Source organism: Micromonospora sp. NPDC047740, assembly GCF_043204735.1.
In the GTDB taxonomy this organism is placed as follows: domain Bacteria; phylum Actinomycetota; class Actinomycetes; order Mycobacteriales; family Micromonosporaceae; genus Micromonospora.
Map to the genome: position 1 here is coordinate 227,881 of NZ_JBIDCT010000004.1, position 56,277 is coordinate 284,157.

Below are 56,277 nucleotides of genomic sequence, written 5' to 3' on the forward strand. Positions count from 1 at the left end.
GGCCTGGGAGTCGACATCCGTGCCCAGGTGCCCGCGCTCCCGCTGCCGGCCGCCGACTCGCTGACGGTACCCCCGATCGAGCTGCGCATCGGCAACACCGGGGCCGGGGTGGCGCTCGCCGCGCACGCCCTGGGCCTGCGGGTGGCGCTGGTGGACGTGCTGGGCGCCGACCCGGCCGGCGACGTGGTCCGGGCCGCGCTGGCCCGCACCTCGGTACGGGCCGTGCTGGCCGAGGCGCCCGCCGGCACCCGCCGATCGGTCAACCTGGTCGACCCGGCCGGCCGCCGGATGTCCCTCTACGACCCGCGCCCGTGGTCCGGCCCGGCGCCGTTCGCCCCGGCGGAGCTCGCCGCGCTGGCCGGCGACGCGCGGCACGTGCATGTGTCGATCATGGACTGGGCGCGGGACGCGTTGCCGGGGTTGCGCGCGAGCCTGGGGGCCGGCGTGACGCTCTCCACCGACCTGCACGACTGGGACGGCGAGAACGACTACCACCGCCCCTTCGCCGAGGTCGCCGACCTGGTCTTCCTGAGCGACGTGCGGCTGGGCGAGCGGGCCGGAAAGGTGGCGGCGGGGCTGGCGCCCCGGACCGTGCTGGTGACCGGCGGGGCAGCCGGCGCCACCCTGCACGGCCCGGACACGCCACCGGTGCGGGTGCCCGCGGCGACCCCGCCCGCCCCGGTGGTGGACACCAACGGCGCGGGAGACGCCTTCGCGGCCGGCCTGATCACCGCCCGGCTGGGCGGCGCGTCCCCGCTCGACGCGGCCCGGTACGCCGCCCGGGTGGCCGCCGCCGCCTGCACCCACGACGGGATGGAATATCCGCCCGGCCTGCTGCCCCGGGACTGAACCGTCCCTAGATCGCCCCGGTCTCGCCGTCGGTCAGCTCGCGCAGGATGTCCGCGTGCCCGGCGTGCCGGGCGGTCTCCTCGATCAGGTGAACCAGCACCCAGCGCAGCGACACCTCTCCGAGCTGCGGGTGCGGCACCACGTGGTCCAGGTCGAACCGGGCGGCTATCGCCCGGGACCGGGCGCAGGCCGCCTCGTACCCCGCCGCGAGGGTCTCGACGGTCTCGCCGGGCTCGAGGGTGAAGCTCGCCGCCGCTTCCTCCTCGGTGGTGAGGTAGACGTCCCCCGGCTCAGGCGCGAACAGGCAGGGGAGCCAGTTCCGCTCCACCAGGGCCAGGTGTTTGAGCAGGCCGGCGAGGGTGGTGAGGGACGGCACCAGGCGTCGGCTCGCGTCGGCGTCGGCGAGGCCCCGCGCCTTGCGCAGCACGATGGCCCGGTGGAAGTCGAGGAACGATTCGAGCACGGCTCGCTCGTCGCCCGTACGGGCGAGGACCGGACCGAGCGTGGGGTCGATCGTCGTGTCCGCCATCCTCGGACCCTAGTCCCGGAGTGGCCCCGCCCGCTGCCCCGCTATCGCTGCGGCGCGGCGGCCTCCGGGGCAGGATGGGCGCATGGCAGGAACGGTGCAGATCCCCCTGGTGGGTGGCGTGGCCGACGGCGAGACCGTCACCGTCGAGCTGGACGACAACGGCCGGCCGCCGCTGACGCACCATCGCCTCGGCCCAGAGGGGCTGGCCGAGGCGGAGATCTACGAGCTGGAGTCGGACGACCACCGCGGCCGACCGTGGGTCTACACCTGGCGCGGCCCGGCGCTCTGACCCCGCTCGGGTCGATCCCTCGACGGCCGGCACCGGGGTGGACGAGGCCCGCCGGCCCGACGAGCCGGCTCAGCTGGCGCCGGTCCGGGTCAGGGTGCGCGACCGGATGCTCTCCAGCACCCCCCGGGTGACCTGGGAGGTGCCGCGGGCCTGCTCGCACACCTCGGCCACCCGGCGGGCGGTCTCGTCGGCCCGCGCCTCCCGCTCGTCCCACAACTGGTCCACCTCCGCCAGCAGCGGGCCCTCCACCTCGCGTTCCACGCCGCGCAGCGCCGGCACCCCGAGCCGCTGGGCCAGGTCGAAGACCTTTCCGGCGTACGGCAGGGGCAGGAACGGCGTGCCGATCATGGCGGCGAAGATCAGGAAGTGCAGCCGCATGCCGACCGCGAGGTCGAGGTGGCGCATCATGCCCAGGATCTGTCTCGGCGAGTAGTCACCGTGCAGGATCCGGCCCCGCTCCGACGCGGTCATGTGCGACATCACCCCGTGCGAGTGCCGGATGTCGTCGCGTTCCATCGGCACGAAGAGCACGTACGCGTCGATCCGGTGCACCAGGAAGTCGGCGATCTGGGCGAGCAGCCGGTGGTAGCCGTCGACGTCGAGGCGTTCGGCGGCCCGGCCCGGCTCGCGAACGCTCAACCCGACCAGCCGTTTGCCGCCCGGGACGCCCTCCTCGCGCAGCCAGCTCTCCGGGAAGTCCTCCGGCTCCAGCAGGAACGCCGGGTCGGCGGTGACGGTGATCGGGTTCAGCAGCCCGGCCTCTTCCAGCACCATCCGGGACTCCTGGTCCCGCACGGTCACCTCGGCGGCCCCGGCCAGGGTCTCGCGCACCATCCCGGTGTCGATGCCGTCGCTGAGCGGCCCGACCCCCACCGCGTAGGTGAGCAGCGGCAGGCCCCGCTCCTGGGCCACCCGGACCACCCGCAGGTAGCGGCGGGCCTCGCGGTTGTAGAGGATCCCGCCGCCGCCGAGGATGAGCAGGTCGAGTTCGGCCAGCAGCAGGGACGAGTCGGCCCGGCTGACCCCCTCCCAGGGCACCGCCTCCACATCGGGATGGGCCAGCGCGGTGTGCGCCGGGTTCCGGGAGAACACGATGATCCGGGCGTTCGGCTCAAGCTGCCGCAGATCGGACAGGAGGCCGGTCAGAATCGCCTCGTCGCCGAGGTTGCGACCGCCGTACGAGCCGAGCACGCCGATGGTCAGTGCCGGGGCATCCGTCATCCGTCGCTCCTCCCCAGGGGCGTCCTGCCCGGGTTTCCCCCTGGGCCGGTGGACACACCTGGGACGGCGGTCAGCCAGCGGCGCCGACCAGGCGGGAGACCAGGGCGGACACCACCTGGTCGACGTCGAATCCGGCGTCGATCGACGTGGTGAGCAGGTCGAGCAGGAGCCCGTCCACCGCGTAGTGCAGCAGGGCCACCTCGAAGGCCCCGCCGGGCAGCCCGGCCGCGACGTGGAAGGCCACGTCGTCGGCGTACCCCCGGCGGAGCACGTTGCCGAGCGCGCGCCGCAACTCGGGGCGGCGGGACGCCTCCAGCCGCAACTCGAACAGGGCCCGGGTGAGGTCCGGCTCGCGGGTGGTGCGCTCGACGATGTACCGCAGGTAGTCGGCCACCAGGGCGAGGGACGGCTCGCGCCGGCCGAGGTCGGCCAGCACGGCCGGGTCGGGCGCCATCCGTTCGAAGATCCGCTCGGCGAGCCCGGCGAGCAGCGCGCCCCGGGACGGGAAGTAGTTGGAGGCGGTGCCGGTCGGGACACCGGCCTCGGCGTCGACCGCGCGGTGGGTCAGCCCGCGCGCGCCGGCCGCGGCGAGCACGCGCAGCCCGGCGTCGGCGAGGAGGGTACGGCGTTCCGGATTTCTGGCCACGGCGACACCCTAGCAACAACCACGACAGGTGTAGTAGATTCTCCGTCAACCACGACAGCCGTCGTGGTTGAGCTGAACATCGGAGCAGGTTTGCGCAAGCTCGTGTACTACGTCGCCAGCACCCTCGACGGCTTCATCTCCGCACCCGACGGGTCGTTCGACTTTTTTCCCCTGATGCCGGAGCCGGACTTGCTGGCCCACCTGGCCGCCGAATGGCCCCAGACCTTCCCCACGTTCGCCCACGCCCAGCTCGGCATCGAGTCGCCGCCCACGGGCCGCTTCGACGCGCTGGTGATGGGGCGGGGCACCTACGACCCCGGGCTGAAGATGGGCGTCACCAGCCCGTACGCCCACCTGAAGCAGTACGTCTTCTCCCGCTCGCTGCCCCCGTCGGACGACCCGCAGGTGGAGATCGTCGCCGGTGATCCGGTGACCTTCGTCCGCGAGCTGAAGCGGCAGCCCGGCCGGGACATCTGGCTCTGCGGCGGCGGGCACCTCGCCGGCCAACTCCTCGGCGAGGTGGACGAGCTGGTGGTCAAGCTGAACCCGATCGTGGCCGGCAGCGGGATCCCGCTGGCCGACCGGGGCTTCGAGCCGCACCGGTTCACCCTGGTCGAGGCACGCCCGTTCGACAGTGGAGTGGTCATCCTCCGATACGCCGCCCCGGCGCGGTAATCGGATTGCCCCGGCCGGTGCCTGGCGGCACGGTGGACCGGTGACGCGCGCGACGAACCGCCGGATCCACTGGGCGGACCTGCCCGACCGGGTCCGGGCCGCGGTCGAGGAGATCCTCGGTGACCGGGTGGTGGAGGCCGTCTCCCAGTCGGGCGGCTTCTCCCCCGGCACCGCCGACCGGGTGCGTACCGCCGGCGGCCGGCGCGCCTTCGTCAAGGCGGTCAGCCCGGCCCAGAACGACCGCAGTCCCGGGCTGCACCGGGCGGAGGCGCTGATCGCCGCCGCACTGCCGCCGGCCGCGCCCGCGCCCCGGCTGCTCGGCAGCTACGACGACGGCGACTGGGTGGCGCTGGTCTTCACCGACGTGGCGGGGCGGCACCCGGTGACGCCCTGGGCGGCCGGCGAGCTGAGCGCGGTGCTGTCCACCCTGGAGGCCATGGCCGCGGCGCTCACGCCGGCGTCGGTCGCCGTGGCACCCACCGCCGCCGCCCAGCTCGCGCCGGACTTCGCCGGCTGGCGGCGGATCGCCGCGGACCCGCCGACCGACCTGGACCCGTGGGCCCGGGCCCGGCTGCCCGAACTGTGCGCCGCCGCCGACCGGGGGCTGGCGGCGCTGACCGGCGAGACGTTGTGCCACCTCGACATCCGCGCCGACAACCTGCTGATCGGCCCCGACGGCAGGGTCAGCGTGGTGGACTGGCCATGGGCCTGCCGGGGGCCGGTGTGGCTGGACAGCCTGATGATCCTGGTCAACGTACAGGTCTACGGCGGGCACGACCCCGAGGCGTTGCTGCGCGATCTGCCGCTCGCCGCCGGAGTGGATCCGGCCGACCTGACCGGCGTACTGGCCGGGTTCACCGGGTTCTTCCTCGACGGGGCCCGGCTGCCGCCGCCGGCCGGCATCCCCACGGTCAGGGCGTTCCAGCGTGCCCAGGGTGACGCCCTGCTGCGCTGGCTCACCCGCCGCCTCCCCTGACCCGTTGGGCGGTCAGGCGGGCGGGCGTACCTCGTGGGTGAGGAACGGCAGGGCGGCCTCCGGCAGCGCCGGTGACCCGACGATGTCGTAGTGGGTCAGGCCGGGCAGCACGGCCAGCCGGGACGCCGGGCGGTCGGTGCCGTCCCAGCCGGCGTCCCGGTGCCCGCCGCCGAGCAGCCCGAAGAACTCCGCCATGTGGCTGACCGGGACCGAGTCGGCGTCGGCGAAGACCAGGAGCACCGGCAGAGCGAGCGCGGCCACCTCGGCGGACCAGTCGTAGTCGCGGCGCAGCAGCTCACCGGTCTTGGCCCAGAGCGTCGGCCAGTCCTGCGGGCGCGGTGCCAGACGCAGGTAGAGCTCGTGCGGCGGGGTGCCGCGCATCTGCTCGGCGACCCGCTCGTCCTGGGCCGCCATCGCGGCCAGCACCTCCGGGTACCAGCCGCGCCGCCGGCACGGCGTGGAGACCAGCACCAGGCGGCGGACCAGGTCCGGGTGCTGGATCGCGGTACGCAGGGCCACCCCGCCGCCGAGCGAGTAGCCCATCAGGTCGGCCTGCGGCAGGTCGAGGTGCCGCAGCAGCGCGGCGATGTCGTCGGCCATCGACTCGTACCGCAGCGGCCGGTCCACGTCGGCGGTGCGGCCGTGCCCCTGCAGGTCGACGGCGATCACCCGGCGGCGAGCGGCGAGGGCGGGCAGGATCGGCTGGAACATCTCCACCGCGCCGTAGCCGCCGTGCAGCAGCACCAGCGGCTGGCCGGTCCCGTGCACCTCGTACCAGAGCCGAACCCCGTTGACGTCCGCGTAGCTCATGACCGTGCTCCCCCGTCCCTGTACCGGTACAACGAGCGTCGCGTCCCGGCGTCGGGACGGGCAGTCGTCCCCCGGCCGCGCGACGATGCACTCCTTTGGGTGCGTCTGTTGTCGCCGGAGCGACAACAGACGTACCCAAAGTCTCAAGCCGGGTCGGTCCCGCGCCACTCGGCGACGTACCGGTGCAACGGCCCCTCGTCGGTGGCCACGGTGCCGACAGGGCGCAGGCCGGCCTTCACCAGCACCCGGACCGAGGCCACGTTGGCCGCGTCCACGTTGGCGTACACCTGGGACACCCCGGGCAGGGCGAGGGCGAACGCGACGAGGGCTCGGGCCGCCTCCGTGGTGTAGCCGCGGCGGCGCCGGGACGGGGCGACGCCGTAGCCGAACTCGACGGCACCGTCGGTGGGCGGCCAGAACAGGCCGATGGCGCCGACGGTCAGGCCGGTTTCCCGTTCGATCATCAGATAGTGCCCGTGCGGCCGTTCCGGCTCGCGGGTGAGCCGGCCGGCGATCATGCGGTCGGCCTCGCTGGGAAAGTCCGCCGCCCAGTGCGGGCAGCGCTCACCGGCGGCGGCGACGGCGGCCTCCTCGGCGGGCCACGGGCGCAGCACGAGTCGGTCGGTGGTCAGGTCGGAAAAGGACAACGCGATTCTCCAAGGTCGTGGAGCGACCCGGGTCGCGGTCGGTCAGCGCACGCGACCCGGAAGAGGGTACGAGGAAGGAAGCTCATGGCGATCCATGGCCTCATCTCCCTGCGCCCACGACGGTCGCGTGTTCCGCGCGACGGCACTCTAACCCATGATCCGGATACGCCGCGCCCCCGCCGCCTCGGGCCGGGGGCGACGGGGGCGCGGCGTGGACCGGTCAGCTGACGCCGGTGACGGCCTTGACCAGGTTGATGCCGAAATAGACCACGAACGCGGCGGAGACCGCCCACATCAGCGGGTGGATCTGGCGCGCCTTGCCCTGGGCCACCCGGATCGCCACCCAGCTCACGAAGCCGGCGCCGATGCCGTTGGTGATCGAGTAGGTGAACGGCATCAGGGTCATGGTGAGGAAGGCCGGAACCGCGACGCCCACGTCCGTGAAGTCGATCTCCTTGACCTGGCGGATCATCAGCGCGCCGACGATCACCAGCGCCGGGCCGGCGGCCTCGCTCGGCACCAGCGACACCAGCGGGGTGAGCAGCAGCGCGCCGAGGAAGAGCACGCCGGTGACCACGCTGGTCAGGCCGGTACGCCCACCGTCCGCGATGCCCGAGGAGGACTCGACGTACGTGGTGGCCGAGGAGGCGCTGCCCGCGCCACCGGCGACCGCGGCGACGCCGTCGACGAAGAGCACCTTGCCCAGTCGAGGCATGTCGGTGCCGTCCTTGGTGGTCAGGCCGGCCTGCTTGGCCAGGCCCACGGTCGTGCCCATCACGTCGAAGAAGTCGGCGAGCACCAGGGTGAACACCAGCAGCAGCGCGGTCATCACGCCGACGTGGGCGAACGAGCTGAACGACACGTTGCCCACCAGGTGCAGGTCGGGCGCCTTGATCAGCGGATCGGGCAGGGTCGGCACGTTGAGCCGCCAGCCCGCCGGGTTGGGCTTGCCGTCGACGAACGCCGACCCAGGCTTGGCGAGGGCGTTGACGATCACCGCGACGACCGTGGTCGCCACGATGCCGATCAGGACGCCGGCCTTCACCTTGCGGGCCACCAGGATGCCGGTGACCAGCAGGCCGACCAGGAAGACGACCGTGGTCCAGCCGCGCAGCGTACCGTCGCCGCCGAGCTGCACCGGGACGGTGGTGCCGGCCGCGTCCGGCACCCGCCGGACCAGACCGCCGTCGACGAAGCCGATCATGGCGATGAACAGACCGATACCGGCGGCGATGGCCGCCTTCAGCGAGGCCGGGATGGCCCGGAAGACGGCCTTCCGGAAGCCGGTCAGCACCAGCACGGTGATGATCAGACCCTCGATCACCACCAGGCCCATCGCCTCGGCCCAGGTCATCTGGGAGGCGACGGCGTACGCGACGAACGCGTTCAAGCCCAGGCCGGTCGCCACGGCGAACGGCACCCGGCCGACGATGCCCATCATGATCGTCATGACCGCCGCGACGAGGCAGGTGACCCCGGCGACCGGCGCGATGCCGAGCAGGTTGCCGTCCTTGTCCGGGGCGGTACCGATGATCAGCGGGTTGAGCACGACGATGTAGGCCATCGTCGCGAAGGTGGTGATCCCGGCGAGCACCTCGCGCTTGACGGTCGAGCCACGGCGGGTGATCTCGAAGAAGCGGTCGAGGCGGCCGCGCTCGGCGGGTTCCGCCGACTCGACCGGGGCAGCAGGATCCTGCGTAGTCACGCTCATGGCGTGGCCGTACTCCGTTCCGGGTTGGCCCGCCGGACGCGCCGGTCGGGCGGTGGGGGTGCAGTCGTCCCGATTCGGTTGGCCCGGAGAACGTCGGGACGGCTGGGCTCCACGGATCCCGTGAAGCACTACGAAGCCGCACCCCGGTCGGGGAGCGACTTCGCACCCCCAGCTTAACCGCCGGGTAACGGCAGGTGACCTGCCCCTACGCGGCGCCGCGCAGCGGGGTGGGCAAGGTCACTCCCGACCGGTGGCCGGCTGCTCCGCTCGCCGGTCTGCGGCCCGCCTGATCGCCACTGGCATGATCACGCCGTGACCGACCGGGAGCCGACCGCCGCCGAGCGCCTCTTCGTCGATGAGCTGTGCCAGCGGGTCGACGGGTTCGACCTCTGGTTCGGGCAGGATGCTGACGGGGCTCCCCGGGTTACGGTCTCGTACCTTCCTGGCGACGGCGACCGGGCCGGGACCCACCCCGTGCTGACGTACGACGGACGGCGGCTCCGCGGCGGGTGGAGCGCCGTCTCGCTGGCCTGGGAGAGCGAGGCTGCGCCGGACGACCTGCTCGACTCGGCTTCCCGTCACGGGCTGCGGCTCGATCACGTCGAGCCGGTCCCCGCCGCCGCGTCGGCGGCAGACTGGTTGGTCCGCGAGACCGGCCGCCGGGCACCCGCTCCTCCCGGACCCGTCCGCGCCCACATGACGGTCCTGATCTCCGTGCTGGCCGGCATCGTGGCGCTGCTCGCCCTGCTCTTCCTGGTGTGCATGGGGCCGCTCGTGATCTACCGGTTACTGTTCCCGGACGGCCCGTTCGCCTGACCTGGTCCGCTCAGGCCCGGCCACTCGTCGCGTCACGTCCCGCGTCGGGTGCGGCCAGCGGCAATCGGCGCAGCACCGTTTAGGCACCGGCGGTGGCCTCGGTGAACAGCACCTCCCGGACCAGGAACTCCACCGGCAGGCGCCAATCGGCGAGCGCGGCGAGGCACTCCGCTCGGGACCGCCGTGTGGCAAAACGATCAATCGCGATGCCTACATCGCCGCTATCGTGGCGTGGTGCCAACCCTGGAACCGGTGGTGAGTCGAGTAGGTGCGGACGTTGTGCCGTTCGGCCTCTGGCCGGTCACCGCCGATGACGCCGGATGGCTACGGCTGCACGGGGCGATGCGGCCCGCCGAGGTCGGTATGGCGGTCTGGTCGCTCCTGTTCCACAGCGGCCCGATCGGCGACGCACTCGTAGTTCCGGACACGCCCGCCGAAGCGCTCCGCCTGCTGGCCGGGCTCGACACCGTCTACGCTCCGGGCGGACTGCTGCTCGCGGATTCGACGACCGGCGTACTGGTGGAACCCGGTTGCTGCTGCGATCTCTTCGAATGGCGCGACTGGCTGGGCACTCTGAACGGACTGCTGGTCGACCTCGGGCACAGCCCGGCTCCCGAGGTGGAGTATCACGGCGACGTGGTGCGCGTGTGGGCCGAGGGCGGGGACGAGGCGACACCCCCGGCGGACCGCGCCTGTGTCGATGTCGACCGGGCGGCCTTGTCCGACCTGCTGCGGTCGGCACAGCGCGACCTGGTCGGCTTCCTCGACGTGACGCGCATCTGGGCCAACGAGGTCGCGCCGCGGCAGGCTGATCAGTTCGTCGCGGCACTCGACGCGGGCCTGGCGATCAGCGAACCGCTGCCGCTGCCGGCGTGAGGCAGCGCCGGCGCTGGTCGTACCTGGTGGGCGCGGCAGGTTTCGAACCTGCGACCCCTCGCTTGTAAGGCGAGTGCTCTCCCACTGAGCTACGCGCCCGGAACGCCCGTACGGCGGGCCGGAGTTCGGCAAGCTTACCTGCCGGCCTCCGACCCGGTCGAACGGCGTACCTGGGGTGGGATCAGGCGGCGACGGCCTCGGCCAGGGCCTTGCGCCAGCCCTGCTGGTCACGGGCCTCCCCGGGCATGTTCATCTCGGCGAACCGAACCACGCCGGCCTTGTCGATCACGAACGTGCCGCGGTTGGCGATGCCCGCCACGTCGTTGAAGACGCCGTACGCCTGAGCCACCGCGCCGTGCGGCCAGAAGTCGGCCAGCATCGGGAACTGGTAGCCCTCCCGGTCGGCCCAGATCTTGTGGCTGTAGACGGAGTCGACGCTGACGGTCAGCACCTGGACGTCGTCGTTGACGTACTCGTCGAGGTTGTCCCGCACCTCGCAGAGCTCACCCTGGCAGATGCCGGTGAAGGCGAGCGGGTAGAAGACCAGCAGCACGGTGCGCCTGCCACGGAAGTCGGCGAGCCGGACCTCCTGGTTGTTCTGGTCCTTGAGCACGAAGTCCGGCGCCTCGGCGCCAACCTCGATGGGCATGCGAGCTCCTTGGGTCGAGTCTGGAGATGGTCAGCCTGCCACACCCGGCGGCGCCGGCCGCCGGGTGCGTACGGTCGGCTACTTCTTGCCCTTGGACCCGCGTCGGAGCACGAGGCGGGCCCCGCTCCAGTCCCGACCCGCGTTGATCGTGGAGGTCTGCTGGAGGCCGGCGGTCTGGGCGCTCTCGGCCACCTCGCTCGGCTCGACGTGACCGTCCCGGCCGGCCTTGGGCGTCAGGAGCCAGACCACGCCGTTGTCGGCCAGCGGTCCGAGGGCGTCGACGAGGAGCTCGAAGAGGTCACCGTCGCCGTCGCGGTACCAGACGAGAACCGAGTCGACCACCTCGTCGGTGTCCTCGTCGACCAGATCCCCACAGCGGTCGGTCAGGGCGTCTCGGAGATCCTGGTCGACGTCGTCGTCGTAGCCGATCTCCATGACGACCATCCCCGGCTCGATCCCGAACCGGTCCGCCAGGCTGCGTACCCCGTCGGCGGCCTGACCAGCGGTCGCGCTCACTGTCGCGTGCCTCCTCATCTCATCCCTGCTCGCGGCGTCGTCCGACGCCGTTCCGCCCAGTCCACACAGTTGTGGCTCGCCGCGCAAGTGGCGCACCGGGTGGAACGGAATTTACCGTGCCAGCAGCGTACGGGCACCCTGGGTAATGGCTTCCGCTGAGACCAGAACCTGACGCGCTGCCGGACCCGATGGTACAAACGAGTCAAGTCCGGCAACTCGTCGCGCCGCACCCACATATCCGCCGTCCACCAGGGCGGCGAGCACGCCCTCGCCCACCCCGCCCGACCGGCGCGTCTCGTCGACCACCAGCACCCGGCCGGTGGCCGACGCTTCCCGGACGATGTCCGCCACCGGCAGCGGGGCGAGCCACCGCAGGTCTACCACCCGGATCCCGACCCCCTCGTCGGCCAGAGCGGCCGCTGCCCGCAGCGACATCCGTACGCCGTTGCCGAAGGTGATGATCGTGATGTCCTCGGCGGAGCCGACCCCGTACACCCGGGCCCGGCCGATCGGCACGTGCCCGGCGGCCCAGGCGCCCGGCGGGGCGTACTCGGCCAGCCATTCGCCGTCGCCGTCGGCGTAGAGGTCGCGGGTGTGGTAGAGCGCGATCGGTTCCAGGAAGGCGCAGACGCTGCCGTCCACCGCCGCGGCGGCCAGGCAGGTCCGGAGCATGGGCGCGGCGTCGTCCGGCCGCGCCGGCACCGCGACCACCAGCCCCGGCACGTCCCGGAGTACGGCCACCGAGTTGTCGTTGTGGAAGTGCCCGCCGAAGCCCTCCTGGTAGGCCAGCCCGGCCACCCGGACCACCATCGGGTTGCGGAACGCCCCCCGGGAGAAGAACCGCATGGTGGCCGCCTCGCCCCGCAGCTGGTCCTCGGCGTTGTGCAGGTACGCCAGGTACTGGATCTCCGGCACCGGCAGCATCCCGGCGACGCCGGCGCCCAGCCCGAGCCCGAGGATCGAGGTCTCGTCGAGCAGCGTGTCGAAGACCCGGGCCCCACCGAACCGGTCCCGCAGTCCCTTGGTCACCCCGTACACCCCGCCCTTGGCGGCGACGTCCTCGCCGAAGACGGCCATCCCCGGGTGGTCCAGCATCCCGTCGGCGAGCGCCGCGTTGATGCTCTGCGCGAGGGTGAGCGGACCAGCCAGCTCCGGCGGCTTGCCGCCGAACGCCTCGGCCCGGGCGCCCGCGTTCGGCCCGGCCGCCCGGTCCGCCGCGTCAGCCACCGCGCGGAAGATCCGTACCGGCCGACGCGGGGCCAGCTCCGCCACCACCTCGGCCGGGGACGCCAGCTTCGGCTCGTCGAGCACCTCCTCGGCGATCCGGCGGATCTGCCAGCCGCGCTCGTCGTACCGGGCCAGCAGTTCCTCGCTGGTGGCGTAGCCCGCCGCCACCAGCAGCCGGGCGGTGGCCAGCAGCGGGTCCCGCGCGACGTCCGCGGCGATCTCGGCCGGGCTCCGGTACGCGGTCTCCGCGTCGGCCCCGGCGTGCCCCATCAGCCGTACGGTGGTCAGGTGCAGCACCGCCGGCCGCCGGTGCCGGCGCACCCAGGCCGCCGCCTCCCCCGCCACCCGGTACGCCTCGGCCGGATCGCTGCCGTCGGCGGCGAAGTAGCGGATCCCCGGCTTGGCGCGCAGCGTGGCGGCCACCCAGCCCGTCGGGGAGCGGACGCTGATGCCCAGCCCGTTGTCCTCGCAGACGAAGAGCACCGGGATGCGCAGTCCGGTGTGGTCGTACCAACCGGCGGTGTTGAACGCGGCCGTCGCGGTGGCGTGGTTGACCGAGGCGTCGCCGAACGAGCAGACCACGATCGCGTCCGGCGGCCACGGCGAGCCGGTGGCGGGGTCCCCGCCGGCCTCGGCCGTCGTCCCCGGCACCCGCCGGCTGCCGACCCGGCGCAGCCGCTCGAGGGCGAGCCCCATGCCGACCGCCCGCGGGAGGTGGGACGCGATCGTCGAGGTGGTCGGGATGACCGCGAGGTCCGCCCGGCCGAACACCTTGTGCCGGCCCCCGGCGATCGGTTCCTGCGCCGAGGCGACCATCCCGCGCAGCACGTCCCGAGCCGCCTCCGCGTACGCGTCCGCGGGGTCCGGCGCGGGCAGCGCCGGCCGGGCGGCGGCCACGGCCACCCCGGCCTCGACCAGCGCAGGGTGATGGTCCGGGTGGTCGCCCGATCGGGTGGGTGGGCTGGTGGCCGGCTCCGGCCGGACGGCGACGGGCGGGGTCTCCGGCCGCTCGGCCGGCACGCCATCCGCGGTCGTCTCGGCGCCGCCGGCCGTGGGCTCGGCGGAGTCGCCGCCCGACACCGCCGAGTCGGCCGCGGCGTCAACGCCGGGCGCCTCGTCCGGCGAGCGGTCCAGGCCGCGCGGCCCGGGGTCGGGTCGGGGGTCGGCCGCCGCCCGGCCGCCTTCGCGGTCGCCCTGCGGCCGGTCGATGGGCGCGCCGAGGGCGGACCCGGCATCCGACGGCCCGGCCGGGAAGCTCTCGACGGCGCGTCGGGGATCGGGTATCCGCGCCGTGGCGGTGGCCCGCGCACCGGGTTCGGCGTCCGCGGGGTCGTCGTCGCCGGCCGGCTCGGCGTCGGTGGGGGCGACCGGGAAGCCGCCCGCCGCCTGGGCGGCGCGCAGGCAGTAGAAGGCCCCGGACCGGTAGTGCAGCAGAGCGGGATCGGTCGGCCGCAGGGCGGCGGCCACCGCGGCGTTGCCCTCGTGGCCCGCCGAGCCGATGGTGTAGTAGCCCTCGCCGAAGCTGCGCAGCCACCGCCCGGCGAGGTCCAGCAGGCGGCTGGTCAGCTGGGCGTCGAAGAGGGCCAGCGCCTGCGCTCCGGTCAACGACGCGCCGTCGGGCAGCGGTTCACCCAGGTCACGCCGCTGGGCGGGCGCCTCGAACGCGGCCAGGGCCGCCCGGAAGCGGTCGTCGAGATCTTGCGGGGTGGTCACGTCGGACAGCATTACCGACGAAGGGTCAGCTCGCCCACCCGGACACGTTCCGCCTAGCGGGGATCAGGCCTCGCCGCACTGCTCCGGGCAGCCGCCGTCGGAGACCTTCCAGACCAGCTCACGCAGGGTGGCCAACTCCTCGGTGCTGAGCCCGCCGAGGAGTCGGGAGTCCGACATCACCTGGCGCACCCGGTCTCGGACGCGCCGGCCGGCCTCGGTCACCACCAGCGTCTTCTGCCGCCGGTCGGCCGGGTCGACCCGGCGCTCCACCAGCCCGGCCTGCTCCAGCTTGTCGACCAGGGCGGTGACGTTGGACCGGTCGCAGCGCAACTGCTCGGCCAGGTCCCGGCCGGGCAGCGGCCGGTCGGGGTCGAGCTCGTGCAGGGCCCGGGCGGCGGCCGGGGTGAGCCCCAGCGCGGCGATCTCCTCGTCCTGGTAGTGCCGGATCGCCGAGGCGATGTGCAAGATCCGGCGCACGGTGTCCCCGGCCAGGCCGGAGCGGTCGGCCGCGACCGGGCCGGCGGTGGAGACGAAGGGTTGCGCCATACCTCACATCGTACTTGCCAACCAATGGTTGACCTGCTCAACTGTTGATGAGCTCACGCAAGTGCGTCGAGCATCGTCACTGGAGGCGCACCATGTCCGAATTCTCCGTCCTGGCCCTCTCCGGCAGCCTGCGCGAGGCGTCGTTCAACTCCGCCCTCATCCGGGCGGCGCAGCGGCTCGCGCCGGCAGGCATGACCATCGAGCGGTACCGCGACCTCGGCGCCGTCCCGCCCTTCAACGAGGACGTCGAGCCGGCGCCGCCGGCCGCTGTGATGGACCTGCGGGAGCGGATCGCCGCTGCGGACGCCCTGCTCATCGCCACTCCGGAGTACAACTACGGCGTTCCCGGCGTACTCAAGAACGCCCTCGACTGGGCCTCCCGGCCGAGCTTCCCGATCACCTCGTGGGTCTCCCCGCTCGCCCACAAGCCGATCGCCATCGTCGGCGCCGCCCCGACCGGGATGGGCACCGTCCGGGCCCAGCTCCAGCTCCGCCAGCTCTTCCTCTGGACCGACTCCGCCGTGGTCACCAAGCCGGAGATCATCGTGACCAACGCCCACGAGAAGCTCGGCCAGGACGGCACGGTCAAGGACGAGACGACGGAGACCCTCCTCCGCACCCTCCTCGACGCCCTGGCCACCAAGATCCGCGTCACCCACCTGGCCACCACCGCCGCCTGACCGCGAGCCGCCGCCGGGCGTGCAGATCCCCGGAAAGAGTGGTCATCCGACGCGTGACGCGGGATGGCCACTCTTTCCGCGAATGCGCGCCCAACCGGGGCGCGGCGGGCGGGGCGCGGTCAGGCGGGGAGGAAGGAGAAGCGGACCTTGCGGGTGGGGTTGTCTCCGTTGGTGTCGACCAGGCAGAGGGACTGCCAGGTGCCCAGCGCCAGCCGCCCACCCAGCACCGGCAGCGTCGCGTACGGGGGGACGAAGGCGGGCAGCACGTGGTCCCGGCCGTGCCCGCGCGAGCCGTGCCGGTGCCGCCAGCGGTCGTCGGTGGGCAGCAGGTCGTCGAGCGCGCGCAGCAGGTCGTCGTCGGAGCCGGAGCCCGTCTCGATGAGGGCCAGCCCGGCGGTGGCGTGCGGCACGAACACGTGCAGCAGGCCGTCGCCCTGCCCAGAGACGAACCGCTCGGCCTCGGCGGTGATGTCCCGGACGGCCGGCCGGGACCCGGTCTGGACGCTGATCTCCTCACTACGCATAGGGCGCATTCTGCCGCAGCCGGCCGGAGCGCGCCGCGAACCGGGCGCGGCGGCGGGCACGCTGCTAGCGCATCCCTGGAACGCCCTAAGTTACCGGCGAGTACCTGTGTTCAGCGTCGCGTCTGGGGCAGGGAGACGTGACGGCATGCGCCACGAGGGGGCAGGATGGCGCTAGAGACCTATCCCACACAGAACCGAGGGAACGCCTGTGGCTACGGAACGCAAGCGCCCGGTGATCACCGCTGGTCTGCCGAGCCAGCTTCCGGACATCGACCCTGAAGAGACCAGCGAATGGGTCGAGTCGCTCGACGGTGTCATCGACGAGCGCGGGACAAAGCGCGCCCGCTACGTCATGCTGCGCCTGCTGGAGCGGGCCCGCGAGCGCCAGGTCGGGGTGCCGTCCCTGACCACCACCGACTACATCAACACCATCCCGCCGGAGCGCGAGCCGTGGTTCCCGGGTGACGAGCACATCGAGCGGCGGATCCGGGCGTACATCCGGTGGAACGCCGCCATGCTGGTGCACCGGGCGCAGCGTCCCGAGATCGGCGTGGGCGGCCACATCTCCACCTTCGCCAGCTCGGCGTCGCTCTACGAGGTCGGCTTCAACCACTTCTTCCGGGGCAAGGACCATCCGGGCGGCGGCGACCACATCTTCTACCAGGGCCACGCCTCCCCCGGCATGTACGCGCGGGCCTTCATGGAGGGCCGGCTCAGCGAGGACCAGCTCGACGGCTTCCGCCAGGAGCTGTCGCACCCGGGCGGTGGGCTGCCGTCGTACCCGCACCCGCGGCTGATGCCGGACTTCTGGGAGTTCCCCACCGTCTCGATGGGCCTCGGGCCGATCAACGCGGTCTACCAGGCCCGGTTCAACCGGTACCTGCACCACCGGGGCATCAAGGACACCTCGCAGCAGCACGTCTGGGCCTTCCTCGGCGACGGCGAGATGGACGAGGTGGAGTCGCTCGGCGCGATCGGCGTGGCCGCCCGCGAGGAGCTGGACAACCTCACCTTCGTGATCAACTGCAACCTGCAGCGGCTGGACGGCCCGGTCCGGGGCAACGGCAAGGTCATGCAGGAGCTGGAGGCGTTCTTCCGGGGCGCCGGCTGGAACGTGATCAAGGTGGTCTGGGGCCGGGAGTGGGACCCGCTGCTCGCGGCGGACACCGACGGTGCCCTGGTCAACCTGATGAACACCACGCCCGACGGCGACTACCAGACCTACAAGGCGGAGTCCGGGGCGTACGTCCGGGAGCACTTCTTCGGCCGCGACCCGCGCACCCGCAAGATGGTCGAGCACCTCAGCGACGACGAGATCTGGAACCTCAAGCGGGGTGGCCACGACTACCGCAAGCTCTACGCGGCCTACAAGGCGGCGATGGAGCACACCGGCCAGCCGACGGTGATCCTGGCCAAGACCATCAAGGGCTGGACGCTCGGTTCGCACTTCGAGGCCCGCAACGCCACCCACCAGATGAAGAAGCTGACGCTGGAGGACTTGAAGCTCTTCCGCGACCGGCTCTACCTGGACATCCCGGACAAGCAGCTGGAGGAGAACCCGTACCTCCCGCCGTACTACCACCCGGGTGAGAAGTCCGAGGAGATCGAATACCTGCACGAGCGGCGGAAGCAGCTCGGCGGCTACCTGCCGACCCGGCGGACCACCGGCAAGGTCCTCCAGATCCCGGGCAGCGAGCGCTTCTCCGACGTCAAGCGAGGCTCGGGCAAGCAGAAGGTGGCCACCACCATGGCCTTCGTCCGCCTGCTCAAGGACGTGATGAAGGACAAGGAGTTCGGCAAGCGGTGGGTGCCGATCATCCCGGACGAGGCGCGCACCTTCGGCATGGACTCGCTCTTCCCGACCGCGAAGATCTACTCGCCGCACGGCCAGCGCTACACCTCGGTGGACCGGGACCTGTTCCTGTCCTACAAGGAGGCCACCGGCGGCCAGATCCTGCATGAGGGGATCAACGAGGCCGGCTCGGTCGCCTCGTTCACCGCGGCCGGCACCTCGTACGCCACCCACGGCGAGCCGATGATCCCGATGTACATCTTCTACTCGATGTTCGGGTTCCAGCGGACCGCCGACGGGCTGTGGGCCGCGGCCGACCAGATGGCGCGGGGCTTCCTGCTCGGCGCGACCGCCGGCCGGACCACGCTCAACGGTGAGGGCCTCCAGCACGAGGACGGTCACTCGCTGCTGATCGCCGCCACCAACCCGGCGGTGGTCGCCTACGACCCGGCGTTCGCGTACGAGATCGCGCACATCATGGAGAACGGCCTGCACCGGATGTACGGCGAGGCGCAGGAGAACATCTTCTACTACCTCACCGTCTACAACGAGCCGATCTTCCAGCCGGCCGAGCCGCAGGGCGTGGACGTCGAGGGCATCGTCAAGGGCATCTACCGCTACTCCCCCGCGCCGCAGGTCGGCGGGGACGCGCCGAAGGCGAACATCCTCGCCTCCGGCACCGGCATGCAGTGGGCGCTCAAGGCGCAGCAGTTGCTCGCAGAGGACTGGGGCGTGGCCGCCGACGTCTGGTCGGTGACCTCCTGGACCGAGCTGCGCCGGGACGCGGTGGAGTGCGAGGAGCACAACCTGCTCAACCCGGGCGCCGAGCAGCGGGTGCCGTACATCCAGCGGAAGCTGGCCGACGCCGAGGGGCCGAAGGTCGCGGTCAGCGACTGGATGCGCGCGGTACCGGACCTGATCGCCCGCTGGGTACCCGGCGACTACACCTCGCTCGGCACCGACGGCTTCGGCATGTCGGACACCCGGCACGCGCTCCGCCGGCACTTCCACGTGGACGCCGAGTCGGTGACCGTCGCGACGCTGCGCCAGCTCGCCCTCCGCGGCGCGGTGCCGGCCCACGTGCCGGCCGAGGCCGCCCGGAAGTACGCGCTGGAGGACGTCAACGCCGCCCCGGTCGGCGAGACCGGCGGCGACAGCTGACCCATCCGGTACGAAGGGCCCGGCGCACCCGCGCCGGGCCTTTCGTCGTCTCTGGCGGTGCTCCTCGGCCGTCGGTGATCGTGCACGATCCAGGATGTAGTGGCCTCGGCGTGGCTTGGATGCCACTGGGTCCAGGAAGCAGCACGACCTTGGGCGGCCCGGAGGCGGTCGCCCGCCTCGGCGCCGGAACCGAGCGCCGACCGACTGGCGGCACAGTGGACGATGGTCCGGCGTCCCTGGCGGGGACGCCGGACCATCACCATCGCGGGCGACGCCGGGACCGGCTGGGTCAACCGACGGCGGCCAGGTCGGTCAGCCGGGCCAGCGAGTCCTCCAGGTCGGCGCCGACCCGACGCAGGCCGAGCCGGAGCAGGGCGGCCTTGACCGGCCCGGCGGGCCACCGTACGACGATGAGCCGCACGACCGTCCCGCCCTCCTCCTCGTCCGGGGTCAGCTGCACGTAGATCTCGGTGCGCGCCTCGGCCCGGGCGCCGGCGCCCCTGGCCCGTTCGCGCCACCCGATCAGGGTCGGCTCCTGGTAGGCGATCACCTCGGCCTCGTGCGCCGCGCCGCGCCCGGCCTGGACCAGTTGTCGCCGGCCGAAGCCCTCCCCCGAGAGGACCTCGGCCGCGCGAACCCCCGCCAGCCATGCCGGCAACTGCTCGGCCCGCTGCACGACGCCCCAGACCGCTTCCACCGGCGCCATCACGTGCGCACTGCGTTCCACGAGGATCATGTCGTCTTCCCCCACTAAGGACATCCGCGATATTACGCACTGTATGCGCAAAAACGGACTTACCCGGACGGGTTCGGAAAAGACACGCCGAAAACCCTTGCACCAGCCGGCCTCCCCGGCCTATGGCGCATCACCGGTCCGCGTCCTAGAGTCCCGAACACGATTCGTGTTTCCGGGAGGGCGAATGACGACCGCGCCGATGCCCGAGTTCCCCAGCGGTTTCCGATGGGGAGTGTCCACCTCCGCCTACCAGATCGAGGGCGCGGCCGGCGCCGACGGCCGGGGACCGTCCATCTGGGACACCTTCGCCCACTCCCCGGGCCGGATCGTCGACGGCAGCACCGGCGACGAGGCGTGCGACCACTACCACCGGTACGCTGAGGACCTCACGCTGCTCGCCGGGCTCGGGGTGTCCGCCTACCGGTTCTCCATCGCCTGGCCCCGGGTGCGGCCCACTGGCACGGGCGCGGCCAACCCGGCCGGGCTGGACTTCTACGAGCGGCTGGTGGACGGGCTGCTCGACCGGGGCGTGGACCCGGTGGCCACCCTCTTCCACTGGGACCTGCCGCAGGCCCTAGAGGACGCCGGCGGCTGGCTCAACCGCGACACCGCCCACCGCTTCGCCGAGTACGCCGACCTGGTCGCCGCCCGCCTCGGCGACCGGGTGAAGCTCTGGATCACCCTCAACGAACCGTTCATCCACATGAGCCTCGGGCACGGCATGGGCTTGCACGCACCCGGCCGGATGCTGCTCTTCGACGCCTTTCCGGTGGCCCACCACCAGATCCTCGGGCACGGCCTCGCGGTCGCCGCGCTGCGCGCCCGCAGCACCAGCCCGGTCGCCATCGCGAACAACTACTCCCCGGTGCGGCTGGCCGGGCACACCGACGCCGACCGGGCCGCCGGGGTGGCGTACGACGCGCTGCACAACCGGCTCTTCACCGACCCGCTGCTCGGCCAGGGCTATCCGGAGGTGCCAGGCCTCGACCCCGCGCTGGTCCGCGCCGGGGACCTCGACGTGATCGCCGCCCCGGTCGACGTGCTCGGGGTGAACTACTACAACCCGACCGGCATCCGGGCCGCCGAGGAGGACTCGCCGCTGCCGTTCGAGATCGTGCCGCTGACCGGCTACCCCCGGACCGCGTTCGACTGGCCGGTGGCCCCGGACGGGCTCCGCGACCTGCTGCTCCAGCTCCGCGACCGGTACGGGGACCGGCTGCCGCCGATCCAGGTCACCGAGAGCGGCTGCGCGTACGACGATGGGCCGGACGCCGACGGCCAGGTGCACGACCCGGAGCGGATCGCGTACCTGGCCGGGCACGTGCGGGCGGTCCGCGAGGCGATCGACGCCGGGGTCGAGGTGACCGGGTACTTCGTCTGGTCCCTGCTCGACAACTGGGAGTGGGCGGAGGGCTTCACCAAGCGGTTCGGCCTGGTGCACGTCGACTACGCCACCCAACGGCGTACCCCGAAGTCCTCGTACGCCTGGTTCCGCGATCTGGTGCGACGATGACCACGGTCGACCCGACGCCGGCCGCACTGCCGGCGGCGCTCGCCGAGCCGACCGTGCCGGTGCGGCGGAGCTGGATCGCGCTGATCTTCGCGGCCAACCTCGGCGTCTGGATGGCGTTCTTCACCCCGATCCAGGTGCTGCTGCCGCAGCAGGTGGAGCGGATCGCGCCGGGCGACAAGGAGGCCATGCTCGCGGTCGTCACCGGACTCGGCGCGCTCGCCGCGGTGCTGGCCAATCCGCTCGCCGGCGCGCTGTCCGACCGGACCGTGCTCCGGCTGGCGGGCCGGCACCTCGGCCGGCGGCACGTGTGGACCGCGTCCGGCGCGGTGCTCGGCGCGCTCGCCCTGGTGCTGCTGGCCCGGCAGGACAGCATCACCGGGGTGGCGATCGGCTGGGTGGCCGCGCAGGTGTGCTTCAACGCGATGCTGGCCAGCCTCACCGCCGCCATCCCGGACCGGGTGCCGGTCGCCCAGCGCGGCGGCGTCTCCGGCTGGGTGGGCATCCCGCAGGCGCTCGGCCTGGTGCTCGGGGCGGTGCTGGTCACCGCCGTGGTCACCGGCAACGCCGCCGGGTACGCCGCCGTCGCCCTCGCCGTGCTGCTGCTGTCGCTGCCGTTCGCGCTGCTCACCGAGGACGACCCGCTGCCCCGGGAGCACCGCCCGGCGCTGCGGTTGCGCGGGCTGCTCGCCTCGATGTGGATCAGCCCGCGCCGGCACCCCGACTTCGCCTGGGCCTGGTTCACCCGGTTCCTGGTCCAGACCGGCAACGCGCTGGGCACGCTCTACCTGCTCTACTTCCTCGCCGACGGGGTGCGCGTGCCCGACCCCGAGGGCGCGCTGCTGGTGCTGATCCTGCTCTACACGCTCGGCATGATGCTGACCGCCGTGGTGGCCGGGCGCCTGTCGGACCGGTCCGGCCGGCGCAAGGTCTTCGTAATCGTCTCCGGGCTGATCATGGCAGTGGCGGCCCTGCTGCTGGCCGTGGCACCGGTCTGGCCGATGGCGGTCACCGCCGCGCTGCTGCTCGGCGCCGGCTACGGCGTCTACCTGGCGGTGGACGCGGCGCTGATCACCCAGGTGCTGCCGGCCGCCACCGACCGGGCCAAGGACCTCGGAGTGATCAACATCGCCAACTCCGCGCCGCAGGTGCTCGGCCCGGCCCTCTCCGCCCCGATCGTCGTCCACCTGGGCGGCTACCCCACCCTGTACGCGGTCACCGCGGCGGTCACCCTGCTCGGCAGCGCCCTGGTGCTGAAGATCAGATCGGTACCCTGACCGCCCCCTCGCTCAAATCGGCTCGCCGCCCGCCGTAGGCTGGGGACGTGACGGTACGTGTACGCTTCGCCCCTTCCCCGACCGGTATGTTCCACGTCGGCGGCGCCCGCTCGGCCCTGCAGAACTGGATCTACGCCAAGCAGCAGGGCGGGGTGTTCGTGCTCCGCATCGAGGACACCGACGCGGCCCGCAACAAGCCGGAGTGGACCGAGGGCATCCTGTCGGCGCTCGACTGGATCGGCATCGAGCGGGGCAGCTACGAGGGCCCGTACTTCCAGTCGTCGTACGCCGGTGAGCACCGCGCCGCGGCCCAGCGGCTGTACGAGAGCGGCCGGGCGTACTACTGCGACTGCACCCGCGAGGACGTGCAGGCGCGTACCGGCTCCCAGTACGCCGGGTACGACGGCTTCTGCCGGGACCGCGGGCTCGGGCCCGGCGCGGGGCGGGCCCTGCGCTTCCGTACCCCCGACGAGGGCGAGACCGTGGTGGTCGACCTGATCCGCGGCGAGCCGACCTTCGAGAACAAGCTGATCGAGGACTTCGTCATCGCCCGCGGTGACGGCTCGCCGGTGTTCCTGCTCGCCAACGTGGTCGACGACATGACCATGGGGATCACCCACGTGATCCGGGCCGAGGAGCACTTGCCCAACACCCCGAAGCAGCAGCTGCTCTGGGACGCCCTCGGGGTCAAGCCGCCGGTCTGGGCGCACGTGCCCGTGGTGGTGAACGAGAAGCGGCAGAAGCTGTCCAAGCGGCGGGACAAGGTCGCCCTGGAGGCGTACCGGGACGAGGGCTACCTCGCCGAGGCGATGCGCAACTACCTGATGCTGCTCGGCTGGGCTCCCTCCGGCGACCGGGAGATCGTGCCCTGGTCGGTGATCGAGGAGGAGTTCCGGCTGGATGAGGTGAACCCCTCCCCGGCGTTCTTCGACGAGAAGAAGCTGCGCGCGTTCAACGGCGAATACATCCGCGCGCTGCCGGTGGAGGACTTCATCGGCGCCTGCCAGCCGTGGCTGACCGGGACCGGGACCATCGCCCCGCCCCCGTGGCAGCCGGAGGAGTTCGACCCGGCCGCGTTCGCCGCGGTGGCGCCGCTGGCGCAGACCCGGATCGCGGTGCTCAGCGAGATCGTGCCGAACGTCGACTTCCTCTTCCTGGCCGACCCGCTGATCGACGAGGCGGCCTGGGCGAAGGCGATGAAGGAGGGCGCGGCCGAGCTGCTGGAGGCGGCGATCGCCGCGTTCGAGGCGCTGGAGTCCTGGGACGCCGAGTCGCTGAAGTCCACGCTGGAGGCGGTCGGCGCGGAGCGGGGCCTGAAGCTGGGCAAGGCGCAGGCACCGGTCCGGGTGGCGGTCACCGGCCGTACGGTCGGCCTGCCGCTCTTCGAGTCCCTCGAGGTGCTGGGCCGCGAGCGCGCCCTGACCCGGCTGCGCGCCGCCCGGGTGCGCCTGGTCTGACCTCGCATCGCGAAGGGGCCCGCCGGTCGTCCGGCGGGCCCCTTCGTCGTACGGCGGTGGAGAGCTGCCGGGCGGTTCAGCGGCGGGCGGAGCGCCGGCGCAGCAGCCCGCCGCCCAGCGCGACGAGCGCCACCACCGCCGCGAGCGCCCACCACAGGCCGGTGCCGCCGCCGTCGTCGGAGCGCGACGAAGCCGGGGCGGGGTTCGCCGAGGTCGCCTCGGCCACCGGGGTCGAGGGCGCCGGGGTGGTCGGCGACGCACTGGCCGAGGGGGTGGCCGGGGCCACACCGGTGGTCAGGGTGAAGCTGACCTGTCCCTTGATCGGGTGCCCGTCGGTCGAGCCGACCTGGTAGGCGACGGTGTAGACGCCGGCCGGCCCGGGGGTGAACGGCACGCTCACCCGCTTGCCGGAGAAGGTCGGATCGCCGCCGGAGGCGGGGGCGTCATCCGGCCCGGTCACTGTGATCTTCGTCGTACCGGGCGACAGGGTGGCCAGGAAGCGGAGCTCGATCCGCTTCGGCGCGGTCGCCACCCGGGCCCCGTTTTTCGGATCGCTGCCGGTCAACGAGTTGTGCGCGGCGGCGGGGCTGGCCGGCAGCAGCACGGCCCCCACCGCCACCCCGAGAACCACCAGCCAGGTACGCGCCGCACGGGCCATCGTGCCCCCCATGAGCCCCTCCGTCCGGGTACGATCCGGCCGCTGATCAACGGCCGCTCACATTAGTCGGCCACAGATCACAGATAGTTCCAAATACTCTTCCAGCAGCTGCAACCGAATGACGTTCTGCGGAGTCTTTGAGGTGGGCACCCGGTTCTCGCCGGGCAGCCACCACCGTCAGCCGATACAGCGTGACCTGCAGCGGAAGCCAGCCATCGAACGGGGCGAGGAGGCGGCGATGATCCGAAGGGTGTCGCGACTGCTGGTGGCCGTGACGGGCGTGGTGCTCGCGACCACGTGCACGCTGCTCCTGAGCGGCCCGCCGGCGGCCCGGGCGGCCGGGCCCGGGCCCAAGCTCGCACCGGCCGGGGTGGACATCACCGGCGACCAACTGGACCAGCCGCTGCAGCTGCGCGCCGACACCCAACCCGCCCAGGTGAACGCGGTCATCGACCAGGTGAGCTGGCTGGCCCGGACCGGGCAGCAGCGCGGCCCGGCCGCGCAGGACCTCGGTCCGAAGTACACCGTCGTGGTGCTGACCGCCGGAGTGCCGGTGAAGACCTACGACCTCTACCCGCTCGCCAAGGGTGGGCCCCGGATCTACCGGCCGGCCAAGCAGCCCGACCTGAGCAAGGCCCGGGCCGGCTGGTTCTTCGGCCGGCTGAACATGTCCGAGACGCTGCGCTCCGTCGGTGTGCCGCTGGAGCGGCAGTTCGACACGCTCAGCGGCGGTCTCGGCGGCGGCGAGCGGGTCCTCCCGGAGGACACGCTGAACCCGGTGCAGGACATCGACGCGGCGATGACCGAACTCCAGCGACTGCTGCTGCTCAACGTCGGGGTGGTGGTGGTCATCACCGCCGGGCTCGCCGGGATCGCGCTGCTGGTCCGCCGCCGCACCCGCTGAGCCGGTCGCCCCGGCGCCCGGCTCAGACCTCCAGCACCACCTTGCCCCGGACGTGCCCCGCCGCCACCAGGCGCTGCGCCTCGGCGGCCTCGGCCAGCGGGAAGGTCCGGGCCACGTGCACGGTGAGCCGGTCGGCGTCGACCAGCCCGGCCAGCACACTCAGGTCGGCGGTGGACGGCTTCACGAAGAGGTAGCTGCCGCCGAGCCGGGTGACATGCTCCGGGTCGGCGGTGGAGACCAGCCGGGCCGGCCGGGCGAGCAGCTCGGCCGAGACGTCCAGCGCCTCGCCGCCGAAGAGGTCCAGCGCCACGTCCACCCCGTCGGGCGCGACCGCGCGGATCCGGTCCAGCAGGCCGGCGCCGTAGCTGACCGGTTCGGCACCCAACGACCGGACGAAGTCGTGGTTGGCCTCGCTGGTCGTGCCGATCACCTTGCCGGCGCCGAGCGCCCGGGCCAACTGCACCGCCAGGTGCCCCACCCCGCCGGACGCGCCGTGCACCAGGACCGTGTCGTTGGCGCCCGTCCGGGCCAGCTGCAACGCCTGGTACGCCGTCAGCCCGGCCAGCGGCAGGCCACCCGCCTCCGGCCAGGACGCCTGGACCGGCTTGTCGGCGAGACAGCGCTCCGGGGCGGGCACCAGCTCCGCGTACGTGCCGTGCTGGACGTCGTCGCGGCGGACGTACCCGATCACCTCGTCGCCCACCGCGAAGCCGGTCACCGCCGGGCCGACCGCCTCGACCACCCCGGCCGCGTCCCAGCCGGGCACCAGCGGGAAGTGCGCCGGCATGCCGCCGGCCAGGTGGCCCTCGCGGACCTTCCAGTCGACCGGGTTCACCCCGGCGACGCGCACCCGGACCAGGACCGTGTCCGGCCCGACCGGCGGGGTGGGCAGCTCGCGCAGGGTGAGCTGGTCCGCCGAGCCGTACGCGTCGATCGCGATCGCCTTCACGCTGCCCACGCTAGCGCTGAGCAATGGCCGGGCTTGCCGGGCGGCGAAATTGTCGTAGCAAGGCGAGTCGGCGAGTGATCAGCACCAGCGGCGCGGTGGCCGCTCCCGACGGACCATACGGTTGCGGGGCCGCACCGCGCCGTGCTGGTGCGCCCCAGCCCAGCCGGGCAGGTCGCTGCAGCAGCCCTGGCTCGGCACCGGCTCGGGCAGGGCCGGCAACACCTGCTCGGCGGCCCGTTGCCGTGGCGCGGGCGGGTCGTCGTCCCCGCGCTCCGGCCCCCAGCCGGCGGGCGTCTCCGCCGGATGGGTCAGGCCGGCCCGGCGCGGGTGCTTGGCGGACACCGGCTGGTCGTGGGGCCCCGGCCGGCAGGGCTCACCCTGGGCGCAGCCGTTCTCGGCCTCCCCGTGCGCCATCCCGGTCTCCTCACGTTCGCCATCGCCCGCCCGGCGGTCACCCCGGGCGTGCCCTGACACCGTACTGGCCGGGCCCGACGGACTGAACAGCGCGTACCCGTGGAGATCCGCTGCGACCCGGGATCGGGCCGGCGGTCGGCGCGGCGGCCACCGGATGCCGCCCGGTTCCGGGCCGGCCAGCACCTCGGTGCCGGGCGGGACCGACCGGGCCAGCCCGGCCGCCGCCCACCCTCGATGTGCCGGCCCTGGTCAGGGCATGTCAGGCTGGACCGGTGAGCGAACCGGGCGGCACCGAACTGCCGGCCACGCTGCGCCGGATCGAACGGGCGGCGGGGGCCCTGGCCACCGCCAGCGTGGCCCGGATGGACGAGGCGCTGCCCTGGTTCCGGGAACTGCCGGCGGACCAGCGGTCCTGGGTCATGCTGGTCGCCCAGGCCGGCGTCCGGTCGCTGGTGCAGTGGCTGCGCCAGGGCGGCGGCGCAACCGACAGCACCCAGGAGGTGTCGGACGAGGTCTTCGCCGCCGCACCCCAGGCCCTGGCCCGCTCGATCAGCCTCCAACAGACCGTCGCACTGATCAAGGTGACCATCGAGGTGGTCGAGGAGCAGGTGGCGCACCTGGCCGCCGAGGGCGAGGAGCAGCCGCTGCGGGAGGCGGTGCTGCGCTTCTCCCGCGAGATCGCCTTCGCCGCCGCCCGGGTGTACGCCCGCGCCGCCGAGTCGCGCGGCTCGTGGGACGCCCGGCTGCAGGCGTTGCTGGTGGACGCGCTGCTGCGCGGCGACTCGCCGGACGTGCTGGCCAGCCGGGCGGCGGCGCTGGGCTGGACGGACGCGCCCCCGGTGGCGGTGGCGGTCGGGCGCTCCCCCGGCGGCGAGGTGGCCGCCGTGCTGCACACCGTCTACCGGCAGGCCCGCCGGATCGGGGTCGAGGTGATCGGCGGCGTGCACGGCGACCGGCTGGTCATCGTGCTCGGCGGGGCGGCGGACCCGGTGACGGCGACGGAGAAGCTGCTGACCGCGTTCGGGGAGGGGCCGGTGGTGGTGGGTCCGGCCGTACCCAGCCTGGACGAGGCGACGGACTCGGCGCGGGCCGCGCTGGCCGGGTTCCGCGCGGCGCCGGCCTGGCCGACCGCCCCCTGCCCGGTGGCCGCCGCCGACCTGCTGCCCGAGCGGGCCCTGGCGGGTGACGCCGAGGCCCGCCGCCGGCTGCGCCACGACGTGTACGCGGCGCTGGTCCGCGCCGGGGGTGAACTGCTGGAGACCCTGGACGCCTTCTTCGCCGCCGGCGGCACGTTGGAGAGCGCCGCCCGGGCGCTCTTCGTGCACCCCAACACGGTGCGTTACCGACTCAAGCGGGTCGCCGAGGTGACCGGCTTCTCGCCGTTCGCGCCGCGGGACGCGTTCGCCCTGCAGGTGGCGCTGACCGTGGGGCGGCTCGACCCGGTCGTCCCGGCCGTCGCACCGGTCCCGAACCAGGCATTGGCCCCAGGTGCCCGGAAAGCAGCACAGACAGGTGATGATCGTCGCCGATTTTTGTAGGGTTCCTCCAACGCTCCTAGTGCGGTTTGGTGCCGTGCGTTACAGCGCGACCCGCGAGTATCCGTCAGAGTCGTAGACGTGCTCGCCGTTCTCTCACCCGGACAGGGTTCCCAGAAACCCGGCTTCCTGACTCCCTGGCTCGACCTGCCCGGCGCCGAGGCGCGCCTGCGCTGGTGGTCCGCGCTGGCGGGAGTCGATCTGGTGCACCTCGGCACCCAGGCGGACGCGGACGAGATCAAGGACACCGCCCGCACGCAGCCGCTGCTCGTCGCGGCCGCGCTGCTCGCCGCGGAGCACCTGCCGATGTACGACGTCGCGCTGGTCGCCGGCCACAGCGTGGGCGAGCTGAGTGCCGCCGCCCTGGCCGGGGTGCTGCCCGCCGAGGCGGCCGTCACCCTCGCCGGCGTACGCGGCCGGGAGATGGCCGCCGCCTGCGCGCTGGAGCCCACCGGAATGGCCGCCGTGCTCGGCGGCGACCCGGACGAGGTACTCGCCGCCATCGAGGCGCACGGGCTGCACCCGGCCAACCGCAACGGCACCGGCCAGGTCGTCGCCGCGGGCGCGGTGGCCGGCCTGGAGAAGCTGGCCGCCGAGCCGCCGGCGAAGGCCCGGGTCATCCGGCTCCAGGTCGCCGGCGCCTTCCACACCCCGTACATGGCCCCGGCCGAGGCCGCCCTGGCCACCGTGGCCGGCGGCATCGTGCCGGGCGACCCGGCCCGGATCCTGCTCTCCAACCGGGACGGCGCCGCCGTCAACCACGGCCGGGAGACGGTGCAGCGGCTGGTCCGGCAGGTCACCGCCCCGGTCCGCTGGGACCTGTGCATGCGGACCCTGGCCGACCTCGGGGTCACCGGCGTGATCGAACTGCCGCCGGCCGGCACCCTGGCCGGCCTGGTCAAGCGCGAGCTCAAGGGCGAGGGGGCGCCCGAGATCGTCACCCTGAACACCCCCGACGACCTGCCCGCCGCGCGGGACCTGATCGCCCGGCACAGCGGCCTGAGCGGCCACGAGCCGGCGATCCAGTTCCGGGTGGTGGTCTCCCCCGCCGCCGGGACCTTCGAGCCGCTGACCGGCCTGGCCGAGGGCACCGACCTGCGCGCCGGCCAGGTCATCGGCCACGTCGCCACCCGGCAGGGGCCGGCCGAGGTGACCGCGCACCACAGCGGGCTGCTCACCGAGTGGCTCGCCCACCACGACGACCCGGTCGCCCCGGGCCAGCCCCTCGCCCGCATCGGAGGACAGGCATGACCGGCAGCAGGATCGTCGCGATGGGGCACTACCAGCCCGCCCGCGTGGTGACCAACGACGACATCGCGCAGTTGGTCGACACCAACGACGAGTGGATCCGGGACCGCGTCGGCATCGTCACCCGGCGGATCGCCGGTGACGAGACGGTGGCCGACATGGCCACGGCCGCGGCCGGCAAGGCACTGGCCAACTCCGGCCTCAGCGCCGCCGACATCGACCTCGTCGTGGTCGCCACCTGCACCTCGATCGACCGCAGCCCGAACGTGGCCTGCCGGGTCGCCGCGAAGCTGGGCATCGCCGCCCCGGCCGCGTTCGACGTCAACACCGCCTGCTCGGGCTTCGGGTACGCGCTGGGCACCGCGGACCACGCGATCCGGGCCGGGGCGGCGCGCAACGCCCTCGTCATCGGCGCGGAGAAGCTCTCCGACTTCACCGACTGGACCGACCGCTCGACCTGCATCATCTTCGGCGACGGCGCCGGGGCCGCGGTGGTCACCGCGACCGCCGAGGGCGAGCCGGCCGGGGTCGGGCCGGTGGTCTGGGGCTCGGTGCCGGAGAAGAGCGACGCGGTCCGGATCGAGGGCTGGCGGCCGTACATCGCGCAGGAGGGGCAGGCGGTGTTCCGCTGGGCCACCACCGCGCTGGCCCCGCTCGCGCTGCAGGCCTGCGAGAAGGCCGGGGTCGCCCCGTCCGAGCTGGCCGCGTTCGTGCCGCACCAGGCCAACGCCCGGATCATCGACGGCATCGCCAAGCGGCTGAACATCCCCGACGCGGTCATCGCCAAGGACATCGTCGAGTCCGGCAACACCTCGGCGGCGAGCGTCCCGCTGGCCCTGTCCAAGCTGGTCGAGCGGCGCGAGGTGCCGGCGGGTGCGCCGGTGCTGCTGTTCGGCTTCGGCGGCGGTCTGACCTACGCCGGTCAGGTCGTCCGCTGCCCCTGAAGACCCCCTCCGGCGCGAGCGCGCCGCGAGGAGTGACGACCGGCGTCGCCGGCCGTCGAGTGAACCCCCGATGAGAGGAACCAACCGCAATGACCCGTGACGAGATCACCGCCGGCCTCGCCGAGATCCTCGAAGAGGTTGCCGGGGTGAACCCGGACGACGTGGCCGAGGGGAAGTCCTTCACCGACGACCTCGACGTCGACTCGCTCTCCATGGTGGAGGTCGTGGTGGCGGCCGAGGAGAAGTTCGGCGTCAAGATCCCGGACAACGAGGTGCAGAACCTCAAGACCGTCGGGGACGCCGTCAGCTACATCGAGGCGCAGTCCTGATCATGAGTCGCCCCGACGTCGTCGTCACCGGGCTCGGCGCGACGACCCCGCTCGGCGGGGACGTCGCGTCGACCTGGGACGCCATGCTCGCCGGCCGCTCCGGGGTGAGTGCGCTCACCCAGGAGTGGGCGGCGCAACTGACGGTCCGGATCGCGGCGCAACTCGCCGTGGAGCCCACCGAGGTGCTCGACCGGGTCAAGCTGCGCCGGCTGGACCGGTCCGAGGCGATCGCGCTCATCGCGGCCCAGCAGGCCTGGGCCGACGCCGGGCTGGCCGATTCCGGGCTCGACCCGGAGCGGCTGGCGGTCAGCGTCGGCTCCGGCATCGGCGGGGCCACCACCCTGCTCGCCCAGGACGACATCCTGGAGGCGTCCGGCCCGCGGCGGGTCTCCCCGCACACCGTGCCGATGCTGATGCCGAACGGCCCGGCCGCCTGGGTGGGGCTGGAGCTGGGCGCCAAGGCCGGGGTGCACTCGGTGGCCAGCGCGTGCGCGACCGGCGCGGAGGCGATCGCGCTCGGCCTGGACATCATCCGCTCCGGCCGGGCCGACGTGGTGGTGGCCGGCGGCACCGAGGCGGTCATCCACCCGCTGCCGATCGCCGGTTTCGCCTCGATGCGGGCCATGTCGACCCGCAACGACGAGCCGGAGAAGGCCTCCCGGCCGTGGGACAAGGGCCGCGACGGCTTCGTGCTCGGCGAGGGCGCGGGCGTGGTGGTCCTGGAGCGCGCCGACCACGCCGCCGCCCGCGGAGCCCGGGTGTACGCCCGGCTCGCCGGCGCCGGCATCACCTCGGACGCGTACGACATCGTGCAGCCGCACGCCGAGGGCGAGGGCGCGATCCGCGCAATCGGGAAGGCGATCGCGGACTCGGATGTCGCCAAGATGGATATCGTGCACGTCAACGCGCACGCCACCTCCACGCCGGTGGGCGACATGCTAGAGATCGGCGCGCTGCGCACGGCGCTGGGCGACCATCCCGTGCTGTCAGCCACCAAGTCGATGACCGGGCACCTGCTCGGCGCGGCCGGGGCGCTGGAGTCCATCGCCACCATCCTGGCCATCCGCGACGGGGTCGTGCCGCCGACGATCAACCTCGACGACCCGGACGACGGCCTCACCCTGGAGGTGGCCGCCCACAAGGCACGGCACATGGAGATCCCCGCCGCGCTGAACAACGCGTTCGGTTTCGGCGGGCACAACGTGGCTCTCGTCTTCACGCGGGCCTGACCCCTCTGCCTGGGAGGCACCAGTGACCACGACCGCCGTCAGCGCGGACAGCTCGACGGTGGACCACCGGGATCCGGAGGTCCGCCTTCGGGCGCTGTTCGACGCCGGCTCGCTGCGCCTGCTGGCGCCGCGGGACAGCTCCGGCGTGCGCTACGCGCGGGGCGAGATCGACGGTACGCCGGCCATCGCGTACGCCACCGACGCCACGAAGATGGGCGGCGCGATGGGTGCCGACGGGTGCCGGCACATCGTGGACGCCATCGACACCGCCGTCCGGGAACGGGTGCCGGTGCTCGGCCTCTGGCACTCCGGCGGAGCCCGGCTGGCCGAGGGTGTGGTCGCCCTCGACGCCGTCGGCCAGGTCTTCGCGGCCATGGTCCGGGCGTCCGGCCGGGTGCCGCAGATCTCCGTGGTGCTCGGGCCGGCCGCGGGTGGCGCCGCGTACGGTCCGGCGCTGACCGACGTCGTGGTGATGAGCGGGGCCGGCCGGATCTTCGTCACCGGCCCCGAGGTGGTCCGCAGCGTCACCGGTGAGCAGGTCGACATGGCGCGGCTGGGCGGTCCCGAGCCGCACGGCCGGCGCTCCGGTGTGGTGCACGTGACCTGCCAGGACGACGAGGAGGCGCTGGCCGAGTCGCGCCGGCTCGCCGCGCTCCTCGGCCGCCAGGGGCGGCTCTCGCCGGACGACGTGGCCACCGGCGACGAGGGGCACGACCTCGCCGCGAAGATGCCGGCCGAGGCCAGCCGGGCGTACGACGTGCGGCCGGTGGTCAAGGCGCTGCTCGACGCTCCAGGCGTGGAGCTGCACGCCAAGTGGGCGCCGAACATCGTCACCACGCTCGGCCGCTTCGCCGGTCGCACGGTCGGCGTGATCGCCAACAACCCGCTGCGGCTGGGTGGCTGCCTCGACGCGTCCAGCGCCGAGAAGGCCGCCCGCTTCGTGCGGATGTGCGACTCGCTCGGAGTGCCGCTGATCGTGCTGGTCGACGTCCCCGGCTACCTGCCCGGCCTAGGCCAGGAGTGGGACGGCGTGGTCCGGCGCGGGGCGAAGCTGCTGCACGCCTTCGCCGAGGCGGTGGTGCCGCGGGTGACGCTGGTGACCCGCAAGGCGTACGGCGGGGCGTACATCGCGATGAACTCCCGCTCGCTGGGGGCTACCGCGGTGTTCGCCTGGCCGAACGCGGAGGTCGCGGTGATGGGCGCGAGCGCGGCGGTGAACGTCCTGCACCGCAAGAAGCTGGCCGCCGCTCCGGTCGAGGAGCGGGAGGCGCTGCGCGCCCAGCTGATCGAGGAGCAGATCCGGGTCGCCGGTGGCGTCAACCGGGCGCTGGAGATCGGCGTGGTGGACGAGGTGATCAAGCCGGCGGAGACCCGGCGGCGGATCGCTGAGGCCCTCGCCGCGGCGCCGGCCGCCCGGGGCGCGCACGGCAACATTCCGCTGTAACCACCGGTCGTACCGTCAGGGTCCGCGCTCAACCCGGGCGCGGGCCCTGACGTTTTCTCAGGTCCGGTTGCGGGGGTGCTGGCGGGCGGTCCGCTCGTTGCCCCGGCGGTAGTTGCCGGTCCACCGGGCCATCACCAGCTGCGGGTCGTCCTCGACCTCGGCCAGGAACTCCGCCGCGCGGCCGCCGCGCAGCGTGGCGGCCACCCGGCCGTGGTGCGTGATCACGACGGAGCCGTCGGCCCGCTCGAGGTAGCGGAAACCCTGCGCCTGCTGTCCCATGGCCACGTAGCCTGCCAGCGCCCAGCGCGGCGCCGCACCCGGTTTTGCGACCGCCCCGGCCGGCGGGGCGACTAGGGTGAGGGCGGCCGAGACGTGTCGAGGAGCACGCCGTGGACGCGACCGAGATCCGCAAGCTCGCTGCGCTCGAGGACACCCACTGGTGGTACCGGGAGCGGCGGGCCCTGCTGGGTCGGGCGCTGCGGCGGCTGGCGGCGGCCGGGGTGCGCCCGGAGCGGGCGCTGGACGTCGGCGCGGCCGGCGGCGGCAACACCCGGGTGCTGCGGGCGTACGGCTGGCGGCCGCTCGCCCTGGAATACAGCGCGGCGGGCGCCGGGCTGGCCCGCGAGCGCGGCCTGGCCGTGATCCGGGCCGACGCCCGGCACCTGCCGGTCCCGTCGGCCAGCCTGGGTCTGGTGGTCGCCTTCGACATCCTGGAGCACTTCGACGAGGACCACCTGGCCGCCGCCGAGATCCGCCGGGCGCTACGGCCGGGCGGGACCGCGCTGATCGCGGTGCCGGCCGACATGCGGCTCTGGTCGGCGCACGACGTGGCCGTCGGGCACGTCCGCCGCTACGACCGGGCCGGGCTGCGGGCGGTGGTGGCGAAGGCCGGGCTGGCGGTGGACGAGTTGTGGAGCTGGAACGTGCTGCTCCGGCCGGTCGCGGCCTGGCGGCGACGCCGATCCACCGGCAGCGACCTGGACCACCTGCGCCCCGCGGTCAATCTCGGACTGCGCGCGATCATCACCGCCGAGCGGTACCTGCCGGTGCGGTCGCTGCCCGGCGTCTCGCTGATGCTGCGCGCCCACCGCCCGGCCTGACCTCCCGGAGCACCGGGTCAGCGGGGCGCGGGCACCGCCTCGCGGGCCAGGGTGAGCGCGCCGAGCAGCGCGGCGTCGTCGGCGAACCGGGAGAGCACCACGTCGGGCCGGTGCGGCAGCACCTCGTTGAGCCGGTCGACCAGCAGCCCGCGGATCAGCGCGCTGCGGGCCACCCCGCCCACCAGCACCACCCGTTGCGGGTCGAGCAGCAGGCAGCAGGTGACCAGGTGCCGGGCCACCTCGTCGACCCGGGCGGTCAGCGCGTCGCGCGCCGCCCCGGGCCGCTCCGCCGCGTCGGCGAGCCCGGCCGCCCCGCCCGGCACGCCGAGGTCCTCGGCGAGCCGGTCCAGCGCCCGGCCGGAGAAGTCCAGCTCCAGCATGGTGCCCGGCCAGGGGCCGCCGGCCACGGCGTACCCGATCTCGCCGGCCGCCCCGCGGTGTCCGGCCAGGACGGTCCCCCCGACCGTCACGGCGGCCGCCACGCCGGTGCCGATGCCCACCACCAGGCCGGGGTCGGCGTCCCGCAGCGCGCCCAGCCGCAGCTCGGCCAGGGCGGCGGCGTTCAGGTCGTTGTCCACCGCCACCCGGGCCACGCCGAGCGCGTCCCGGACCGCGTCGGCCAGCCGCAGCCGCTCCCACCCGGGCACGTTGGGGGCCAGGTCGATGCCGTCCGGACGGACCACGCCGGGCGAGGCCACCCCGGCCGCGACGAGCGGCCCACCGACCTCGGCGACCAGCTCCGCGGCGAGGTGCAGGGCGCGCTCCAGCGCCTGCGGCGCGCCCTGCTCGGCGTGCGTGGGAACCCGGCGGTGGGCCAGCAGTTGCCCCTCGGCGTCGGCCACCCCGACGGCCATCTTGGTGCCACCGAAGTCGATGCCGAGCAGCAGCCCGCCGGTCCGGGTGGACCCCGCCAGCCCCACGCTCACCGGGCCACCAGCTCGGCGGCGACGGCGTCCAGCGCGTCGTCCGCCCGGCGGAGCCGGTCGCGCACCGCCGCCAGGCGGTCAGCGACCCCCTCGAACGCGACGCGCAGCGTACCCACCTGGGCGCGGACCGCGGCGGCGCCCGGCCCGTCCACCTGGGCCCGGTTCAGCACCAGGTCGGGACGGACGGCGGCGGCGATCAGGTCGGCGACCGCGGCGTCGTCGAGCGGGCCGGTCAGCCCCTCGGCGGCGGCCCGGACGCCCTCAGCGGTCCAGGTGTCCGGGCCACCGGCCCGGACCAGCCGGCCGACCACCGAGTGGGCGGCCCGGAACGGCACCCCGTGCCGGGTCAGCGCATCGGCCGCGGCGGTGGTGGTGGCGCCGGAGGCGACGATCTCCTCCCGGCTCGGCGGCGACAGCGGCTCCACCTCGGCCAGGAAGCCGCCGACCAGGGCGAAGAAGCGCTCCGCCCGGTCGTTGCTCTCCCAGAGCCGGACCTGCACGTCGGTGGTGGCGTTGTTGGAGTCCTCCCACCAGGCGGCGCCGACGTTGTTCAGCACCGAGGCGGCGTCCGCCGCGGCCGCGCCGGCGTACGAGACCAGGTGCTCCAGCACCACCGGGTTGCGCTTCTGCGGCATGATGCTGCTGCCCTGGGTGAAGTCGCCCGGCGTGGTGACCCACTGCCAGCTCAGCCAGTCCATCAGGGTGCGGGCCAGCCGGGCCCCGGTGGCCAGCGCCTACGCGTTGAGGGTGCCGACCCGGACCAGGTGGTCGGCGCCGGCGACGGCCTCGTACGAGTTGGTCACCAGGCCGGCGAACCCGAGCAGCTCCGCCACCCGGGCCGGGGCGATGTCCAGGTCGGTGCCGGCGAACGCGCAGGAGCCCAGCGGCGAGACGTTGAGCTGGTCGATCACGTCGGCGTAGGCGGCCGCCTCGCCGGCGAGCGCCTCGGCGTACCCGGCGAGCGCGTGGCCGATGGTGGTGGGCTGGGCCGGCCGGCGATGGGTGTAGCCGGTGATGACCACGTCCGCGTACCGGTCGGCGCGGTCCAGGGCGGTCCGGCCGGTGGCCAGCACCCGGTCCAGCACCCCGAGGAGCTGGTCCCGCAGCAGCATCCGGAACACCCCGGCGTCCAGGTCGTTCCGGCTCCGGGCCAGCTGCACGTCGAGCTCGGCGGTGGGGATGCCGCACGCCTCGGCGAGCCGCTTCTCCAGCAGGTAGTAGGTGTCCTCGAAGCTGCCGTCGTACGCCGGCGTCGGGGTGGTGTCGGCGCGCAGGACGGCCAGCCCGCGCAGCAGCCGGGCACCCCGCTCGGCGGGGATCAGCCCCTGCTCGGTCAGCATCACCACGTGCGCCTGGCTGGCCCGGACCATCGCGGGATACAGGTGGCCCACGTGGTGGTCGTAGGTGGGCGCCAGGTGGTGCCGCTGGTAGGTGGTCAGCGGGGATGTGCTCATGACGGTTCCTTCCAGTCCGCGGGCGGGCGGTGGGCCGCGCCCCGGTGCGGGTTCGGCCGGTCAGTCGGTCAGGCCGAGCAGCCGTTCGGCGTTGCCGGCGAAGATCGCGCGTAGGTGGTCGTCGGGCAGGCCCAGCTCCCGGCAGACCCGGAGCTGGTCGTCGAGGTAGCGGGTGACGTAGCCGCGCGGGAACCAGGACGAGTCGCTGCCGAAGACGATCCGGTGCGGGCCGATCGTCTCGTAGCAGCGGCGGAACAGGTCCTCCAGGGTCAGCTTGTACGGCATCCACCGCACCCACTGGTTGGAGCCGGACGTGTCGACGTGGATGTTGGGGCAGCCCCAGGCGGCGAAGAGGAGCTCCTGCACGTGCTGGACGCCGAAGTGCGGCACCACCACGGCCAGTTCCGGGAAGCGCCGGGCCATCCGGGCCAGCTCGTCCGGGCCGCCGTACCGGCCGAAGCTGAGGCCGCCGGCGCTGCCGTAGTGCCCGATGTGGATCAGGACGGGCACGCCGAGTCGCTGGGCGGTGCTCCAGAGCGGGTCCAGGTCCTCGTGGTCGAGCGGGCCGCGCAGCAGCGGGGCGAACAGCTTCAGCCCGCGCAGGCCGCGCTCGGTCGCCGCGCGTTCCAGTTCCCGCGCGGCGTCCGGGCCGTACGGGTCGTGGTGGGCGAAGCCGAGCAGCAGGTCCGGGTGGCGGTCGACCACGTCGGCGAGGGTGTCGTTGCCGCCGCCGGTCACGAAGACGGCCTTGCGGATGTTGACCGTGCGCAGTTCGTCGGCCCAGCGGTCGGCCTCGTCCTGCCAGCGCTCGGCGGGCGGCTCCGGGTCGGGGAAGCCCCACGCCTGCCGCCACTGCCGGGCGTACGGCGCGGAGCCGGCGGCCCGGACCGCCCGCTCGTGCTCCCCGCCGGGGTGCATGCCGGCCGTCTGCTCGCAGGCGTGGATCGTCTCGTCCGCGCCGATCCGGAAGTGCAGGTGGAAGTCGACGACGTCCAGTCCTCGATCGACGGTCATGACGTCCCCTCGGTCGGCAGTGGGTCGGCGGTGGGCGGCGCCGGCGGTGGGGCGGCCACCCAGGCGGCGACGACCTCCCGCAGTCGCTCCCCGGCCAGCGCGCGGACCTGCCGGCCGGCCTCCTCGCTGGCCAGTGAGACGTGCCCGGACCAGCCCTGCCAGGGCTCGGGGCGGGACTCCACGAGCACGTACGGGTGGGGCACCGGCAGTTTCGGCCGCGGCGGCAGGTCGGTGGCGGCGTCGAGGCGTACCGCGCCGGGGTCGAAGCCGAGCACCCCGGAGGTCTCGTACGCCCCGCCGTGCCCCCGGGCCGGCGGCGCGCCGTAGATCTCCGTGGTCTCCCCGGGGTTGACCAGCTGGAACCAGTTGACCAGCAGCAGGCTGGCGGTCCGCCGGCCGGAGACCCATTCCATGGCGGCCCGGACCGTGGACATGTTCGCGTCGTGGCCGTTGACCACCAGCAGCCGGGGGAAGCCGGCGGCGACGATGCCCTCGATCACGTCGGCGAGGTAGCCGACCGCGATCTCCGGCCGGATCGCCACCGTCCCCGGCCAGGGCCGGGTCTGCCCCGGGCAGGCGGCGTAGGCGACGGCCGGGAAGAGCACGCCGCGTGGCCCCGGCTCGTCGCGGGCGGACTCGCCGGCGAAGCCCTCGGCGAGGATCAGGTCGGTGCCGAGCGGCAGGTGCGGACCGTGCCACTCGACCGCGCCGACCGGGAGCACCGCGAAGTCCGCCGCCGCGGCGACCGCGGCGAGTTCCCCGCCGGGGACCCGGGCGGCGGGAAGCAGTCCGCCGCCCGCCGGCCAGCGGTCCGTCACGCCGTCCACTGCGTCGCCTCCCGGCTGGCCTTCGCGCCGCTCTCCAGCCGGCCGGAGACCACCATCACCACGAAGATCAGCACGACCTGGAGCATGCCGTACGCGGCGGCGGTGCCCACCTCGAACGAGTACATCCGGTTGTTGATCTCGACGGAGATCGGCGCGGTCTCGGAGGTGTAGATGAGCACCGAGGCGACGAACTCGCCGACCCCGTGCACGAAGGCGAGCAGCGCGCCGGCCAGCACGCCCGGCAGCATCAGCCGCAGGGTGACCGTGCCGAACGCCCGCCACCAGGACGCACCGAGGTTGCGGGCGGCCTCCTCCAGCGACGGGTCGAGCTGGGCCAGCGTCGCCGAGCTGGAACGGAACACCAGCGGCAGGAACCGCACGAAGTACGCCAGCGGCATGATCCAGAAGGTTCCGATGAGGACCTGGCCGAAGCTGAACGCGTTGCCGGTGCTGAACGCCGAGATCAGGTTGATCGCCACCACCGTGCCGGGCAGCGCCCAGGCCAGCATGACCGCCACGTCGAGCAGGCCGCGGCCGCGGAAGTCCAGCCGGCGCACCGCGTACGCGATGAGCACGCCGACCACCACGCAGGCGACCGTGGCGATCAGGCTCATCTGCAGCGAGTTGACGATCGGCCGGTACGCCCCGGCGTCCGTGAAGATCGTGACGAAGTTCTGCATCGTGTACGCCGAGGGGATCACCTCGGTCGTCCACGAGCCGTCCTGCGAGAACGCCACCAGCGCGATCGTGCCCACCGGGGCGAGCAGCACCAGGGTGCCGAGCAGCGAGGCGAGCAGGGCCAGCCACCGACCGAACGGGTTGGTGAGCTCACGGCGGTGCGCGGCGACGCCCTTGGACTGGGAGCGATAGCTGCGCCGCCCCTCGTACCAGCGCATGCCGAGCAGGAACAGCACCGACACCACGCCGAGCACCGAGGCGTACGTGGAGGCCATCGGCAGGTCGCCGTTGGTGCGGTTGATGTAGATCTGCATGGTCATCGTCTGGTCCACCCCGAACAGCAGCGGAGCGGTGTACGACGCCAGCGAGGTCATGAAGACCAGCAGCGAGGCGGAGACCAGCGCCGGGGTGAGCATCGGCAGCAGCACGGTGCGCCAGACCCGGAGCCGGCCGGCACCCAGGTTGTACGCGGCCTCCTCCACCGACGGGTCCATCCCGACCAGCGCGGCCGAGGTGGCCAGGTAGAAGAACGGGTACATGGTGAACGTGTGCACCACCAGCACGCCGGCGATGCCGGTGAACGGCAGCACCGGGCTCTCGGTGCCGAACAGGTGCTGCAGGCCCCGCGGCAGGATGCCGGTCTCGCTGTAGAGCAGCTGGAACGAGATCGCCCCGATCAGCGGCGGCAGCGCGGCCGGCACCAGGATGATCGCCTCGATCAGCCGGCGCCCCGGGAACGAGAAGCGCTTGAGCAGGAACGCCATCGCCACGCCGACGATGCCGCAGAGCACCACGCTGGCCGCCGAGATCACCAGCGAGGTGACCAGCGAGGAGCGGGCCACCCCGTCGCCGGTGAGGAAGATGGTGTAGTTCGCCAGGCCGTCCACCCCGACGCTCTCCGCGAAGGTGGCGAACATCGGCTGGACCACGTACCCGAAGAGGATCAGCGCCAGCGGGAAGACCAGGACGTACGGGAACCAGGGTGAGTTGGCGCCGCCGGCGAACCGCCGGGACCGGCGGGCCCGCGGCGGCGTCGGCTCCTTGGTGACCGGCGGGACGGTGGCCGCGCCGGGAGTGGCGGGGATGGTGCTCACGGCGTCACCTCAGTTCGCGACTGCGGGGCTCGCAGGACCGGCTCACTCCTCGCGCTCACGGTCGCACCACCCACATCCGCTCCCGGGGCAGCCGCAGCCCGACCTGGTCGCCGACCGCCAGGCCGGCGGGTACGTCGATGGCGGTGACCTGCACCGGCTCGCCGGCCACGTCGACCAGGAGGTTGGTGGACATGCCGGTGAACTCCAGCTCGGTCACCCGGCCGGACAGCGCGCCGACCTCGGTGGCCGAGGCGAGCCCGATGTGCTCGGGCCGGACGGAGACCAGCGCGGTGGCGTTCTCGCGCAGGCCGTGCTCGGCCGGCGCGGCCACGGTCACCTGGTCGCCGCCGGGCAGCGCGACGGTGACGGTCTGCGCGCCGGCGGTGGCCACCGGCAGGCTGAGCACGTTGCTGCGGCCGATGAACCGGGCCACGAACGCGTTCGCCGGCCGGTGGTAGATCTCCTGCGGCGCACCGATCTGCTGGACCCGGCCGGACTCCATGACGGCGATCCGGTCGGACATCGCCATCGCCTCGGCCTGGTCGTGGGTCACATAGATGGAGGTGGTGCCGGCCTCCCGCTGGATCCGGCGGATCTCCACCCGGGTCTCCTCGCGCAGCTTGGCGTCGAGGTTGGACAGCGGCTCGTCGAGCAGCAGAGTGCGGGGGCGGATCACCAGGGCGCGGGCCAGCGCGACCCGCTGCTGCTGGCCGCCGGAGAGCTGGTCGATCCGCCGGTCGCCGTAGCCGGCGAGGTGCACCTGGCCCAGCGCCTCCTCGACCCGCCGCCTCGACTCGGCCCGGCCGACCTTGCGGATCTTCAGGCCGTACGCGACGTTCTGCGCCACGGTCATGTGCGGGAAGAGCGCGTAGTTCTGGAAGACCATGCCGGTGTCGCGCTTGTTCGGCGGCCGGTGGGTGACGTCCTCCTCGCCGAAGCGGATCCGGCCCGAGGTGGGGAAGTAGAAGCCGGCCACCATGCGCAAGGTGGTGGTCTTGCCGCAGCCGCTCGGGCCCAGCAGGGTGAAGAACTCACCCGCGGCGATCCTGATGTCGACGTCGTCGACGGCCGCAGTGTCGCCGGCGCGCGCGAATCGCTTGCTCACCGACTCCAGCGTGACATCGATCATGATGTCTCTCCTTGCGTCCGGTTACCGGGTCTGACCGGTGGTGGGGTGCGGCCAGACCCGGTCTGGCGGCGTGCGTGACGGGGGCGGGGTGCCGGGCGCGAGGTCGCACCCGGCACCCCGGTGATCAGCCCTTGTTCTTGATCTGGCTGTTCCAGTGGTTGATCCACTCGGTCTCGTTCTTGCCGATCACGTCCCAGTCGACGTCCAGCGGCTTGAGGTTGAGCTGGTTCAGCCACTCCGGCTTCTCGGCGATGTCCACGGCCGGAATCTGGAAGTAGTCCTTGGCCAGGTCGGCGCGGAGCGAGTCGTCGAAGAGGAACTCGATGAACTTCTGCGCGCCGGTGGTGTTGCCGCCCTTGACCGCGGCCAGGCCGTCGACCAGGACCGGGGCGCCGGAGGCCGGCATCACGTACCCGAAGGGCATGTTGGACTGGTTGGCCTGGAGCAGGATGTCCTGCAGGTTCCAGGCGCTGAGGACGCCCTGCTGGCGGGACATCTTCAGGTAGAGGTCGGTCGGGTTGGCCGCGTACGCGCCGGTGTTGGCGTCGAGCTTCTTCAGCCAATCGTAGCCCGGCTGCGGGTTGCTGCCGTCCGGCGACTGCCGCTGGATCATCGAGGCGTAGATCGACCGCATCGTGCCGGAGGCGGCCACGTCCCGGATGATGATCTTGTCCGTCCACTCCGGCTTCAGCAGGTCGTCCCAGTCCTTCGGGGCCTGCTCCGGGGTGAGGGCCTTGTTGTTGTACATGATGACCTCGGGCAGCAGGATCTCGCCGAACCAGCGGCCCTCGGGGTCCTTGTACTTGGCGTCCATCTTGCCGGCGAACGACGGCTGCCAGGGGTTGAGCAGGCCCTCGGTGGCCCCGGCGGCCAGCCCCTGCTGGGTGCCGCCCCACCAGACGTCGGCCTGCGGGTTGGCCTTCTCGGCCCGGACCCGCTCCAGGATCTCCTGCGCGCCGAGGTTGAGGACCTCGACCTTGCCCTTGTACTCGGGGTACTTGGCGGTGAACTTGTCGACGACGAAGGTGGCGACCTTCTTGTCGCGGGCCGTGTAGATCGTCAGCTTCTCGGTTTCGCCGGCGGCCTTGTCGGTCGAGCCGCCACCGCAGGCGGTGCCGGCGGCGAGGACGGCGGCGAGCGCTCCGGCGAGAAGAAGTCGGCGTCTCATGGGGTACCTCCGAGGGATGTGGGGGAACTACGTTGTTCTGAAGGGAAAGGTCTAGGGTGCGGGTAGCAGGGTGGACAGGCCCGCGGCGGCGGCGGAGAGGGCGTAGCTGACCGCGCCGTGCAGCACGGCCCGGTCGCCGAGGACCGCCCGGCGGACCTCGGTCTGGCTGGGTGCGGCGGCCGACACCAGGGCCTGGAGCCGGTCGACCGCGGCGTCGTCCAGCTCGGCGGCGGCCCCGCTGAGCAGGACCCGGCCGGGGTCGACGACGCAGGCGCAGGAGACGATGAGGCGGGACCAGGCGGCCAGCACCTCGTCCAGGTACGCGGCGGCCAGGTCGTCGGCGGCGGCCAGGTCCACCAGGGCCCGTACCGGCGACTCGGGCCGGCGGCCCGGGGCCAGGGACACCACCTTCTCGGCGATGGCGCTCTCCGACCAGCGGGCCTCGAACGGGCCGATCCCGTCGTGCCCACGGTCGGCCGGGTCGAGGGGCAGGAAGCCCACCTCGCCGGCCGCCCCGCCGGAGCCGCGGCGGACCTGGCCGTCCAGCACCAGGCCGGCCCCGATGCCGTCGGCGACGTGCAGCAGGAGCAGGTCGGCCACGTCCGTGCCGGCACCGGCCGCGTGCTCGCCGGCGGCCATCAGGTTCACGTCGTTGTCGACCACCACCGGCACCCCGAGCCGCTGCCGCACCGACTCCCCTATCGGCCGCCCCTCCACCAGGCCGACCGAGGGAGCGAGCCGGACCGCACCGCCGGAGGAGACGCCGGGAGCGGCGATGGCGACCCCGCGCAGCGCGGGCAGGCCGTCGCCGGCCAGGTCGGGCACCGCCGTGCAGATCAGGTCGACGATGTCGCCGATGAGCCGCACGGTCCGGTGCGCCACCACGCCGCCGTCGCTGTCGGCGATCTCGCAGCTGATCCGGGACGGCTCCAGCGAGACGGCGGCGACCAGCTCGGCGCGGGGGTTGAACTCCAGCATGGCCCGCGGCCGGCCGGCCCGGGACGCGCCCGGTCCGCGCTCGATCAGATAGCCCTCGGCGATCAGGTCGCGGACCAGCGGGGTGAGCGTGGCCGGGCTCAATCCGGTGAGCTCGGTCAGCTCGGCGCGGGAGAGCACCCGCACCTGGCGGGCGGCGGAGATCACGGAGAGCCGCTTGATCTCCTTCGACCGCTCCCGGCTCACCGGGCTCGTCGGTGGCGTCACCACGTCAGTCACACTTCCTTCCTACGGCGAACGAATTATTGAGTCAAGTAACGAATGGGTCTCGGCCGTCCGACGCGACCGTGACGAGCAGCGGAAATGTCGACGAACCGGCCGACACTTCCCGGAGTGGAGCAAGATCCAGAGCGTCCATGGCGGCGAATTACTTTCTTCCGCAAATTAAGAAAGATCTTGCACAGCATTGACGAGCCGCCGCGCCGGTCCCTAGCGTCACCGAGCGAAGGCCTTCCAGTGTGTACGGAGTCCCGTACCGCTGCGTACCCGGCGGCCCGGGGTGCCCGTCGGCACCCACCGTCCCGCCGCCCACCGCCCACCGTCCGAAAGCGACCACCACGTCGACGCCGGCCCGCGTCCGACGTCGCTGGCGGCTGCCCGGACCTCGGCCCAGTCGGAAGGATCCGCATGCGACGCAAGACGTTCCTGCTACCCACGGCGCTCGCCCTGGCCCTCTCCGGGGTCCCGGGCGTGGCCCTCGCCGCGCCCACGCCCGCCCCACCCGCCGTCGACCTCGACGTGCTCTTCGTCAGCGCCCACCCCGACGACGAGGCGGGCAGCCTCGCGACCCTGGGCCAGTGGAAGGAGCGGTACGGCGCGAAGGCCGGCGTCGTGACCATCACCCGCGGCGAGGGCGGCGGCAACGCGGTCGGCCTCGAGGAGGGCCCGCCGCTCGGCATCATCCGCGAGCGCGAGGAGCGCACCGCGATCGGCCGCGCCGGGGTGGAGAACCTGTACAACCTGGACCGGGTCGACTTCTGGTACACCGCCTCGGCTCCGCTCTCCGAGCGGATCTGGGGGCACGACGACACCCTCGCGCAGATCGTGCGGGTGATCCGGCAGACCCGGCCCGAGATCGTGCTGACGATGAACCCGTCACCCACCCCGGGCAACCACGGCAACCACCAGCAGGCCGCCCGGTTCGCCGCGGAGGCGTTCCACGCCGCCGCCGACCCAAAGGCCTTCCCCGAGCAGCTCACCAAGGAGGGCCTGAAGCCGTTCCGGGCGGCGAAGTTCCTGCGTACCGGCGGCACCGGCAGCTCGTCCGCCGGTCCGGCATGCGCGTCGAGCTTCGTCCCGACGGTGCCGACCGACCAGGTCTTCGGCGTCTGGGAGGGCACCCCGAGCCGCACCGGGAAGACCTGGGCCGAGATCGAGGTGGACGCCCGCCGCGACTACGTCACCCAGGGCTGGGCCGGTACCGCCGCCGCCCCGACCGATCCGGCCAAGATCCGCTGTGACTTCTACACCCTGGTCGACAGCCGGGTCCCGTACGACCCGGCGGACACCTCCGCCGAGGCGATCCTGCGCGGCTCGGTGCTGCCGGCCGCGCCCGGCGGGCTGCCCCAGGGCACCGAGCTCTACCTGACCACGGACCGGTTCGACCTCGCCCCGGGCCAGACCGTCGAGGTGACCGCGCACGTCCGGGCCCCCCGCGACCGGGCGCTGACCCAGCCCCGGGTCGCCCTCCGGCTGCCCGAGGGCTGGACCGCCACCGGATCCGGCACGCTGCGCGGCGCGGTGCCGGCGGGCCAGGAGCAGACCGCCACCTTCACCGTCACCGTGCCGGCTGCCGCCGACACCAACCAGCAGCGGCTGCTCGGCGCGACCCTGACCACCGGGCAGGGCGTCGGGCGTACCGACCGGGCGGTGCGGGTGGTCGCCGACGTGCGCGGCACCCTGGAGCCGCTGCCCGAGGTGGGGATCTTCCGGGACTGGGCCGGCGACAGCGGCTACCCGCAGCTGGACACGCTGATCAAGCCGGTGCTCACCATCGGCTCGGGGCAGAGCCGGTCGGTCCGGGTGGATCTGCGCAACCACGGCCAGGTCGCCCAGCGCGGCCAGGTCACGCTCGGCCTGCCGGCGGGCTTCAGCGCCGACGCGGCCACCAGGAGCTACCCCGAACTGGCCCCCGGCGCGACCGGCGCGGTGACCTTCACCGTCACCAACACCGACGCCACCCTGCCCACGGCCAACGACGGCGGCACCGACGGTGACTACGGGATCACCATCACCACCACCAGCGCCGCCGGCAGCACGGTCGAGACCGGCGCCCTGGAGATCGTCCCGACCAGCGAGGTGCCGCACGCCGGGGCCGGGCTCGCGGTGGACGGGGTGGCCGCCCCCGGCGAGTACCCCGGCCCGGAGCTGGACCTCTCCCGGATCTGGGAGGGCGAGTCCACCACGGCGCGGGACGCCTCGGCGACCGGCCGGATCGCCTGGACCGAGGACGCCCTGAAGGTCTTCGTGCAGGTCACCGACGACGTGCTGGGCCGCAAGGTGGTGCCGCAGGACTGCAAGCGGCAGCGTCGTACCGACAGCGTGGAGATCATCATCGACCCGAAGGGGAACTCGGCGGACACCTCCACCGCGTTCAAGGTCGGCATCTTCCCGGTCACCGACGACCCGGCCAACGGCGACCCACCGTGCTGGCAGCGGGACGCCGACAACCGGCAGGGGCCGGGCGCGACGACCGCGCCGGGGATGACCGTGGTCAGCAAGGTCAGCGCGCCGTACGCCGGCTACACCATCGAGGCGAGCATCCCGTTTGCCGTGCTGCCGGACGCCGTCGACCCGGCCCGGATGGGCTTCAACGTGCTGGTCTACGACTCGGACACCCAGGACCTGACCTCCCAGTCGCGGCTGGGCTGGTCCACCTTCACCGGCGTACGGGCCGACCCGTACCGGTACGGTCTGGTCACCCTGCCCGGGTACACCCCGCCGGCCCGCCAGCCCAGCGCCCCGGTGTTCCCGGACACCGCCGCGCGCAGCGTGCACAGCCCGCAGACCATCGCGCAGGCGGCGACGGACGGGATCGCGCCGGCGGCCGTACCGCGGCTGCCGGTGGGCGCCCTGCGGCTCACCGACGCCCGCGCGGTCGCCGACGGCGTCTCGGTCACCCTGCGGGCCGACCGGGCCGGCACCGCCTACCTGTACGGCTGGGACGGTGACCGGTCCACCGGCGACCGCACCGTGGCCCTGACCGCCGGCTCGCCGGTGACCGTGGTGGTACCGGTGGCCGCCGGTACGCCGACGTCGCTGCTGGCCGCGTTCGAGGCGGACGGCGCGGCGCTCGCCCAGGCGGTCCCGCTGGGCTGAACCGACCGGACGGGCCCCTTGTTCGACAAGGGGCCCGTCCGTTCACCGCAGGCGGTAGACCGCCACCCGGGAGTTCGCGAACCGCGGGTCGGCGAGGCGCCGCAGGTCGGGTGCCTCCGGGGCGACCTCCCGGTCGACCACCAGCCAGCGGACGCCGTACCGGTCACGCAGGGCGGCCAGGCCGGCGGCGGTGGGCGCGGTGAAGGCCGCGTCGTTGGCGCGTTGCCGGGCCGCGTCCCAGAACGGCGCGTACGGGCCCTGCGGCCGGCCGACCATCCGGGGCGCGAACGCCCACCCCTCCACCAGCACCGAGCGCTCCGCGTAGCCGCTGAGCCAGAACGAGCGGGCGTCGCACCAGCCCTCCACCACGGCCCGGCAGTGCGCGTTGGTGGCGAGCACGTCGGCCGGGTCGCTGTGCGCGTGGACCCAGCGGGCCGCCTCGACCCGCGAGGCGGGCATCGCCACCACCGGATACGCCCCGCCGTTCGGGTACGTCCGGGTCACCGCGGCGTCCAGCACCAGGCCCGGCGCCCCGGCGACCAGCACGGCGGTGAGCAGCAGCAGCCCGCCCCGGCCGGCCAGCCCCGGCCAGCGTCCGCGCAGCGCCGGCCAGTACAGGGCCACCACCAGCGCCGCCACGGCCAGCGCGCCGGCCCACCAGAGCAGCGGCAGCACCGGGGCGTACGCCGGGCTGGCGGGCGTGCTGATCGCCGAGCCGAGCTGAACCGCGGTGAGCAGCACCGCGAACCCGGCCGCCCCGGCGCCGAGCAGCCGCCGGCCCCGGGCGGATAGCGCGGCCCGGTCGGCCACCTCGACCCAGCCCCACGCGGACAGCAGCACCCCGAAGGCGAACCCGGTGCGGGTGAAGTACTGGTTGCTGCTGCCCGGGTGGCCGACGGCCAGATAGATCGCCGGCCCGGCGAGCGCGCCGCCGAGCAGGAACACCTGCACCGGCTCCAGCCGCCACCGGCGGTGCCGCAGCAGGGCCAGCAGGCCGGCCAGCCGGAGCTGGAGGTTGAGCAGGAACGCCACCGCCACCGCCGCCCACACCAGCACGGTGACCGCCGCCGGACGTCCGGTCGGCACGTACGGGCGCAGCCCGGAGAGCGGGTCGAGGGTCACCCCGTGGCTCTCGAAGGCGAACAGCACGGCGGTGGCGAAGAGCTGCGCGGCCAGGGTCAGCCCGGCGGCGACCAGCACGGCCCGGGGCAACCGGCGGCGGACCAGCAGCCCCAGCGCGGCGGTTACCGCGAGTGCGGCCAGCACCACGGGCAGCGAGCTGGCCTTCGCGCCGGTCGACGCGGCCAGGAAGAGCACCACCAGCGCCCAGGCGCCCCGGCCCAGCGCCGGTACGCGCACCCCGCGGGCCCGGCCGACCAGTTCGCCGAGCGCGGCGATCAGCGGCAGCAGCAGCACCCAGCTGTACGTCATCGACGGGCTGCCCCAGACGACGAAGGTGGCCTGGGTGCCGAAGAGCTGCCGCCAGCCGTTCTCGAAGCCGAACTCCCCGACGGTGAACATCAGCGCGGCGGCCACCACCCCGGCGTACGGGCGGCCGGTGAGCCGCCAGCCGACGACGGCGACCAGCACGGCGGCGAGCGCGCAGAGCGCGGGTACGCCGAGCCGGAAGAAGACCGTCGGCAGGTCGACGCCGCTGACCAGGCTGGTGGCGGCCAGGTGGGCGAAGCCGAACCAGTGGTAGTGCAGCGGTTCCCCGGCGGCCTGCGGCAGGTCCGGCGGGATCTGGTGGGTGGCCGCCCCGGCGAGGGAGAGCTGGAATGCCAGGTCGAGATACTGGGCCTGGCCCTCGTCGCGGGGCAGCACCGGGTTGACGGCGAGGAACGAGAAGTACAGGTAGAGGGTGAGGCCGGCGACCACCCCGGCCAGCGACCAGGCCCAGCCGGCTGGCGCGACGGTGGCGTAGCGCACCCGCCAGTGCTGGCGCAGCCGGGGTAGGGCGGCGAACGGCAGCAGCACGGCGAGCGGCCACAGCCGCAGCCAGCCGGGCACGCCCAGGGCGGTGAACGCCGCCCAGGCGGCCAGCTCCAGCACCAGCCCGACGGCCGCGCCCAGGGCCAGGTCCTCGATCAGGGTGTGTGGCCGGCGACGCAGCGCGCGGAACACCAGCGTGCCGGGGAGCAGCACGGCCAGCAACGCGTACCCGGTCCAGCGGGCGAGCACGGCGACGGGGGTACCGGCCACCAGCAGCACGGCGGCGACGAACGCGTACCCGGCCACGGCCGGGGCGTGGCGCAGGGCGGCCGGGCGGCGGCGCGGCGCCACGGCCGACGGAGCGAGACCGCCGCTGGCGAGGGCGGTCACCGCAGGCTGTCGGCCAGCTCGGCGGCGTCCGGGCGGGCCGGCTCACCGTCGGCGCTGTCGCTGGCCACCGCGTACGCCGGCCGGCCCTGCACCGCCGTGTAGATCCGGGCCACGTACTCGCCGAGCAGCCCGAGGCAGAGCAGCTGCACCGCACCGAGGAAGAGGATCGCCACGTAGAGCGAGGGCCAGCCGGTGACCGTCGCGCCGGCGAACCAGGCCAGCACCGCGACCACCACCAGCACGCCGCAGAGCGCGACCCCGGCCAGCCCGAGCCAGGTGGCCACCCGCAGCGGGGCGGCGGAGAAGCTGGTGACGCTCTCCGCGGCCAGCCCGGCCATCCGGGACAGCGGGTACTTGCTCCGCCCGGCGGCGCGTTCCCGCCGCTCGTAGGCGACCTCGCCGCTGGCGAAGCCGAGCCAGGGCACCACCAGCCGGAGCACCGGGCTGCGCTCCGGCAGCGCCCGCAGCGCCTCGACCACGGCCCGGCTGAGCAGCCGGAAGTCCCCGGCCTGGGCGGGCATCTGCGCGCCGACCAGGTGCCGGACCAGGCGGTAGTAGCCGGCCGCGGTCCACCGCTTGAACCGGGAGTCCCGGCTCCGGTCGGCCCGGACGCCGTAGACCACGTCCAGGCGGTCGGCGCGGGCCCGGCGGAGCATCTCGACGATCACCTCGGGCGGGTCCTGGAGGTCCGCGTCGATGCTGACCACGTAACCGCCCCGGGCGCGGAGCAGCCCCGCGACCAAGGCCGCCTGGTGACCGCTGTTGCGGCGCAGCCGCAGCACCCGCAGTTCGGGCCAGCCGGCCCGCAGCGCCGCCAACCCCGCCGCGGTGCCGTCGGTGCTGCCGTCGTCGACCGCCACCACCTCGTACGCCTCGCCGAGCCCGTCCAGCACACCGCGCAGCCGCGCGGCGAGCAGCGGCAGGACGGCCGCCTCGTTGAACATCGGCACCACCACGGAGAGCGCCGGCTCAGGTGCGGTCACGGCCCCTCCGTTCCTGGCGGCGGCGGACGGCCCGACGCTACCAGTCGGACTGGTCGCGAACGGCCGGTTCAGGGCCGTCGACGCAGGTCAGGTGCCGCAGGCGGTGGCGGGCAGCCCGGTCACCGGCACCGGGGACCGGCCGGTGGGGCGGGCCTTGCCGGCGAGCACCCCGGCCAGGGCGGTCAGCGACGCCCGGCTGGACGAGTAGGTCGCCAGCAGCGTCGGCGACTTCGCGTCGGCCAGCACGTACGGGGTGTCCATCGCCACCGTCACCGCCGCGTCCGCGCGCAGGTCGTCGGCGCTGTCGCCGTACCCGACGAGGTGCACCACGGTGCCGCCGCGCGGCAGCACCCGGACCCCGGCGGCGGTGAGCGCCTGGGTCAGCGCGGCGCGGCTGCGCTCCCGTCCGGCGGAGGAGGTGACGGTGACCGGGCCGGCCACCGGGGCGCCGCACCGGCCGCGCAGCAGGGTGACCGCCGCGGCGGCCAGGTCGGTGGCGGCCTTGCGGTGCTCGGCGCCGGCCAGCGTCGACAGGTCCGGGGCCGGCCGGTCGGCCAGTTTGAACTTCATGGTCAGCACCCGGGTGACCGCCTCGACCAGGCGGGCCCGGGGCAGCGAGCCGTCGCGCAGCGCGGCCAGCAGCCCGTCGTACGCCTGGCCGACGTTTGGGGTCATCAGGATGAGGTCGTTGCCGGCGTTGAGCGCCCGGACCGCAGCCTCCCCCGGCGACCACCGCTTGGCCGGCGCCATGTTCATCCCGTCCGTGACCACCACGCCCTGGAAGCGGAACTGGCCGCGGAGCACGTCGGTGAGGAGCTTGCGGGAGAAGGTGGCGGGGGTGCCCGGGTCGACCGCCTGCACGTCGAGGTGAGCGGACATCACCGCCAACGCGCCGGCGTCGATCCCGGCGCGGAACGGCGGGAACGCGGTGCGGTCCAGTTCGGCGCGGGACTGGGTGATGACCGGGAGATCCTGGTGCGAGTCGTCGGCGCTCAGGCCGTGGCCCGGGAAGTGCTTCACGGTGGCGGCCACGCCGACTGCCTGCAGCCCCCGGACCGCGCCGGCCACCTGGTCGGCGGCGTTCTGCGGGTCCGCGCCGAAGGAGCGGGAGCCGATCACGGTGCTCCGGGTGGCCAGCACGTCGGCGACCGGGGCGAAGTCCATGTTGATCCCCATGGCGGCCAGCTCGGCGCCGGCGGCCCGCCAGGCGGCCTCGGTCAGCGCCGGCTTCCCGGCTGCGCCGGCCGCCATCGGGCTGGGCAGCAGGGTCACCCCGTCGGTGATCCGGGTGACCACGCCGTACTCCTGGTCGGTGCCGATCAGGAAGGGGGCCGGGCCGGCGGGGAGCTGCCCGGCGGCCGCCCGCAGCCCGGTGGTCAGCTCCCGGACCTGCTTCGGGTTGTCGACGTTGGTGGTGGCCTGGTTGCCGGAGGTGGGGTCGTCGGCGCTGAAGCCGACCAGGATCACCCCGCCCAGCCGGTACTTCGCCACCATCGCCGCCGGGGTGTCGACCCCGGCCAGGGCCTGGTTGCCGGCGGCCGACCCGGGCGAGACCTTGGTGGCGGAGCTGCCGTACGCGTACGGCATCAGCACCTGGCCGACCAGGTCCTCGTCGGCCAACGTGCGGACCAGCGCCGCCGCCCGGGCCGCCGGGTCGTCGGCGGACGGGGTCGGCGCCGCGGTCGACGGGGGCGGGCTCTCCGCCGCGGCGGTCCGCGGGCCCCTCGGCTGGTTCGCGCAGCCGGAGACGAGCAGCGCGGTCAGTGCGGCGAGCGCGACGAGGGCACGTCGAGGGGTGGTCGACATCCGCCCATCCCACCAGTTCCCCCCGTACCGGGGCAACTTGACCTTTGTCAGCCGACCCGGGTGAGCAGGGTCACCGGGGCGCCGTCGCCGGCGTACCGGTACGGCTCCAGTTCGGCGTCCCAGGCGGTGCCGAGCGCCTTGTCGAGGGCGTGCGCGAGCGCCTCCGGGGCCCGGGCGGACGCCATGATGCTGCGCAGCCGGTCCTCGCCGAGCTGGATGTCACCGGCCGCGCCGACGGTGGCCCGGAACAATCCCCGCCCCGGGACGTACATGAAGCGCTCGCCGTCGACGCCCGGGCTCGGTTCCTCGGTCACCTCGAAACGGATCATGGGCCACTGCCGGAGGGCAGCAGCCAGCTCGGCGCCCGTCCCCGGGCTACCGGTCCACCCGCACTCGGCGCGCCGGGCGCCGGGATCGACGGGCTGGGCCGTCCACTGCAGGTTGACCGGCGCGGCGAGGACGCGCGCGATCGCCCACTCGACGTGCGAGCACACGGCGAGCGGGGTCGAGTGGACGTATACGACGCCACGCGTTGGCACGGTGACCTCCCGGAGAGCGAGGTGCGTCTTCCCCTACGACCTCGTCCACCGGAGTGGTGTCCGTAACACATGATGACCGGTGTGACGGATGGTGCGCCAGCGAATCGGAAAATTCGCCGCGCCGGATTGGCGGAAATACCCGGGCGGCTGACCCCGTTGAGCCTCCTGACGGCGCGATGACCAGCCAGGCATCGAGGTCGTGTACAGTTCTCTGGGCGGTTCTGTGCCGCCGCACATCTTCGCGGGCCGACGCTCACCAGGGCGTCACCCGCAACAGCCCCCGGACGTTTCAGTCCCTCCCGTACGTCTCCAAGGAGTACCTCCGTGGCGAGCAACACCTCTAAGACCGCGCGCGCCTCAGTCCGGGCCGGCCAGGCTGGCCAGGGTGGCGCCCTCAGCGTGCTGGGCGAGTTCAAGTACCTCATCCCGCTCAACGGCGGCAAGCACGCCTACGTGCGCAACCTGACCAACGGCAAGACCGAGCGCCTGCGCACCGACTCCGAGGCCTTCATCGAGGAGATCCGGACGCTGGCCGCCGCCGGCCACGCCGCCAAGGTCCGCGCCGAGATCAACAACCTCGCGGCCGACTACCCGGACCACGGCTGGGACAAGACCGAGAAGCGTCTCGTCGAGGCCGGTGTCTTCGAGGGCTGAGTCCCGCACCGCGACACCACGAACCGCCCGCCGGGTCACCCGGCGGGCGGTTCGTGGTTTCCGGATCCTGGTGGCTGATGCGATCTCGGCCCGAGGCGCCGACGGACGAGGCCGTTACTCCGCCAGCAGTGCGACGTCGCCGGTGGCCAGGTCGTAGAGGGCGCCGACCACCGCGACCCGCCCGGCCGCGACCGGGCCGGCCAGCAGGTCGTCGGCGCGCAGCGCGGCCACCGTGCGCCGGACGTGCCGGCGGACGGCCTCGGGGTGGGCGGACGGGTCGTCCGCGCCGACCTCCTGGACCGCCGGGGCGATCTGGTCCACCACGTACGCCAGCGAGCCGCCCGGCCGCTCGCCGGTGCGCAGCGCCTCCACCGCCGAGCCGACGGCCCCGCACCGCTCGTGTCCGAGCACCATCACCAGGGGCACGCCGAGTTGCCCCACCACGTACTCGATGGAGCCGAGCACCGCGCGGTCCAGCACGTGCGCCCCGGTGCGGATCACGCAGATCGAGCCGAACGTCTGGTCGAAGATCGCCTCCAGCGGCACCCGCGAGTCGATGCAGCCCAGCACCACCGCGTACGGCTGCTGGTCGCCGGAGGCGACGGCTGCGGCCGCGGTGACGTCGTGGCCGTGCACCGGCTGGCCGCTGACGAACCGACGGTTGCCGGCCAGCAGCTCGGCCAGGGCGGTACGCGGCGTCCGGGCGGCTCCGGCGGCCGGTGTCGGGCTGGGCGACAGCATGCCTTTCAGCCTGGTCGCTGATCCGACCCTGCGCGGGGTGGTCGGGAATCTTCTCCGCGACACGGTTGGCGTGCTGTCATGGCGGGTAGCCGGTTGTTACCGCCGGGTTACGCCGGTGTGCGGACATCGGTCGGCCCGGGGGAGGTGGACATGCCGGAGCACCTGGAAGTACGGCTGTCCGACGGCGTACGGCTGCACGTGACGGCGACCGGGCCGGTCGACGCCGAGGTCACCGCGGTCCTGCTGCACGGCTGGACGCTGGACGGGCGCAGCTGGCACCGGCAGTTGGCCGAGCTGCGGGCGCGGTACGGCGACCGGGTCCGGGTGGTCACCTACGACGCCCGCGGGCACGGTCGGTCGAGCTGCATGGCGCTGCGTACGGCCACGTTGGCCCAGCTCGGCGACGACCTGGCCGCGGTGCTGGACGAGGTCGTTCCGCACGGCAAGGTCGTCCTGGTCGGGCACTCGCTGGGCGGGATGACGGTGATGGAGTACGCCCACCGCCATCCCGCGCACTTCGCCGCCCGGACCGCCGGGCTGGTCTTCGTGTCGACCACCGCCGAGGGGCACACCCACACCGGCTACGGGCTCTCGCCCCGCATCGCCCGCTTGATCCGGCTCGCCGAGACCACCGGCGCCGGGATGCTCGCCCGCTGCGGCGCGTGGCGTCCGCCGCACGCCCTCCTCCGCGCATTGCGCCCGAGCATCCGCTGGATGCTGTTCGGCGACCGCTGCGACCCGGCCGACATCCGGCTGGTCACCTCGGCGGTGACACACGCCTCGCTCCGCTCGATCGGTGGCTTCCGCGCCTCGATCGGCGCCCAGCACCGGCTGGACACCCTGGCCGCGCTCGGCCGGGTGCCGGCCGCCGCGCTGGTCGGGGACCGGGACCGGCTCACCCCGCCGCCCTGCGCCGAGTCGATCGCCGCCGCGCTGCCCAGCACCGAGCTGACGGTGTGCCCGGGCGCCGGGCACATGCTGATGATGGAACGGCCTGACGAGGTGAACGCCGCCCTCGCGGCGGTGCTCGACCGGGCGCTGGCCCGGCCGGCCGCCGAGCCGGCCGCCGAGCCGGTCGCCGAGCCGGTCGCCGAGCCGGTCGCTGAGCCGGTCGCGCCCGGCGGTGCCGGCCTCGCCCGGGAAGCGGCCTGACCCGTGGTGGGAACGCCCAGATAACGGGCAACCGGCACGCGCGGGTGCCGGGCACCGGCATGGCCGCGACAACGGCCGGGAGGGCGGCCCGTACCCTCATTCGGCCAGCCGTACCCGCCGCGTGACCACAGGAGCCCCCGCCGTGAGCGACCAGACCACCCTGGAACGGGAGATCGCCGTGGAGCAGCGGCATCTCGACCGGGTGTACGCCCGGCTGGCGGAGCTGCGCCGGTCGGCCGCCGACGCCGAGCGGGAGGGCTACCGGCTGGCCCGGGTCGGCAACTTCGGCGCGCTGGTGGAACGGGACGCGATGGTCTTCCACGCCGCCCAGCGCCGGTACGTGCTGGACGCCGAGCACGAGGGGCTGGTTTTCGGCCGGCTGGACCTGCGCACCGGGCAGGTGCTGCACGTGGGACGGCTGGGCATCCGCGGGCAGAACGCCGAGACGCTGGTGGTGGACTGGCGGGCGCCGGCCGCCGCCGCCTTCTACCAGGCCACTCCGGCCGAGCCGATGGGCGTGGTCCGCCGGCGCACCATCCAGTCGTCGGCGGAGCAGGTCACCCGGATCGAGGACGACCTGCTGGACCCGGAGTCGGCGCCGCCGGACCTGGCGGTGGTCGGCGACGGCGCGCTGCTGGCCACCCTGTCCCGGGCCACCGGACGGGGCATGCGGGACATCGTCGCCACCATCCAGCGCGAGCAGGACGAGGCGATCCGCTCCCCCGGCTCGGGCGTCACGATCGTCTCCGGCGGCCCGGGCACCGGGAAGACGGCCGTGGCGCTGCACCGGGCCGCGTACCTGCTCTACTCCGACCGGACCCGGTACGCCGGCGGCGGGATCCTGGTGGTCGGCCCGTCCAGCGTGTTCGTCGAGTACATCGCCTCGGTG

General features: G+C 73.7%; 52 protein-coding genes, 1 tRNA gene and 2 pseudogenes (2 of these 55 cut by a window edge). 23 read left to right on the forward strand and 32 right to left on the reverse strand.

Annotation, left to right across the window (positions count from 1 at the left end; translation table 11 throughout):
* A protein-coding gene (locus tag ACGF4F_RS10240; protein ID WP_393076511.1) for a carbohydrate kinase family protein crosses the window boundary here: on the forward strand, positions 1 to 849 show its 3' portion. The gene continues 24 nt to the left of window position 1, outside the view; 849 of the gene's 873 nt are visible here — the last part of the coding sequence; its start codon lies off the left edge, out of view; its stop codon occupies positions 847 to 849.
* A 7-nt stretch (positions 850 to 856) separates the two neighbouring features.
* On the opposite strand, the gene ACGF4F_RS10245 is transcribed toward ACGF4F_RS10240, so the two are convergent.
* Positions 857 to 1,378, reverse strand: coding sequence for a DinB family protein (locus ACGF4F_RS10245; protein WP_393076514.1), 522 nt, complete (start codon positions 1,376 to 1,378; stop codon positions 857 to 859).
* 82 nt (positions 1,379 to 1,460) lie between these two features.
* On the opposite strand from ACGF4F_RS10245, the gene ACGF4F_RS10250 reads away from it, so the two are divergent.
* Positions 1,461 to 1,667: a hypothetical protein gene (locus ACGF4F_RS10250; protein WP_357434911.1), complete on the forward strand. Its 207-nt coding sequence runs from the start codon at positions 1,461 to 1,463 to the stop codon at positions 1,665 to 1,667.
* A gap of 69 nt (positions 1,668 to 1,736) precedes the next feature.
* Here ACGF4F_RS10250 and ACGF4F_RS10255 read toward each other — a convergent pair whose 3' ends face one another.
* A complete protein-coding gene (locus ACGF4F_RS10255) occupies positions 1,737 to 2,888 on the reverse strand; it encodes a polysaccharide pyruvyl transferase family protein (RefSeq protein ID WP_357434910.1) in 1,152 nt (383 codons plus the stop codon).
* 70 nt (positions 2,889 to 2,958) lie between these two features.
* A complete protein-coding gene (locus ACGF4F_RS10260) occupies positions 2,959 to 3,534 on the reverse strand; it encodes a TetR/AcrR family transcriptional regulator (protein ID WP_393076517.1) in 576 nt (191 codons plus the stop codon).
* Positions 3,535 to 3,624: 90 nt separating this feature from the next.
* On the opposite strand from ACGF4F_RS10260, the gene ACGF4F_RS10265 reads away from it, so the two are divergent.
* Together ACGF4F_RS10265 and ACGF4F_RS10270 are read left to right on the forward strand one after the other, a co-directional pair.
* Positions 3,625 to 4,209 carry a dihydrofolate reductase family protein gene (locus ACGF4F_RS10265; protein WP_393076520.1) on the forward strand — a complete coding sequence of 195 codons (585 nt, stop codon included), beginning with the start codon at positions 3,625 to 3,627 and terminating at the stop codon, positions 4,207 to 4,209.
* Between the two features lie 40 nt (positions 4,210 to 4,249).
* Positions 4,250 to 5,185, forward strand: a complete 936-nt coding sequence (locus ACGF4F_RS10270) for a phosphotransferase family protein (protein ID WP_393076523.1) — start codon at positions 4,250 to 4,252, stop codon at positions 5,183 to 5,185.
* Positions 5,186 to 5,197: 12 nt separating this feature from the next.
* On the opposite strand, the gene ACGF4F_RS10275 is transcribed toward ACGF4F_RS10270, so the two are convergent.
* The 3 genes from ACGF4F_RS10275 to ACGF4F_RS10285 all read right to left on the reverse strand — a co-directional run bounded on the left by ACGF4F_RS10275 (position 5,198) and on the right by ACGF4F_RS10285 (position 8,353).
* Positions 5,198 to 5,995 (reverse strand): alpha/beta fold hydrolase, encoded by a 798-nt coding sequence (locus tag ACGF4F_RS10275; protein ID WP_357434906.1) that lies wholly within the window; start codon positions 5,993 to 5,995, stop codon positions 5,198 to 5,200.
* A gap of 143 nt (positions 5,996 to 6,138) precedes the next feature.
* Entirely contained in the window at positions 6,139 to 6,642 is a 504-nt protein-coding gene (locus tag ACGF4F_RS10280; RefSeq protein ID WP_393076526.1) for a GNAT family N-acetyltransferase, read from the reverse strand.
* A gap of 220 nt (positions 6,643 to 6,862) precedes the next feature.
* On the reverse strand, positions 6,863 to 8,353 hold the full coding sequence (locus tag ACGF4F_RS10285) for an NCS2 family permease (protein ID WP_393076529.1): 1,491 nt from the start codon (positions 8,351 to 8,353) through the stop codon (positions 6,863 to 6,865).
* A gap of 312 nt (positions 8,354 to 8,665) precedes the next feature.
* Between ACGF4F_RS10285 and ACGF4F_RS10290 the strand changes: the two genes are divergently transcribed.
* Together ACGF4F_RS10290 and ACGF4F_RS10295 are read left to right on the forward strand one after the other, a co-directional pair.
* Positions 8,666 to 9,169, forward strand: coding sequence for a hypothetical protein (locus ACGF4F_RS10290; protein WP_393076532.1), 504 nt, complete (start codon positions 8,666 to 8,668; stop codon positions 9,167 to 9,169).
* A 183-nt stretch (positions 9,170 to 9,352) separates the two neighbouring features.
* Positions 9,353 to 10,045, forward strand: a complete 693-nt coding sequence (locus ACGF4F_RS10295; RefSeq protein WP_393076535.1) for a hypothetical protein — start codon at positions 9,353 to 9,355, stop codon at positions 10,043 to 10,045.
* A 24-nt stretch (positions 10,046 to 10,069) separates the two neighbouring features.
* Here ACGF4F_RS10295 and ACGF4F_RS10300 read toward each other — a convergent pair.
* The 6 genes and pseudogenes from ACGF4F_RS10300 to ACGF4F_RS10325 all read right to left on the reverse strand — a co-directional run bounded on the left by ACGF4F_RS10300 (position 10,070) and on the right by ACGF4F_RS10325 (position 14,696).
* Positions 10,070 to 10,144, reverse strand: a tRNA-Val gene (locus tag ACGF4F_RS10300).
* A gap of 82 nt (positions 10,145 to 10,226) precedes the next feature.
* Positions 10,227 to 10,694 (reverse strand): peroxiredoxin, encoded by a 468-nt coding sequence (locus tag ACGF4F_RS10305; protein ID WP_357434901.1) that lies wholly within the window; start codon positions 10,692 to 10,694, stop codon positions 10,227 to 10,229.
* A gap of 78 nt (positions 10,695 to 10,772) precedes the next feature.
* The gene (locus ACGF4F_RS10310; RefSeq protein ID WP_073833724.1) at positions 10,773 to 11,210 is read right to left on the reverse strand and encodes a DUF3052 domain-containing protein; all 438 of its coding nucleotides are present in this window, start codon (positions 11,208 to 11,210) and stop codon (positions 10,773 to 10,775) included.
* Positions 11,211 to 11,321: 111 nt separating this feature from the next.
* Positions 11,322 to 13,721: a transketolase C-terminal domain-containing protein gene (locus ACGF4F_RS10315; protein WP_393076837.1), complete on the reverse strand. Its 2,400-nt coding sequence runs from the start codon at positions 13,719 to 13,721 to the stop codon at positions 11,322 to 11,324.
* A gap of 36 nt (positions 13,722 to 13,757) precedes the next feature.
* Positions 13,758 to 14,162: pseudogene (locus tag ACGF4F_RS10320) on the reverse strand (transketolase); the annotation flags it as partial.
* A 51-nt stretch (positions 14,163 to 14,213) separates the two neighbouring features.
* Entirely contained in the window at positions 14,214 to 14,696 is a 483-nt protein-coding gene (locus tag ACGF4F_RS10325) for a MarR family winged helix-turn-helix transcriptional regulator (RefSeq protein WP_073833726.1), read from the reverse strand.
* A 92-nt stretch (positions 14,697 to 14,788) separates the two neighbouring features.
* Between ACGF4F_RS10325 and ACGF4F_RS10330 the strand changes: the two genes are divergently transcribed.
* On the forward strand, positions 14,789 to 15,376 hold the full coding sequence (locus tag ACGF4F_RS10330; RefSeq protein ID WP_393076539.1) for an NADPH-dependent FMN reductase: 588 nt from the start codon (positions 14,789 to 14,791) through the stop codon (positions 15,374 to 15,376).
* A gap of 119 nt (positions 15,377 to 15,495) precedes the next feature.
* On the opposite strand, the gene ACGF4F_RS10335 is transcribed toward ACGF4F_RS10330, so the two are convergent.
* Complete coding sequence (locus ACGF4F_RS10335) at positions 15,496 to 15,900, reverse strand: YjbQ family protein (RefSeq protein ID WP_357434897.1); 405 nt, start codon at positions 15,898 to 15,900, stop codon at positions 15,496 to 15,498.
* A 208-nt stretch (positions 15,901 to 16,108) separates the two neighbouring features.
* On the opposite strand from ACGF4F_RS10335, the gene aceE reads away from it, so the two are divergent.
* A complete protein-coding gene (gene aceE / locus ACGF4F_RS10340; RefSeq protein WP_357434896.1) occupies positions 16,109 to 18,853 on the forward strand; it encodes a pyruvate dehydrogenase (acetyl-transferring), homodimeric type in 2,745 nt (914 codons plus the stop codon).
* 289 nt (positions 18,854 to 19,142) lie between these two features.
* Here the strand turns inward: aceE and ACGF4F_RS10345 are convergent, their stop codons facing one another.
* Complete coding sequence (locus ACGF4F_RS10345) at positions 19,143 to 19,589, reverse strand: SRPBCC family protein (protein WP_073833776.1); 447 nt, start codon at positions 19,587 to 19,589, stop codon at positions 19,143 to 19,145.
* Between the two features lie 184 nt (positions 19,590 to 19,773).
* Between ACGF4F_RS10345 and ACGF4F_RS10350 the strand changes: the two genes are divergently transcribed.
* The 3 genes from ACGF4F_RS10350 to gltX are packed head-to-tail and all read left to right on the forward strand — an operon-like array spanning position 19,774 to position 23,833.
* Positions 19,774 to 21,102, forward strand: a complete 1,329-nt coding sequence (locus ACGF4F_RS10350; RefSeq protein ID WP_393076544.1) for a GH1 family beta-glucosidase — start codon at positions 19,774 to 19,776, stop codon at positions 21,100 to 21,102.
* On the forward strand, positions 21,099 to 22,376 hold the full coding sequence (locus tag ACGF4F_RS10355) for an MFS transporter (RefSeq protein WP_393076547.1): 1,278 nt from the start codon (positions 21,099 to 21,101) through the stop codon (positions 22,374 to 22,376). Before ACGF4F_RS10350 ends, ACGF4F_RS10355 begins: the two co-directional genes overlap by 4 nt.
* Before the next feature lie 47 nt (positions 22,377 to 22,423).
* Positions 22,424 to 23,833, forward strand: coding sequence for a glutamate--tRNA ligase (gene gltX, locus ACGF4F_RS10360; RefSeq protein WP_357434893.1), 1,410 nt, complete (start codon positions 22,424 to 22,426; stop codon positions 23,831 to 23,833).
* A 76-nt stretch (positions 23,834 to 23,909) separates the two neighbouring features.
* Here gltX and ACGF4F_RS10365 read toward each other — a convergent pair whose 3' ends face one another.
* Positions 23,910 to 24,503 carry a copper resistance protein CopC gene (locus ACGF4F_RS10365; protein ID WP_393076550.1) on the reverse strand — a complete coding sequence of 198 codons (594 nt, stop codon included), beginning with the start codon at positions 24,501 to 24,503 and terminating at the stop codon, positions 23,910 to 23,912.
* 226 nt (positions 24,504 to 24,729) lie between these two features.
* Between ACGF4F_RS10365 and ACGF4F_RS10370 the strand changes: the two genes are divergently transcribed.
* Positions 24,730 to 25,395: a hypothetical protein gene (locus tag ACGF4F_RS10370; protein WP_357434891.1), complete on the forward strand. Its 666-nt coding sequence runs from the start codon at positions 24,730 to 24,732 to the stop codon at positions 25,393 to 25,395.
* Positions 25,396 to 25,417: 22 nt separating this feature from the next.
* On the opposite strand, the gene ACGF4F_RS10375 is transcribed toward ACGF4F_RS10370, so the two are convergent.
* Positions 25,418 to 26,344, reverse strand: a complete 927-nt coding sequence (locus tag ACGF4F_RS10375) for an NADP-dependent oxidoreductase (protein WP_073833777.1) — start codon at positions 26,342 to 26,344, stop codon at positions 25,418 to 25,420.
* 78 nt (positions 26,345 to 26,422) lie between these two features.
* On the reverse strand, positions 26,423 to 26,758 hold the full coding sequence (locus ACGF4F_RS10380) for a hypothetical protein (RefSeq protein WP_357434890.1): 336 nt from the start codon (positions 26,756 to 26,758) through the stop codon (positions 26,423 to 26,425).
* A 272-nt stretch (positions 26,759 to 27,030) separates the two neighbouring features.
* Between ACGF4F_RS10380 and ACGF4F_RS10385 the strand changes: the two genes are divergently transcribed.
* From ACGF4F_RS10385 to ACGF4F_RS10410, 6 genes are all read left to right on the forward strand, one after another.
* Positions 27,031 to 28,296 (forward strand): PucR family transcriptional regulator, encoded by a 1,266-nt coding sequence (locus ACGF4F_RS10385; protein WP_393076554.1) that lies wholly within the window; start codon positions 27,031 to 27,033, stop codon positions 28,294 to 28,296.
* 78 nt (positions 28,297 to 28,374) lie between these two features.
* Positions 28,375 to 29,544, forward strand: a complete 1,170-nt coding sequence (locus ACGF4F_RS10390; RefSeq protein WP_393076557.1) for an acyltransferase domain-containing protein — start codon at positions 28,375 to 28,377, stop codon at positions 29,542 to 29,544.
* Positions 29,541 to 30,485, forward strand: coding sequence for a beta-ketoacyl-ACP synthase III (locus ACGF4F_RS10395; protein ID WP_393076560.1), 945 nt, complete (start codon positions 29,541 to 29,543; stop codon positions 30,483 to 30,485). The genes ACGF4F_RS10390 and ACGF4F_RS10395 overlap by 4 nt, the downstream gene beginning before the upstream one ends.
* 89 nt (positions 30,486 to 30,574) lie before the next feature.
* A complete protein-coding gene (locus ACGF4F_RS10400; RefSeq protein WP_007072348.1) occupies positions 30,575 to 30,814 on the forward strand; it encodes an acyl carrier protein in 240 nt (79 codons plus the stop codon).
* A 2-nt stretch (positions 30,815 to 30,816) separates the two neighbouring features.
* Positions 30,817 to 32,043: a beta-ketoacyl-ACP synthase II gene (gene fabF, locus ACGF4F_RS10405; protein ID WP_357434886.1), complete on the forward strand. Its 1,227-nt coding sequence runs from the start codon at positions 30,817 to 30,819 to the stop codon at positions 32,041 to 32,043.
* 22 nt (positions 32,044 to 32,065) lie between these two features.
* A complete protein-coding gene (locus tag ACGF4F_RS10410; RefSeq protein WP_357434885.1) occupies positions 32,066 to 33,487 on the forward strand; it encodes a carboxyl transferase domain-containing protein in 1,422 nt (473 codons plus the stop codon).
* A 57-nt stretch (positions 33,488 to 33,544) separates the two neighbouring features.
* Here the strand turns inward: ACGF4F_RS10410 and ACGF4F_RS10415 are convergent, their stop codons facing one another.
* The gene (locus ACGF4F_RS10415) at positions 33,545 to 33,766 is read right to left on the reverse strand and encodes a hypothetical protein (RefSeq protein WP_393076564.1); all 222 of its coding nucleotides are present in this window, start codon (positions 33,764 to 33,766) and stop codon (positions 33,545 to 33,547) included.
* A 110-nt stretch (positions 33,767 to 33,876) separates the two neighbouring features.
* Between ACGF4F_RS10415 and ACGF4F_RS10420 the strand changes: the two genes are divergently transcribed.
* On the forward strand, positions 33,877 to 34,587 hold the full coding sequence (locus tag ACGF4F_RS10420) for a class I SAM-dependent methyltransferase (protein ID WP_393076567.1): 711 nt from the start codon (positions 33,877 to 33,879) through the stop codon (positions 34,585 to 34,587).
* 17 nt (positions 34,588 to 34,604) lie between these two features.
* Here the strand turns inward: ACGF4F_RS10420 and ACGF4F_RS10425 are convergent, their stop codons facing one another.
* From ACGF4F_RS10425 to ACGF4F_RS10465, 9 genes are all read right to left on the reverse strand, one after another.
* A complete protein-coding gene (locus tag ACGF4F_RS10425; RefSeq protein WP_357434882.1) occupies positions 34,605 to 35,513 on the reverse strand; it encodes an ROK family protein in 909 nt (302 codons plus the stop codon).
* Entirely contained in the window at positions 35,510 to 36,211 is a 702-nt protein-coding gene (locus ACGF4F_RS10430) for a hypothetical protein (RefSeq protein WP_393076570.1), read from the reverse strand. Before ACGF4F_RS10430 ends, ACGF4F_RS10425 begins: the two co-directional genes overlap by 4 nt.
* A 36-nt stretch (positions 36,212 to 36,247) precedes the next feature.
* On the reverse strand, positions 36,248 to 36,967 hold the full coding sequence (locus tag ACGF4F_RS10435) for a lyase family protein (protein ID WP_393076573.1): 720 nt from the start codon (positions 36,965 to 36,967) through the stop codon (positions 36,248 to 36,250).
* Between the two features lie 60 nt (positions 36,968 to 37,027).
* Positions 37,028 to 37,981 carry an amidohydrolase family protein gene (locus ACGF4F_RS10440; RefSeq protein WP_393076576.1) on the reverse strand — a complete coding sequence of 318 codons (954 nt, stop codon included), beginning with the start codon at positions 37,979 to 37,981 and terminating at the stop codon, positions 37,028 to 37,030.
* On the reverse strand, positions 37,978 to 38,808 hold the full coding sequence (locus tag ACGF4F_RS10445) for a creatininase family protein (RefSeq protein ID WP_393076579.1): 831 nt from the start codon (positions 38,806 to 38,808) through the stop codon (positions 37,978 to 37,980). The genes ACGF4F_RS10440 and ACGF4F_RS10445 overlap by 4 nt, the downstream gene beginning before the upstream one ends.
* Positions 38,796 to 40,580 (reverse strand): ABC transporter permease, encoded by a 1,785-nt coding sequence (locus ACGF4F_RS10450; protein ID WP_393076582.1) that lies wholly within the window; start codon positions 40,578 to 40,580, stop codon positions 38,796 to 38,798. The genes ACGF4F_RS10445 and ACGF4F_RS10450 overlap by 13 nt, the downstream gene beginning before the upstream one ends.
* A 55-nt stretch (positions 40,581 to 40,635) precedes the next feature.
* Positions 40,636 to 41,709, reverse strand: a complete 1,074-nt coding sequence (locus ACGF4F_RS10455; protein WP_393076585.1) for an ABC transporter ATP-binding protein — start codon at positions 41,707 to 41,709, stop codon at positions 40,636 to 40,638.
* A 124-nt stretch (positions 41,710 to 41,833) separates the two neighbouring features.
* Positions 41,834 to 42,877 carry an extracellular solute-binding protein gene (locus ACGF4F_RS10460; protein ID WP_393076588.1) on the reverse strand — a complete coding sequence of 348 codons (1,044 nt, stop codon included), beginning with the start codon at positions 42,875 to 42,877 and terminating at the stop codon, positions 41,834 to 41,836.
* A 51-nt stretch (positions 42,878 to 42,928) separates the two neighbouring features.
* Positions 42,929 to 44,092 carry an ROK family protein gene (locus ACGF4F_RS10465; protein ID WP_387422741.1) on the reverse strand — a complete coding sequence of 388 codons (1,164 nt, stop codon included), beginning with the start codon at positions 44,090 to 44,092 and terminating at the stop codon, positions 42,929 to 42,931.
* 408 nt (positions 44,093 to 44,500) lie between these two features.
* Here ACGF4F_RS10465 and ACGF4F_RS10470 point away from each other — a divergent pair, with 408 nt between their 5' ends.
* Positions 44,501 to 47,191 carry a sugar-binding protein gene (locus ACGF4F_RS10470; protein ID WP_393076591.1) on the forward strand — a complete coding sequence of 897 codons (2,691 nt, stop codon included), beginning with the start codon at positions 44,501 to 44,503 and terminating at the stop codon, positions 47,189 to 47,191.
* A 42-nt stretch (positions 47,192 to 47,233) separates the two neighbouring features.
* Here ACGF4F_RS10470 and ACGF4F_RS10475 read toward each other — a convergent pair whose 3' ends face one another.
* The 4 genes from ACGF4F_RS10475 to ACGF4F_RS10490 form a co-directional block, all read right to left on the reverse strand.
* A complete protein-coding gene (locus ACGF4F_RS10475; protein WP_393076594.1) occupies positions 47,234 to 49,513 on the reverse strand; it encodes a hypothetical protein in 2,280 nt (759 codons plus the stop codon).
* On the reverse strand, positions 49,510 to 50,496 hold the full coding sequence (locus ACGF4F_RS10480; RefSeq protein WP_393076597.1) for a glycosyltransferase family 2 protein: 987 nt from the start codon (positions 50,494 to 50,496) through the stop codon (positions 49,510 to 49,512). The genes ACGF4F_RS10475 and ACGF4F_RS10480 overlap by 4 nt, the downstream gene beginning before the upstream one ends.
* Positions 50,497 to 50,583: 87 nt before the next feature.
* Entirely contained in the window at positions 50,584 to 52,302 is a 1,719-nt protein-coding gene (locus ACGF4F_RS10485) for a glycoside hydrolase family 3 protein (protein ID WP_393076600.1), read from the reverse strand.
* 47 nt (positions 52,303 to 52,349) lie between these two features.
* The gene (locus ACGF4F_RS10490; protein ID WP_357434870.1) at positions 52,350 to 52,841 is read right to left on the reverse strand and encodes a DUF3145 domain-containing protein; all 492 of its coding nucleotides are present in this window, start codon (positions 52,839 to 52,841) and stop codon (positions 52,350 to 52,352) included.
* A gap of 324 nt (positions 52,842 to 53,165) precedes the next feature.
* On the opposite strand from ACGF4F_RS10490, the gene ACGF4F_RS10495 reads away from it, so the two are divergent.
* The gene (locus ACGF4F_RS10495) at positions 53,166 to 53,495 is read left to right on the forward strand and encodes a hypothetical protein (protein WP_357434869.1); all 330 of its coding nucleotides are present in this window, start codon (positions 53,166 to 53,168) and stop codon (positions 53,493 to 53,495) included.
* Between the two features lie 114 nt (positions 53,496 to 53,609).
* Here the strand turns inward: ACGF4F_RS10495 and ACGF4F_RS10500 are convergent, their stop codons facing one another.
* Entirely contained in the window at positions 53,610 to 54,236 is a 627-nt protein-coding gene (locus ACGF4F_RS10500; protein ID WP_357434868.1) for a carbonic anhydrase, read from the reverse strand.
* 150 nt (positions 54,237 to 54,386) lie between these two features.
* Between ACGF4F_RS10500 and ACGF4F_RS10505 the strand changes: the two are divergent.
* Both ACGF4F_RS10505 and ACGF4F_RS10510 read left to right on the forward strand, forming a co-directional pair.
* Positions 54,387 to 55,286: pseudogene (locus tag ACGF4F_RS10505) on the forward strand (alpha/beta fold hydrolase); the annotation flags it as partial.
* Positions 55,287 to 55,530: 244 nt separating this feature from the next.
* Positions 55,531 to 56,277, forward strand: the 5' end (the start) of a protein-coding gene (locus ACGF4F_RS10510; protein ID WP_393076605.1) for a HelD family protein. The gene runs 1,371 nt beyond the window's last position; the window shows 747 of its 2,118 coding nt (coding positions 1-747); its start codon is at positions 55,531 to 55,533; its stop codon lies off the right edge, out of view.

Bases quoted from the DNA above. Each gene is read 5' to 3' on its own strand.
- ACGF4F_RS10245 (WP_393076514.1), bottom strand. From the start codon at position 1,378: ATGGCGGACACGACGATCGACCCCACGCTCGGTCCGGTCCTCGCCCGT.
- ACGF4F_RS10250 (WP_357434911.1), top strand. From the start codon at position 1,461: ATGGCAGGAACGGTGCAGATCCCCCTGGTGGGTGGCGTGGCCGACGGC.
- ACGF4F_RS10255 (WP_357434910.1), bottom strand. From the start codon at position 2,888: ATGACGGATGCCCCGGCACTGACCATCGGCGTGCTCGGCTCGTACGGC.
- ACGF4F_RS10275 (WP_357434906.1), bottom strand. From the start codon at position 5,995: ATGAGCTACGCGGACGTCAACGGGGTTCGGCTCTGGTACGAGGTGCAC.
- ACGF4F_RS10285 (WP_393076529.1), bottom strand. From the start codon at position 8,353: ATGAGCGTGACTACGCAGGATCCTGCTGCCCCGGTCGAGTCGGCGGAA.
- ACGF4F_RS10305 (WP_357434901.1), bottom strand. From the start codon at position 10,694: ATGCCCATCGAGGTTGGCGCCGAGGCGCCGGACTTCGTGCTCAAGGAC.
- ACGF4F_RS10325 (WP_073833726.1), bottom strand. From the start codon at position 14,696: ATGGCGCAACCCTTCGTCTCCACCGCCGGCCCGGTCGCGGCCGACCGC.
- ACGF4F_RS10330 (WP_393076539.1), top strand. From the start codon at position 14,789: ATGTCCGAATTCTCCGTCCTGGCCCTCTCCGGCAGCCTGCGCGAGGCG.
- ACGF4F_RS10335 (WP_357434897.1), bottom strand. From the start codon at position 15,900: ATGCGTAGTGAGGAGATCAGCGTCCAGACCGGGTCCCGGCCGGCCGTC.
- ACGF4F_RS10345 (WP_073833776.1), bottom strand. From the start codon at position 19,589: ATGATCCTCGTGGAACGCAGTGCGCACGTGATGGCGCCGGTGGAAGCG.
- ACGF4F_RS10350 (WP_393076544.1), top strand. From the start codon at position 19,774: ATGACGACCGCGCCGATGCCCGAGTTCCCCAGCGGTTTCCGATGGGGA.
- ACGF4F_RS10355 (WP_393076547.1), top strand. From the start codon at position 21,099: ATGACCACGGTCGACCCGACGCCGGCCGCACTGCCGGCGGCGCTCGCC.
- ACGF4F_RS10365 (WP_393076550.1), bottom strand. From the start codon at position 24,503: ATGGGGGGCACGATGGCCCGTGCGGCGCGTACCTGGCTGGTGGTTCTC.
- ACGF4F_RS10370 (WP_357434891.1), top strand. From the start codon at position 24,730: ATGATCCGAAGGGTGTCGCGACTGCTGGTGGCCGTGACGGGCGTGGTG.
- ACGF4F_RS10380 (WP_357434890.1), bottom strand. From the start codon at position 26,758: ATGGCGCACGGGGAGGCCGAGAACGGCTGCGCCCAGGGTGAGCCCTGC.
- ACGF4F_RS10395 (WP_393076560.1), top strand. From the start codon at position 29,541: ATGACCGGCAGCAGGATCGTCGCGATGGGGCACTACCAGCCCGCCCGC.
- ACGF4F_RS10400 (WP_007072348.1), top strand. From the start codon at position 30,575: ATGACCCGTGACGAGATCACCGCCGGCCTCGCCGAGATCCTCGAAGAG.
- fabF (WP_357434886.1), top strand. From the start codon at position 30,817: ATGAGTCGCCCCGACGTCGTCGTCACCGGGCTCGGCGCGACGACCCCG.
- ACGF4F_RS10415 (WP_393076564.1), bottom strand. From the start codon at position 33,766: ATGGGACAGCAGGCGCAGGGTTTCCGCTACCTCGAGCGGGCCGACGGC.
- ACGF4F_RS10430 (WP_393076570.1), bottom strand. From the start codon at position 36,211: ATGGACTGGCTGAGCTGGCAGTGGGTCACCACGCCGGGCGACTTCACC.
- ACGF4F_RS10435 (WP_393076573.1), bottom strand. From the start codon at position 36,967: ATGAGCACATCCCCGCTGACCACCTACCAGCGGCACCACCTGGCGCCC.
- ACGF4F_RS10440 (WP_393076576.1), bottom strand. From the start codon at position 37,981: ATGACCGTCGATCGAGGACTGGACGTCGTCGACTTCCACCTGCACTTC.
- ACGF4F_RS10455 (WP_393076585.1), bottom strand. From the start codon at position 41,709: ATGATCGATGTCACGCTGGAGTCGGTGAGCAAGCGATTCGCGCGCGCC.
- ACGF4F_RS10460 (WP_393076588.1), bottom strand. From the start codon at position 42,877: ATGAGACGCCGACTTCTTCTCGCCGGAGCGCTCGCCGCCGTCCTCGCC.
- ACGF4F_RS10470 (WP_393076591.1), top strand. From the start codon at position 44,501: ATGCGACGCAAGACGTTCCTGCTACCCACGGCGCTCGCCCTGGCCCTC.
- ACGF4F_RS10485 (WP_393076600.1), bottom strand. From the start codon at position 52,302: ATGTCGACCACCCCTCGACGTGCCCTCGTCGCGCTCGCCGCACTGACC.
- ACGF4F_RS10500 (WP_357434868.1), bottom strand. From the start codon at position 54,236: ATGCTGTCGCCCAGCCCGACACCGGCCGCCGGAGCCGCCCGGACGCCG.